Raw genomic sequence first — 57,146 nt, 5'->3', positions numbered from 1 at the left:
CGCTGATCCTCAGACAACGAACTAGACGCACGCATAAAACTGCTCCCCGGGAGTCGGAACTGAATTTCTCAGTCCAACTCCCGGGGAGCAGTTCACACGAGTGAAGGACCCTTTGTTGTTACCGGCGTCAGGAACGCGGCGCCGCGTACATTTCCTCGATAATTGTCTCGAAGTCCTTCATGACCTGCGCCCGCTTGACCTTCATGGAAGGGGTCAGGTGGCCGGAGGCCTCGGTGAAATCCGCAGGCACGATCCGGAACGACTTGATGGCCTCCGCGTGGGACACGGAGCCGTTGGCCGCCGTGATCAGGTCCTGGACCGCGGCCTTGACCACAGGGTTGGCGGCGGCCTGGTCCAGGGTGGTGTCCGCGGGCAGCCCGTGGCGCTGCAGCCAGCCCGGCAGGGCTTCCTGGTCCAGGGTCACCAAGGCGCCGATGAACGGCCGGTTGTCGCCCACCACCAGCACCTGGGACACCAGGGCGTCGGCGCGGATCTGGTCCTCAAGCAGGGCAGGAATGACGTTCTTGCCGCCGGCCGTGACAATGATTTCCTTCTTGCGCCCGGTGATCCAGAGGAAGCCGTCCTCGTCCAGGCGGCCGATGTCGCCCGTGCGGAACCAGCCGTCGGTGAACGTTTCCGCTGACAGGTCCTCACGCTTGTAGTAGCCGCGCATAACGCAGACGCCCTTGGCCAGGATCTCGCCGTCCTCGGCGATCCTCACGGCGTTCCCGGGCAGCGGCTTGCCGACCGAACCGATCTTGATCCGGGACGGGGTGTTGACGGAGATGGGAGCCGTGGTCTCGGTCAGGCCGTAGCCTTCCAGGACCTGGAGGCCGATGCCTTGGAAAAAGTGGCCCAGCCGTTCGCCGAGGGGCCCTCCGCCGGACACCGCGTGGGCGACATGGCCGCCCATCGCTGCCCGGAGTTTGCTGTAGACCAGCTTGTCGAACAAGGCGTGGCGCAGTTTCAGCCCCAGTCCCACCCGCCCGGCCTGCCGTGCCTTGGAGAAGGCGATGGCCGTATCCGCAGCCTTGTGGAAAATGGCTCCCTTGCCGCCGTCCTCCGCCTTGGTCATGGCAGAGTTGTAGACCTTCTCGAATACCCGCGGGACCGCGAGGATGAAGGTGGGCTCATAGCTCTGCAGGTCCGACAGCAGGTTCTTGATGTCCGGTGTATGGGCAACGGTGGTGCCGGCGGCCATGGCCAGCACCGAAATGAACCGTGCGAAGACGTGGGCCAGCGGCAGGAACATGATGGTCTTGGCGTTCTCATGGACAATTTCGCCGATGATGGCCAAGGCGTTGTCGGAGAGTTCGACGAAGTTGCCGTGGGTCAGCTCGCAACCCTTGGGGCGTCCGGTGGTGCCCGAGGTGTAGATGATCGTTGCGAGATCGGACAGTTTGGCGGCAGTCCGGCGGGACTCAAGCTCCTCGTCGCTGATCCCTGATCCGGCCGTGCGGAGGGCATCCAGGCCTGCACCTTCCAGCTGCCAGACATGCTGGAGGCCAGTCAGGCCTTCCGCCGTTACGGCCTGCCGGATGACGTTCTCGTGGTGCGCGGCTTCGCCAAAGGCGGCCACGGCGCCGGAGTCGCCAAGGTTCCAGGCAACCTGGGACGGGGACGAGGTTTCGTAGATCGGGACGGAGACGCCGCCGGCGAACCAGATGGCAAAATCCACCAGGGACCATTCGTACCGGGTGCGGGACATGATGCCAACGCGGTCACCCACGCCGACGCCACTGGCAATCAACCCCTTGGCAAGCGCTTTGACGTCGGCAAGGAACTCGGTGGCGGAAACATCCTGCCAGGCACCCGCTGAATCAAGGCGCGAGAACAGTGCCGGGTTGCTGGCTTTCTTCGCCTGCCGCAGCACCAGATCGGTGATATTGGTTTCCGGTGGAACAACAACAAGAGGCGGAACACTGAATTCGCGCACTATAGCTCCTTTGATATCCGAACTCCCGCTTCAGGGGTATGCCTACAGAGTAGTACGCCGGTGCGGGAGCAGTGCAGCACTTAAACCTACTGGCGGGTAACTTATCCGTCAATGGGTCCCGCTGCACGAGGCGGGGTCCCGCCGCCCATGGGTGCAAAACCTAGAATGGGGAACTATGTACGCACAATCTTTCGGCGAGCAGGCCGGTCCACTTAGCAGGGCCGTCCCTTGGCGGCGCCGCTCCGCCCCCTACCGGGCAGGCAGAAGAGGGGGTGACGGCTTCCACGGGCAGGTGCGGCTTGGCCGCAAGGGACTGGCCATAGGTATCGACATTGGCGGCACCAAGGTGGCGGCCGGGGTGGTGGATACCGAAGGCAGGATCCTTAGCGAGGCTCGCCGCTCCACGCCCGGCACGGATCCGCGCGAGGTTGAGCAGGTCATCGTGGAACTCGTGGAAGAGCTGGGCAGGGGACAGCGCATCCGCTCGGTTGGAATAGGCGCGGCCGGCTGGATGGACCTCGACGGCGGCACCGTACTGTTCAGTCCGCACCTGGCATGGCGCAATGAGCCCCTGAGGGCCAACCTGCAGCAGCTCTTGCGTAGGCCCGTGCTGCTGGCGAACGACGCCGATGCCGCGGCCTGGGCTGAATGGCGCTTCGGTGCCGGCCGGGGTGAGGACCGGCTGGTCTGCATCACCCTCGGCACCGGCATCGGCGGTGCGATGGTCATGGACGGCAGGGTGGAGCGCGGCCGGTTCGGGGTGGCCGGCGAGTTCGGCCACCAGATCATCATGCCGGGCGGGCACCGTTGCGAGTGCGGCAACCGCGGATGCTGGGAGCAGTATGCCTCCGGCAATGCCCTGGGGCGGGAAGCCAGCATCCTGGCCCGCAGTAACTCCCCAATGGCGCAGGACCTGCTCGCAGCAGTCGGCGGCCGCGCTGACACCATCACCGGGGCCGTGGTGACCGACCTCGCGCTGGCCGGCGACACTGCCTCCCGTGAGCTGCTCGAGGAAGTGGGCGAATGGCTCGGCCTGGGCCTCGCGAACCTGGCAGCAGCGCTCGATCCCGGCCTGTTCGTGATTGGCGGCGGACTGTGCTCGGCCGGAAACCTGCTGGTTGAACCGGCGCAGAAGGCGTTCGCGCGGAACCTCACAGGGCGCGGCTTCCGTCCCGCCGCCGGGATCGAGCTTGCCGCCCTGGGGCCCAATGCCGGACTGATCGGGGCTGCGGACCTGTCGCGGGTCAGCGGCCGGGTCCGCCACTGACCCGCTAGACGCGGGCGCCGTCGTCGTCCTCGTCTTTTTCCTGCGGGAGCTTCATGATCAGGTATACGGTTCCCAGCACGAACGCGGCCACGATGCCCACTATCGCCAGCAGCGGCGCGGAACGCCAGAACATCGCCGAGAGCAGCAGCGCTACCGGCCCGCCCACCGCCGCCAGCCAGGCCAGCATGGTCAGCGGGTCCGTGCCGGCCAGGCTCGGGGGTTCTTCGGGGATGAAGTCGCCGTCGTCGTCGTCCACTGTATAGTTCCGGGGGCCCTCCGGCGTATCCCCGTTCCGGCCCTGGCCGGCCCTTGCCTGGCGCTGCGCCGCAGACGGTTCGGCCGGGGCTGCGCCCGCCAGGCCCAGGGGATCGAAATCGCGGAAGGACGCGGTTCCCCGGGCTGCCGGAGCCTCCGGCTCTGCGGGCGGCTCCGGATCCGGGTTGCGGGGATCCGGCGGCCCGGAAGCGGTGTCAGCTTCCAGTCGCGCCACCAGGTCCAGCCAGACGGCGTCGTCCTGGTTCGCTCCCTGGTCCGCCGAGTCGGGGGAGCCGGAGTCATGCCTGTTCATGCTGCACCTCCTGTCTTCCCGCCGCGGGGGCTGCGCCGGCGGCCAGCACCCGGCGGATAAACTCCACCGACCCCTGGAAGATGCGTTCGGCGTCGTTATCCATGGTGGCCACGTGGTAGCTGTTGTCGAGCCGGACCAGCTCCACGGGCGCGCTCAAGCCGCGTCGCAGCGCGGCAATGCTCGCATCGGAGACCACGTGGTCCACGGTGGACCTGTAGACCTGCACGGGGGCGGTGATCCGGGGGAGCAGCCGGATGGTGTCCCTGAACATTTTGTTCATCTCATGGGCCGCCGCTACCGGAGTGCGGGTATACGCGCCCTCGTCCATGCCTTCCTTGAGGATGTCGTTGGCAATGGCCGGCGTGGATTTCAACACCAGCTTGAGGATGCCCGCGAGCGGAGCCCTGGGATCGTCGATCACCAGCGCGGGATTGACCAGCACCACTCCCGCCACGGGGCGTGTGGCCGCAACCCGCAGGGCCAGCGCGCCGCCCATGCTCAGCCCCGCCGCAAACACGTGGTCGCACTCCGCTTCCAGCTCCAGGTAGGCATCATCCAGCGCGCCGTGCCACTGCTGCCAGCGGGTCCGGGCGAGGTCCTGCCAGCTGGTGCCATGTCCCGGCAGCAATGGCATGCGCACAGCGAATCCGGCAGCGGCAAAGGCCTGCGCCCACAGGCGGAGTCCATGGGGGCTGCCGGTGAAGCCATGGGAGAGGACTACGCCGGTCCTGGGCCCGTCCCCGCTGGACGCGCTGGTGAAGGGACTGTGGTCCGGGCTGGACGTCATGGTGTCTCCGAAGTGCTGGTCAATCGGGCATGGGCGCGGATGAAGGCGCTGGACCTGGCGAAGATCTCCGGCGCGTCCACGTCCAGCGTAGCCACATGGCCGCTGCTGGCAAGGTCCACCACCTCAGTGAGGTGCGGGCCGAGCCGTTGCCGGAGCAATGCCAACGACGTGGGCGGAACCACAATGTCCGTCCTGGACTTGAAGACCTGGACCGGTGCCGTGATGCGGGGCAAGCCGCGGATTGCGGCGCCAAAGAGCTTCTTGAGCTCGTGCACGGCCGCCAGCGGCGTGCGGGAGTAGTCACCGTCTTCGGTGGCTGGCGCCGTCGGCTGGTCCTCCTGGATGGGGATGGTTGTGCGCTGGAAGTATTTGAGCACCCCAATAATATGGATGCGGCGGTCGTAAAAACTGAGCCCCGGATTCACCACCGAGACCCCTGCCACCGGATGCCGGGAGGCGGTCAGCAGGGCCACCGCCCCGCCCATGGACAGTCCCGCCACAAAGCACGTTTCGGTGCGTGCCTGGAGCTCCAGGAAGGCGGTCTCGTAGCTGCTGTACCAGTCGCTCCATCCTGTCCTGGCCAGCTGGCGCCAGTCCGTTCCGTGCCCGGGCAGCAGCGGGACCGAGACGGCATATCCCTGCCCGGCCAGGTGCTCGGCCCACGGCAGCACGCTCAGCGGGCTGCCGGTGAATCCATGGCAGATTGCCACGCCCACCTGCGCGTTTGCTCCATGCCCGGGATAGCTGAAAGCGGCAGGGCGGGGCGGGACGCTGCTTTCAGTCATGAGTCCATCGTGTCACTGTTCCGGCCAAATCTCACTAGAGTAGGGTTGCATTGAACTGCTGACCAGGCCCGGTGCGGAGCCTGGGGGCCGTCTTCCGGAGAGGTTCACCACGTGTTCTATTGGGTCATGAAGAGGATCTTCCTCGGTCCGGTCCTGAAGCTGCTTTTCCGCCCCTGGGTCAAGGGCCTTGACAACATCCCCGGCCAGGGTGCGGCGATCATCGCTTCCAACCACCTGTCGTTCTCCGATTCCATCTTCCTGCCGCTGATGGTCCGCCGCCCCGTGGTCTTCCTGGCCAAGATGGAATACTTCACCGGTACCGGCATCAAGGGCCGGCTGACAGCCCTGTTCTTCCGGCTGACCAACCAGCTGCCCATGGACCGCTCCGGCGGTGCGGCATCTGCGGCATCCCTCAGCGCCGGGATGGACGTGCTCAACCACGGCGGGCTGCTCGGCATCTACCCTGAGGGCACCCGCAGCCCGGACGCCAGGCTTTACCGCGGCAAGGTGGGTGTTGCCCGGCTGGCGCTGGAGGCCGGGGTTCCGGTCATCCCGGTGGCCATGATCGGCACGGACAAGGTGCAGCCGATCGGCAAACGGCTGCCCAATATCCGCAGGATCGGCATGATCTTCGGTGAGCCGTTGGACTTCACGGCCTACCGGGACCAGGCAGAGGACCGCGATGTCCAGCGGAAAGTCACGGACCAGATCATGTTCGAACTGCAGCGGCTTTCCGGGCAGGAATATGTTGACGAGTACGCGGCGGTAGTGAAGCTCCGGCTGGCCGGCAGGCCGGTGGAACCCGAGGCAAGCGCAGAACCTCTGGCATCGCCGGCGGGCGGCGTGAACCCCGCGGATCCCGTTCCCGGCCACGGTGTGAGGCAGCAGGACCGGACGGACGACGGCGGTGCTGCCGCCACCGGCTGATGGGCGGGCTTTTTCACGCATGGGGGTTGTGACGCGGACGCCGGCCAGCGTGACGGTGCGGTGTCCAGTGGTCCTGCGCTGCCGTTAGTCTTAGATGGTGACTGAGCTATCTGCAAAACCTGCCTTTTCGCTGTCCAGCACCGCCCAGAGCGGAGCCGCCAACTATCCCGGACTGGACGACTGGCGGGACCTTCCCATTTCCCAGCAGCCCAGCTGGCAGGACCAGGAAGTTTTCGACGCCTCCGTCAAGGAACTTTCCGTGCTCCCCCCGCTGGTGTTTGCCGGTGAAGTGGACATCCTGCGCGAGCGGCTCGCCGCTGCTGCCCAGGGGAAGGCGTTCCTCCTGCAGGGCGGCGACTGCGCGGAAACTTTCGAGGCCGCCACGGCGGACAAGATCAGTGCCAGGGTCAAGACCATCCTCCAGATGGCCGTCGTGCTGACGTACGGCGCTGCCATGCCCGTGATCAAGATGGGCCGGATGGCCGGCCAGTTCGCCAAGCCGCGTTCCTCCAATGACGAGACCCGGAATGGTGTCACCCTGCCGGCCTACCGCGGCGACATCGTCAACGGCTACGAGTTCACCCCCGAATCACGCGGCCACGACGCCTCGCGCATGCTCCGCGCCTACCACACCTCCGCATCCACGCTGAACCTCATCCGGGCCTTCACGCAGGGCGGCTTCGCCGACCTCCGCTCGGTGCACCAGTGGAACAAGGGCTTCACCGAAAACCCTGCCCACGCCCGCTACGAGTCGCTGGCCAGGGACATCGACCGGGCCATCAAATTCATGGACTCCTGCGGTGCGGATTTTGAGGCGCTCAAGCGCGTCGAGTTCTTCGCCAGCCACGAGGCCCTGCTGCTGGACTACGAGCGGGCGCTGACCCGGATCGACTCCCGGACCGGCTTCCCGTACGACACCTCCGCCCACTTCCTGTGGATCGGGGAGCGGACCCGCGAACTGGACCATGCCCATGTGGACTTCCTGTCCCGCGTCCGGAACCCGATCGGCGTCAAGCTTGGTCCCTCGACCACCGGCGATGACGCCCTGCGCCTGATCGACAAACTGGATCCGGAACGCGAACCGGGACGCCTGACGTTCATCACGCGGATGGGTGCCGGCAACATCCGGGAGAAGCTGCCCGCCGTCGTCGAGAAGGTTACTGCCTCCGGCGCCCAGGTGCTGTGGGTCACCGACCCCATGCACGGCAACACTGTGACGTCCCCCAACGGGTACAAGACGAGGAACTTCGACGACGTCATTGACGAGGTGCGCGGCTTCTTTGAGGTGCACCATGCCCTGGGAACCGTGCCCGGCGGCCTGCATGTGGAGATGACCGGCGACGATGTGGCTGAGTGCCTTGGCGGCGCCGATCCCATCGACCAGGATGCTTTCCTGCACCGCTACGAGTCGGTCTGCGACCCGCGGCTGAACCACATGCAGTCCCTGGAAATGGCATTCCTGGTGGCCGGCGCACTCGCCAAGCACTGACCCTGCCGGATGGTGTGGGCGGTCGGGCCGCCTACACCACGGTCAGCGTTATGACGGACCCTTCGGGGACCTCTGTGTCCACGGGGTCCTGGGCGCGGACGGTTCCAAAGAAGCCGCCCAGCACATTGTTGACTCGGACCTCGAAGCCCAGTGCCTCGAGCGCCCGCCTGGCTTCGTTCGCCTGCCGCCCGATGAAGCTGGGAACCTCCACCATTCGAGGGCCCTTGGAAATGGTCAGGGTCACGGTGCCGCCGCGGGTAAGCGTCCCGCTGGCAGGCGACTGGCTGACAACAGCACCCTCGGGCACATTCCGGTCAAACACCTCTTCGCGGGCCACCTCAGCCTGCAGCCCGGCCGCCTCGATGGCGTCCACGGCATCATCCTCGTCCTGGCCCACCACGGAGGGGACGGGGATGGGCTCGGGTCCCTTGGAGACCACCAGGGCCACCGGCGTTCCATGCCTGGCCGGCGTGCCGGCAGCCGGCTCCTGGGACAGGACAATGCCGGCAGGCACGTCCTCGTTGAATTCCGCGGTGACCGTACCCAGCGCCATTTCGGCACCGTTCAGGGCGTCCTTGGCCTCGTCCAGCGTGCCGCCGGAGAGTTGCGGCAGGGGGAAAAGCTGCGGGCCCTTGGACACATAAAGCGATACAGGCTGGAACTTCCGGATTTCCGTTCCGGCCTTCGGCTCGCTTCCCACCACCAGCCCGCTGGGAACATCGTCGTCGAATACGTCCCTCGTGGTGGACCTGAATCCTGCTTCACTGAGGAGCTGCTGGGCCTCCGCCACCGTCCTGTTTGCCACGGCCGGGATGGTGGCCGCAGCCCCGGGGCCCATACCGAAGAACCAGCCCGCTCCCGTGGCGAGCAGGGCCGCGAGGACCAGGACCACCACCCACAGGACGCCCCGCCGTCGGGCACTGCCTTCGCGGAGTGAACGGACAGGGGTTGCGGCGGCCCGGGCACGGGCCTTCTCGTCCTCCTTTTCAGCCTTGCGCTGTGCCCGCTTGCTGAGCTGGGGCGCCGGGGGCGCCCAGGGTTCCTCCACATCCTCCCCGGGAGGGGTAAGGATGTGGCTGCCCCGGCCGGCTCCGGGAGCCGGCCGCGCAGGCTCGCGCCCCAGCGCGGGTCCATGGGCAGGCGGCGCCGGCCTGCCGGAGGGCATGACCGTGGTGGGGTTGTTGGTTTGCGCAATGAACTCTGTGTGATTCCCGAAAGCTGCATCCTGGACCGGGGCTGTCTCCTGGGCGCCGGGGGAGGCAGGCGCTGCGGTGCCGGCGGCGGCCGGAGGATGCAGGTCCAGCTCGGAATCGGTCAGGTTAGTCCGAATGTGCCGCAGCTCCTGGAGGAGCGCATTCGCATCCACTGGCCGGTTCTCCGGGTCATTGGCCGTACACCATTGCACGAGCTCGTCCAGCTCGCCCGCCAGCCCGGGCACCAGAGCCGACGGCGGACCCACCGTGCCGTTGACATGCTGGTAGGCCACCTGGATGGGGACGTCGCCTTTGAACGGCTGTTGCCCGGTCAGCATTTCAAACAGCATGATGCCCACTGAGTAGACGTCGCTCCGGGCATCTGCCGGCCGGCCCAGGACGATCTCGGGCGGGACATAGGCGACGGTTCCCATCAGTGTCCCGGAGCTCGTGGACGAGGTGACCGCCCGGGCAAGGCCGAAGTCGCCGATCTTGATCCTGCCGTCGTCGGCGATCAGGACGTTTTCGGGTTTCACGTCGCGGTGGATGAAGCCCGCGGTATGGGCCGCGGCCAGTCCTTCCACGACGGGATCAATCAGGGCAAGTGCGAGCCGCGGCGGCAAGGCCCCCTTGTCGTTGATGACGTCGCGAAGGGTGTGGCCCTTGATGTATTCCATGACCAGGTAGGCGGTGTGGCCGTCATGGCCCTGGTCCAGGACCCCCACCACATGGGGGTGCGAGAGCCGGGCCGCCGCCTTCGCCTCCCGCCCCAGCCTGCCGAGGAAGCTCTCATCCGCGGCCAGGTGCGGATGCAGCACCTTCAGTGCAACGTGGCGCTCCAGCCTCTGGTCCACGGCCAGGTAAACCGTGGACATGCCGCCGCGGGCGAGCCGGGACTGCACGGTGTAGCGGTTGTCCACCAGCGTTCCCACAAAGGGGTCAGAGACGTGTTCCTGCACCCTTTGATCCTAATCCCGCAATGAAAAGGGTCCGAACCCGTCATCGGTCCGGACCCTCCTCACAGCAGTCCCCGTATCCCCGCAGTAAGTGCCGCTGGGACTATGCGAAGTTCTTGCGGTGCGCCTTGATGGCGGCTACGTAAGCCTTTGTGTCGTCGTACATGCCGTACTTGCTGACGGAGTACTGACCCTGGTAATACCCCGCGATGGCGGTGTCTTCGTCCTTGCTGGTTGCCAGGAGCTGCCGGATGATCGCCACGCCTGCAGTCGCATTATCGTACGGGTCCAGGAGGTTCAGCTTCCTCCCCACGAGGTCCGAGGCCCACTGGCCGGAGCTGGGGATCACCTGCATGGTGCCGATTGCGTTGGCGGGAGAGACGGCGCGCTGGTCGAAGCCCGACTCCTGGTGAGCGAAGGCGAGGGCCAGCGCAGGATCAACGCCCATGCGCCGTGCCGTGTCCGCCACGATGTTGCGCATTTCAGCGCGGGACGGCACCGGAGCCGCGTTCAGGAGCGCCTTGTTCTCGTTGGCCGAACTGACCACGGCGGCGGGATAGCTGAATCCGAGGAAGGAACTCGGTACCAGCGGTGCGGCTGCCGCCGCGGGCTGCGGGGCCGGAGCCTGGCCGGGGGCGCCGGGAATGACCAGCTTGTTGCCCGGGTAGATGACGGTGCTCATGCTCATCTTGTTTGCGGACAGGAGTTCGGAGAGCTTGACGTTGTGCCGTGACGCGATGGCATAGAGGCTGTCCCCGGCCTTGACGGTGTAGGAGCCAGTGGCCGGGGCGGGGGTGGCGGCTGAATTCGCCAATACCGCGGGTGCCGGCGCTGCGGCGGGGGCAGCCGGCGCGGGCTGTCCGCCGCCCACCTTGATCTTCTGTCCCGGATGGATGATCGAGCGCATGTTGAGGTTGTTCCAGCTGAATACTTCGGACAAGGGCACATTGTGCCGGGCGGCGATCGCTCCCAGCGTGTCACCGGGCTTTACGGTGTAGGTGGCACCCTCACCCGTTGCGGGTGCTGCCGGTGCGGGCGCAGCGGCGGGCGCGGCCGGTGCCGCCGGCTCTCCGGAAAGTTTGATCTTCTGCCCCGGGTAGATCAGGGTGTTCGCCTGGAGGTTGTTGAGCCGGAGGACATCCCCGGTGTTCAAGCCGTACCGCCCGGCAATGCTGCTGATGGTGTCGCCCCGCACAATGGTGTACTCCGCAGGGGCTGAAGGCTGTGCCGGCTTGAAAGCGGTGGGGATGGTCGTGGACACCGAAGCTGCAGGAATGTGGGCCGCCTTTGCCTGTGCCGCCTGCGCTTCCATGGCCGCAGCCAGGGTCGCAGGAAGGGCGCGCGCAGGCTTTTCCGCAGCAGCAGGCTCGGCCACAGCCAGGGATGACAATACGACCGCGGGAAGTGCCGCTGTGGTGGCGGCAATCATTGGCAGGCTCGGCTTGGGTGGCCGCTTGGGCGAGCGGGACATTGTCATGGAAAAAATCCTCTTCTCAACTGCGGGCGCGGACGGGGATGCCGCTGACATTCCTGATACTACTGTTACTCAAGTTATTACTGTTACTGGGGTTAACACTGTGAATGTCTCATGAATCCGGAGATAGCACAAGAATTCCGGGAATCCCGGCAAGAAAAGATTTTCGGAGTGTCCGCAGGTCAGGAGCCAGGTTGCGCTTTATCGACTAGGCGCCCGGGGGCCCACCGTGGCAACCTTGATCCGTGAGTAATGTAGAAGACCTCGTGGGCGAATGGTTGCCCCTCCCCGACGTAGCCCGTCTTTTGGATGTTTCCATCACCAAGGTGCACAGCCTTATTGACGAGCGGGCACTGGCCGCTTTAAGGGTGGGGGACCGCAATATCAGGTCTGTGCCCGCGGAATTCATCCAGGACGGGCAGGTTGTTGACAGCCTTAAAGGGACAATCGTGGTCCTCGCCGATGCCGGATATTCGGACGAGGACCTGATCATCTGGCTGTTCACTCACGACGAATCGCTGCGCGGCCGGCCTATCGACGCGCTGCGGGAGGGCCGCAAGACCGAGATCAGGCGCCGGGCCCAGACCCTCGCCTGGTGACAAACAGCCCTAGGAGGCGCGGCTGACGGTGGCCTCAGCTAGCCTCCGCAGGGCTGTTTTGGGCAGCTCCTCGAGCGGAAGAGCCTCCAGGGCCTCAAACGCCGCCGAGCCGAACTCGCTGATGAGAACCTCCGTGGCCTGCAGTGCACCGGATTCCTCAATGATCCTGCGGATTTCCTCCACGTCGTCATCCGACAGGTCCGGACTGCCCAGCCTGCCGTCGATGAATGCGGACTCCGCAGCTGTTGCCTGGTCGAGTGCGAGGGCCACCAGGACGGTTCTCTTGCCTTCGCGCAGGTCGTCCCCGGCAGGCTTTCCGGTAGTGAGCGGGTCACCAAAGACACCCAGGACGTCGTCCCGCAACTGGAAAGCTTCGCCCAGGGGCAACGCAAAAGCTGAATAGCCCCGCAGCAGCTCATTCGAAGCACCCGCCAAGGCACCGCCCAGGGCAAGGGGGTGCTCGGTGGAGTATTTGGCGCTCTTGAAGCGGATGATCGACTGGGCCCGGCTGACGGCGCCGGCGCGGTCCCGGACCGGGCCTGCCACTTCCTCAAGGATGTCCAGGTACTGGCCGGCCATGACCTCTGCCCGCATGAGGTTGAAGATCAGTCTCGCCCTGCTCCCCGAGGCCGCCCGCTCGCCGATGTCCGTGAAGGCTTCCTCGCTGAAGGACAGGCACAGGTCGCCGGCGAGGATGGCCGCCGCCTGGCCGAACCTTTCGCTGTCCAGCGCCCAGCCCTGGGCACCGTGAAGCTGGCTGAAGCGGCGGTGTACGCTCGGTCCTCCCCGCCGGGTGTCCGAGCGGTCGATGATGTCGTCATGGATAAGGGCGGCTGCCTGGAAGAGCTCCAGGGCGGCACCTGCAGTCACCACTTCCGCGGCCGCGGCTTCGCCGCCTGCTCCGCGCCAGCCCCAGTAGCACATCAGGGCCCTAAGGCGCTTGCCGCCCGTGACCAGGTTGGAAATGGAGCCCATGATCGGATCGATATCAGGGGAAATGGCAGACATGACAGACTGCCGCGACGTCAGGAACCCGGTGAGTTCACCGGCCACCGCCGCCACATAGTCTGCCTGTTCGTGCCGCAGTTGCTCCGCGGCGGTCACTTGGCTGACTCGGCTGCCACATTGGCGCCGATGGTGAAGGTGGACACGCCCGAGGCTTCCACTACCGCGACGTTCACCGTTTCGTTGTCGCCCCGGACAAAGTCCTTGGATGCCACTGCCCCCACAGCATCACCGGGGACCGCCTTGAATCCCTGCCCCTCCAGGGCCTTGGTGTAGAAGTCGAGCACGGCGGCGGGAGGCGCGCCCGCTGTTGCGACCAAGGCAGCGGTTGCGGGTGCCGACGCCTTGTCGAAGCTGCTGGACACCACCGTGGCACCCGGCATGAGGGGCAGCAGTTCCTGCGGGAAACCTGCCACCACGCCGCCGACGGTGGCGGAGGTGTTGGGCGAAGCGGACGGGCTGGGCGAAGCCGTCACCGTAGCCTGCGTGGCGGCCGGCCCGGACGTGGCGGAAGTGGATCCCGGTGCGGCTGACGGAGTGGGGCTGCAGGCTGCCAGCGCCAGGGCTGCACCGGCAGCGAGAGCAGCCAAGCCCACAGGCTTGAGGTTTCCAAAGACCGTCACAGGGATTTTCCTCCTGGAGTTGATGCCGGATGCAGCCTCCAGTTTAGTCAGTACCGGCGGATAGGATTGCAGTCGTGGGGCCAGACCATACCAATCAGCCAGCCGCTGCGCGCATTCCGGGCCGCAGGCGCAAGTGCATCATGCACGTGGATATGGACGCCTTTTTCGTCTCGGTGGAGCTCCGGACGCGTCCCGAACTGCGTGGAAGACCCGTAATCGTCGGCTTTCCGGCGGAGCGCTCGGTAGTCCTGTCCGCCTCCTACGAGGCCCGGGCCTTCGGCGTCAAGTCCGCCATGCCCATGGCTGTTGCAGCAAGAATCTGCCCGCAGGCGGTAATCATCGAACCGCGTCACAAGCTGTACTACGAGGTTTCCGCACAGCTGATGGCCATCTTCGGGTCCATTACCGAACTCGTTGAGCCGCTGAGCGTCGACGAAGCCTTCCTCGATGTCAGCGGAGCCCTCCGCCGGCTCGGTCCGCCGAGAGGGATCGGCGAACTGGTCCGCCGGCAGGTTGCCTCGGAGCTGGGCATCACGGCGTCGGTGGGCATAGCCGAGACCAAGTTTGTGGCCAAGATCGCCTCCACCCGGTGCAAGCCTGATGGCCTGCTCCTCATCGGGCCCGATGAAACGGTGCCCTACCTGCACAGCCTGCCGGTCGGTGCGCTGTGGGGAGTCGGCGCCAAAACGGCTGAGGTCCTTGCCAAGATGGGCATCCGGACGGTTGCGGACGTGGCGGCGACACCGGTATCCGCACTCCGAAAGACGCTGGGTGCCACAGGTGAACACGTCCACCAGCTCTCCTGGGGCATCGACCCCCGCCCGGTGACCCCGGTACGGCTGGAGAAGAGCATCGGGGCAGAAGAGACATTCGCCACGGATACCGCGGACCAGGCAGTCCTGCACCGGGAACTGCTTCGACTGTCGCACCGTACCGCCGCGCGGTTGCGCAGTTCGGGAATGGTGGCGCGGACCGTTGCCTTGAAACTGCGCTTTGCCGACTTTTCCACCATTACCCGCAGCCGGACAGTGTCCACGCCGGTGGACAGTGCCCAGCTCATCTACGCGGTGGTCCTTCAGCTGCTGGAGTCGGCGGGCAACCGGGGCATGGCGGTCCGCCTCGTGGGAGTAAGGGCTGAGCAGCTGGAAGATGCCTCCCGGACCTCGCTCCAGCTCAGCATTGACCGCCGGGATGACAACTGGCGCGCGGCGGAACAGGCGCTGGATGAAGTGGCCCGCAAATTCGGCAACAAGTCGGTGTTGCCGGCCCGGTTGATGGAACCCGGAACGGGCACTTAATCAGCGGTCAGCTCCCGTCTGCGGGCGGTCCGCAAAGCCGATTGCCGTCTTTCAGAACAGCCCTCAACAAACTATCCTTAGAGATACATAGTTTTTGAGTGACTGGACTTACTGCCGGACCCTCTTGGACATGCTCCCGCTCCCGCGGCTGTGTGCCTGGTTTTCGTTCTTGCCAATGCCGGCAAAGCGGGAACCACAAAGGAACAACAGTCGTTAACGGTGCAGAAGTAGTGGCTGGGAACCAGCCCGGACGTTGGCCTACAAAAGGAGGTCGTGATGCCGCTGTCGGAGCACGAACAGAAGCTGCTTGAGCAGCTGGAGAAGCAGCTTCACGAGGATGACCCGAAGTTCGCGAATTCCATGGGGTCCGACCCCGGACGCTCCTGGTCCACGCGGCATGTGGTGATTGGCGTCCTCTGCGCATTGGCTGGAGTCTTCCTGCTATTGGTGGGTGTCACGCTGCAGAGCATCCTCGTCGGCGTCCTGGGTTTTATCGTGATGGGCGGCGGCGTTTACTTTGCCACGATGCGAAGCTCGGCCGGGGCAAAAACAGGTACCAAGTCCGGCGGCGGAAAGTCCGGCAAGCAGAGGAGTTCTTTCATGAGCAGCCTCGAAGAGCGCTGGGATGAAAGGCGCAGGGGCGAGCAGTAACCGCCGGGGCCCTGGCCCCTCCACCTTCCACCCCTGCGAGGTGCGCAATTCCAAAAAGATCCCCGAAAGGGGATCTTTTTTGCTTTAAGCCCCCTCTTTTCAGGGCCGGGATGCAGCTGCCCCTCATGCCTGCTGGCCGTAAGGCAGCGGGCGAGGCAGGCGGTGCTTCCAACAGCGCTTGCTGGATAAAGGCCCTCCACTTTCCACCACCAGCCCAAATCCGCGCCATTTCAGGGTTGAATTCCCATAACTCGCAGTGCCCGTGATGTGCTTTGCGTTGACTGTGGGGGAAAGTGGAGTAATGTGGAGGACATAAGAGGGTGGTTGCAACATTGGGGATGTGCAGTTCCTGACAGCGGACGGGCGGTGGGCCAGTGTTTCTGGGCACGCACTCGCCACGTCTGGATGAAAAGGGACGGATCATTCTCCCCGCGAAGTTCCGCGAGGAACTTGCCAGCGGGCTGGTGCTCACAAGGGGCCAGGAACGATGCATCTACGTCTTCAGTGAGAAGGAATTTGCACGGGTCCATGAGCAAATGCGGGAGGCGCCAATCTCCTCGAAGCAGGCCCGTGACTACATCCGCGTTTTTCTCTCTGGAGCCTCTGACGAGGTACCTGACAAGCAGGGGCGCGTAACTATTCCACCGGCGCTCCGGGAGTACGCAGGACTGGGCAGGGAGCTTGCCGTTATTGGGGCGGGTTCGCGGGCCGAGATCTGGGACGCCCAGGCTTGGAATGAATACCTCGCCGAGAAGGAAACTGCCTTCTCGGAAACTGATGATCCCATTCCGGGCATTCTCTGAATTTCCGGAATAAGCATCAGGAGTTTCTTGGACGAGATCTCCAGCCGCCCATCGGCTGGCCAACCTGACTCACTTCCCCGGAGCCAGGCGGGCGGGACGATAGGCGCGGATGGGGATCTGGCCCAAGAAGCAGGTACGGCGACCACGACGGCGAGAAAGGACGAGGCATGAACGAACAACCGAAGCCCACGTCCGAACGCCATGTGCCGGTCCTGCGGGACCGGTGCATCAATTTGTTGGCCCCGGGATTCGAGGCGGCAAGGCTCCGCGGCGAAACCCCCGTGGCAATAGATGCCACCCTCGGCATGGGCGGCCACTCCGAAGCCATGCTCCAGCGCTTCCCGGACCTTCACCTCATCGGCATCGACCGCGATGAGGAGGCCCTTGCCCTCGCGGGGGAGCGCCTGGCGCCCTTCGAAGCCCGCACGGACCTGGTCCACGCTGTCTATGACGAGATCCAGGATGTCCTTGAGGACCTGGGCGTGCCGGAGGTGCACGGGATCCTGATGGACCTTGGTGTTTCCTCGCTGCAGCTCGACGAGCGGGAGCGGGGCTTCGCATACTCCTTCGATGCTCCCCTCGACATGCGCATGGACACGAGCCGGGGCCAGACCGCCGCGGATGTGGTCAACAACTACAGCGAAGAAGAGCTGGTCAGGATCATCCGCAAATGGGGCGAGGAAAAGTTCGCCGGCCGGATAGCCAACCGGATTGTCGCTGCCCGAGCAGAGGCACCCTTTACCACCACAGGACAGCTGGTGGACCAGATCCGGGCAGTGGTACCTGCGGGCGCCGCCAAGTCGGGGGGACACCCGGCCAAGAGGACTTTCCAGGCACTGCGGATTGAGGTTAACGAAGAACTCGATGTGCTGGAGCGGGCCGTCCCGGCGGCGGTCGACTCTACCGCTTTGGGCGGGCGCCTCGTCGTGATGTCCTACCACTCCCTGGAGGACAAGATCGTGAAAAGCGTCTTCCAGTCCCGCTCCAAGTCGTCGGCGCCCCTCGGTTTCCCCGTGGAGCTGGAGGAGCATAAACCGGAACTCAAGACCCTTACCAAAGGCACCGAGGTACCTACCGCCGTCGAAATCGCCGAAAACCCGCGGGCAGCCTCAGCAAGGCTGCGTGCGGCTGAACGAATCAGAGCCAGGAGAGCTGCATGAGCACCGCTGCCGTCAAGAACTTTCCCGTCGTCTCCGGCAGTTCGGCAGCCAGCAGCAGCCTGCCTGCAGGATCACCGGGTGCCGGCCGGAAGAGCCGCACGCCGCTGTCCGTGGTCCGCAACATTCCCCGGAAGCGCCGCGCTCCCTTCGTGGTGCTGTGCTTTGCCCTGCTGGCTGTGGCGCTGATCGCTGTCCTGGTCCTGAACATCTCGGTCTCCACCGCGCAGTACCAGCTCGTGGAGCTGCGCGCCCGGCAGAGCACGCTGACCAAGCAGAACCAGGACCTTACCCAGCAGGTGCAGAACTTTGAGGCTCCGCAGAACCTGGCCGCCAAGGCCAAGGACTTGGGCATGGTGGCTTCCACCGTCAAGGGTCAGATCGATTTGTCCACCCTGTCGGTGACAGGCAAGGCGACACCGGCAGTTAAGGGAGGTTCCGAGGGAGCCGTCATCCCGGCCCCGGCCGTCGCCGGCCAGCTTTTGGTGGTACCGCCGGCAACCAAGGGGGAGCCGCTGGAAAGCCGCAAGCCTGTGGAAGCGGCACCGCCTGCAACCCAGACGCCCGCCGCTGACGCTCCCGCCAGCCAGGCGCAGGCACAGGCACAGGCACAGGCCCAGCCGCCTGCAGCACCGCCCGCCGCGGCGGTACCCCCTGTTGAGCTTCACGGCGGCACTGTACCTGTGCCGCAGCAGAAGGTCCCGGGGCAATAGCCAGGACATCCGGCAGGTAACAGGGACGAACAGCAAGGAATTCCACGGTGGCGCAGAGGACCGGCAAACCGGCAGACAAGGTACCCAACGCCACCCGGCGGCTGCGCCTGGGGCTCGGCGTCATGCTCACCCTCCTGCTGGTGGTGGGCGGCAAGCTGTTCCTGGTCCAGGGGCTGGACGTTGGCGGCATGGCAGCGGCCGCCCTCAACAAGCGGATGACCGAGACGGTCCTGCCGGCCGAACGGGGAAGCATCCTGGACTCGAACGGCACCGTCCTGGCCAACAGCGTCATCCGGTACAACGTGGTGGTGGACCAGCGGGTCAACACCAAGACCGAAACCTTTAAGCGGCTCGACGAAGCCAACGAAAAGCTGGTGGACGTTTCCCGGGACCAGGGGCTCACCGAGCTCGCTGCCGCACTGGGGATGGACAAGCACGCCATCCGTGAAGCCGTGACCGGGGAGCGGCCCTACTACATCGTGGCCAAGGACGTGAAGCCGGATGTAGAAGACCGCATCTCGAAACTCCAGATCCCGGGCATCGTCACGGAAGGCGTCAGTAAGCGGGTCTATCCCAACGGTTCCGTGGCCGGCGGCATTATCGGCTTCCTCAAGGACGGCAGCACCGGCCAGGCAGGCATCGAGCAGACCCAGGACGAACTGCTTCGGGGCAAGGACGGCAGGCGGCTCTTCGAGATCGGTGCGGACGGACTGAGGATCCCGGTGGGCATGGACGAGCTGACGCCGCCGGAGGATGGCAAGGACGTCAAGCTCACCCTCAACTCAGATCTTCAGTACTTCGCCCAGCAGGCCATCCAAAGCCAGACGGACAAGCTCGGCGCCGAGTGGGGCACCATCATCGTGATGGATGCCAAGACGGGCGACCTGGTGGCCATGGCGGACACCAATGCCCCGGACCCCAATGATCCCGGCCGGGTGGCCGCCAAGGACCGCGGAGTCCGCGCTGTCACGGCCGCCTATGAACCCGGCTCCGTGCAGAAGATGATGACGGTTGCCGCCCTGATCGAGGAGGGAAAAGCCAGTCCGCTGGACACGTTCACCCTGGGTCCCTCCTATACCGTGGACGGCCAGACGTTCAGCGACTCCTTCGCCCACGGCACCGAGGAACGGACCCTCGCCGGCATCCTGGGCTATTCGATGAACACCGGCACGGTGATGGCCGGGCAACGGCTCAGCAAGCAACAGCGGTACGAATGGCTGCAGAAGTTCGGCATCGGCGAGGCCCCGGACATCGGGCTGCCCGCCGAAGCCTCCGGCATCCTGACTCCCTGGGAGCAATGGGACGGCCGGCAGGAATACACGGTCCTGTTCGGCCAGGGCGTCTCCCAGTCCACCCTGCAGACGGTGCGGGCCTTCCAGTCCATTGCCAACAACGGGGTCATGCTCCAGCCGCGCCTGATCGATTCCTATATTTCGCCCGACGGCGCGGAGGAGAAGGTGCCTGCAGCCCCTTCCCGGCGGATCGTCTCGGAGAACACGGCCCAGCAGGTCCAGGACATCCTGGAGAGCGCTGTCACCGAAGGCCAGATCAAGGATGCCGGCATCGACGGCTACCGCGTGGGGGCGAAGACGGGCACCTCGGAGTCACCGTGCGACGACGGCGCCGGCTACTGCGGTTACACCGCCTCCTTGGTGGGCATGGCACCCATGGATGATCCGCGGTTTATTGTTGAGGTGGTACTCCAGCGGCCCAAGGGCAGCATCTACGGGATTACCAACGGGCCGGTCTTCCGGTCGGTGATGAGCCAGGCGCTGCGGACCTACAACGTCCAGCCGTCCACCGGCGAGCCGGCCAGGCTGCCCCAGTTCGCCAAGTAGCATCCCGGCCTGAAGTCCGGACCAGCAGCCCGCTGATCCGGTCCCCTCTGCGCCGGCCACGGTCCACTAGCACCATCGGAGATTCCTTGTCTGAGTTCAACCTGCCCCAGGACAGCGCCGCTCCCGCCGCTCCTGCCACCAATGCCCGGTTCCGGCCCTCGGACGTGGAGGCGCTGCCGCTGGGCAGCATTGGTGACGCTGTGGGCGTCAGCGTTCCCGGACCTGCCGCCGACACATCAGTGACCGGCATCTCTATGGACTCCCGGGCAGTGGAACCCGGAGACCTTTATGTTGCACTTCCGGGCGCCGCCCGCCATGGCGCCGACTTCGCCGCCCAGGCGATTGAGGCCGGGGCGGTCGCAGTGCTGACGGACGGCGCCGGTGCACGGCTGTTGGCTTTGTCCTCCGATACGCCCGTACCCGTACTGGTCGTTGAGTCGCCGCGCAATGTAGTGGGGCCGCTGTCTGCCATGATCTACCGCAGCCAGTCAGGCGCGGACCGTTCCCTGCAACTGTTCGGTGTCACAGGCACCAACGGCAAGACCACCACCACGTACTTCATCACCTCCCTGCTGGCCGCGCTCAGCAAGCGTGCCGGGTTGATCGGCACCATCGAGATCCTTGCCGGCGGCGACCCCATCCCAAGCCTGCTCACCACACCGGAGTCAACTGACGTGCACGGGCTGCTGGCACTGATGCGCGAACGGGGACTGGCAGCCGCCGCCATGGAGGTTTCCTCCCATGCCATCTCCTACCAGCGGGTGGACGGGCTGATGTTCGACGTTGCCGGCTTTACCAACCTGACGCAGGACCACCTCGACCTGCACCGCACCATGGACGACTACTTCGCCACCAAGGCTGAGCTGTTCACGCCCGGCCGCGCACGCAAGGCAGTAGTGACGGTCGACGACGAGTGGGGCCGGCGCCTTGCCGGCGCCGCGGAGGTGCCGGTCACCACCCTGGGCACCGTGCCGGGGACTGCCGCGGACTGGATCGTCGCCTCGACGTCCCCGCGCGGCCTGGGCACGGAGTTCACGCTTCGTGGACCGGAAGGCATGGAACTTTGCCTCCACACCGGCCTTCCCGGAAGCTTCAACGTGGCCAACGCGGCCCTGGCGGCACTGATGGTGCTCCAGTCCGGCGTGGAACCGGCGGACCTGCAGGCGGCCCTGGATGCCGCGGATCCCTTCACGGTGGCGGTGCCCGGCCGCATGCAGCTCATCTCCGAGGAACCTGCTGCCGTCGTGGATTTCGCGCACAACACGGATGCGCTGGCGCGGGCCCTGGAGGCAGTCCGTTCACCCAAGCCGGATTCCAGGCTGATCGTGGTCTTCGGTGCCACCGGGCAGCGGGACCAGGGCAAACGCCCGGCAATGGGTGCCATCGCGGCCCGGCTGGCCGACACCGTCATCGTCACTGACGACGACCCCCACGATGAGGACGCCGCGGCCATCCGCCGGGACGTCCTGGCCGGGGCGGAGGAGGCCCAGGCCGGCGAGGGCCTGCCGTGCGAACTTCTGGAGGTTTTCCCCCGTGACAAGGCGATCCGCCGGGCAGTGGAGCTGGCGCGGCCACAGGACACCATCCTTGTCGCAGGACGCGGCCATGAGGTCTGGCAGGAAGTGAAGGGCGTCAACCTTGCCCTCGACGACCGGGTGGAACTGCGGAGCGCCTTGACAGCCAGGGGATTCAACGTTCTCCAAGCCGACCGGATAGAGTCCTAGACCGAGATGATTGCATTTACTGCGGCGGAGATCGCCGAAATCACCAGCGGGCGCCTGGACGCCGATCCCGGAATCACGCCCCTCACGGTGGTGACGGATTCACGCGAAGCCACGACAGGTTCGCTTTACGTCGCAAAGCCGGGCGAGTTCGCGGACGGCCACGACTTCCTCCCGGCCGCCTTTGAAGCCGGGGCCGTCCTGGCCCTTGCCGAGCGGCCCGTAGCCGGGCCGGACGGGTTGCCATACCCCTCCATCCTGGTGCCCGACGCCGTCCTGGCCATGGGTGCGCTGGCAGCCGAGGCTGTCCGCAGGATACGTGCGGCGCGGGCTGAAGCAGGCGGGAAACTCACAGTGGTGGGCATCACCGGCTCCGCCGGCAAGACCACCACCAAGGACCTGCTTGCCGGAATCTTCTCGGCCCACGGCGAGACCGTGGCACCGCAGGGGTCCTACAACGGCGAAGTCGGAGTACCGCTCACGGTGTTCCGTGCGGATACCGACACCCGCTACCTCGTCATCGAGATGGGTGCTACCGGCATCGGACACATCCGCTACCTCGCGGAAATGGTCAAGCCGGACATCGGGGTTGTCCTTGGCGTCGGGACAGCGCACGCCGGCGAATTCGGGGGAGTGGACAACATCGCCCTCGCGAAGGGTGAACTCGTGGAGGGACTCACCGCCGCCGGAACTGCCATCATCAACCTCGACGACGACAGGGTGGCTGCGATGCGCAGCCGCACCACGGCAGCGGTGCTGGGCTTCTCCGCGGAAGGACGCGAAGACGCCGCCGTCCAGGCGCTGAATGCCGACACCAACGCCGGCGGCAGTCCGGAGTTCGACCTCCTGCTGCCAGGCGGTGAAGGGCCGCACCACGTCTCCAGCCGCCTCATCGGCGCCCACCATACCGCGAACCTCCTCGCAGCGGCAGCAGCGGCCTTCGCCGCCGGCATCTCCGGCGCGGACATCGCATCCGGGCTGAGCAGTCAAACAGCTGCCAGCCGCTGGCGGATGGAACGGACCGAACGCGCCGACGGCGTAACCGTCATCAACGACGCCTACAACGCAAACCCCGAATCCATGAGGGCCGCCCTTCGTACCCTCGCCGACCTGGGGCGCGGACGGCGCACCTGGGCCGTCCTCGGCGCCATGCTGGAACTCGGCGATGACTCCATCCGGGAACACACCGCCGTGGGCACCCAGGTGGTGCGGCTTAACATCTCCCGGCTGGTAGTGGTGGGCCGCGAAGCGCGTGCGCTCTATGTCTCCGCCGTACAGGAAGGGTCCTGGGGGGACGAATGCATCTTCACGGAGACCGCCGACGAGGCCTACGAGCTCCTGAATGCGGAACTCCAACCCGGGGACCTGGTGCTGTTCAAGTCCTCCAACAGCGTGGGACTGCGCCATTTGGGCGATCGGATAGCATTACCCCCAACCCGCCAACCCGCCGATGAAAGGAGCACTCTGCTGTGATTGCACTTTTGATCGGCGCCGGGCTCGCCCTGCTGTGCGCCCTTGTGGGAACACCGCTCTTCATCCGGCTCCTGGTCCGCCGCGGCTATGGCCAGTTCATCCGCGACGACGGGCCCACCTCGCACCACACCAAGCGCGGGACACCCACCATGGGCGGGACGGTGGTCGTGGCAGCGGTCCTGCTGGCCTACGGACTCACCCACCTCATCATGTTCATGATGAACCCGGATTCCCCCGGGCCGTCCGCATCCGCCCTGATCCTGCTCTTCCTGATGGTGGGGATGGGGCTCGTCGGCTTCCTTGACGACTTCATCAAGATTTCACGGCAACGCAGCCTGGGCCTCAACGCCAAGGCAAAACTGATCCTGCAGGCAGCGGTGGGCATCATCTTTGCCGTGCTGGCGCTCAATTTCCCGAACGAGGACGGGCTGGCGCCGGCTTCCACCAAGATCTCGTTGGTCCGGGACCTGCCCTGGCTGGATCTGGCTTTCGGCGGCACGGTCCTGGGCGCCATCCTCTTTGTCATCTGGTCCAACCTGATCGTGACGGCCGCCACTAACGGCGTAAACCTCACGGATGGCCTCGACGGACTCGCAGCCGGTGCTTCGGTCATGGTCTTCGGCGCCTATACCCTGATGGGCATCTGGCAAAGCAACCAGGCCTGCGGGTCCCCGAGGGAAGCCGGCGGCGGCTGCTACTCCGTGCGGGACCCCCTGGATCTTGCGCTGCTGGCGGCCATCATGAGTGCTGCCCTGGTGGGCTTCCTCTGGTGGAACACGTCACCGGCCAAGATCTTCATGGGCGACACCGGATCGCTTGCCATCGGCGGCGCCATCGCCGGCTTTGCCATCCTGTCCCGGACTGAACTGCTGCTCGGGATCATCGGCGGCCTCTTCGTCCTGATCACCCTGTCCGTGATCATCCAGGTGGGCTACTTCAAGGCCACCGGAGGAAAGCGCGTCTTCAAAATGGCGCCGCTGCAGCACCATTTCGAACTCAAGGGCTGGGCGGAAGTGACGGTGGTGGTCCGTTTCTGGATCCTGGGCGGACTCTTCGTGGCCGCCGGCCTTGGCATCTTCTACGCTGAATGGGTTGTACTGCTGTGACCGTTTCCCCCCGCCTGCAAAACCTCGTTACCTGGGACTCCGACTGGAGTGGCCTGCGCGTGGCCGTCACCGGTATCGGCGTTTCCGGCTTTGCCGCTGCCGACACCCTGATCGAACTGGGAGCCCGCGTGGTAGTGGTGGATGCCGCCACCACCGAGAAAGCGAAAGCACACGCCGAGACTCTCAAGATCGTCGGCGCAGCCGATGTGCTGCTGGGGGAGGACGCCGTCACCCGCATTCCCCGGATTGACGGGGAACTTCCGGAACTGATCGTCACCTCGCCGGGCTGGCGCCCGGACCAGGCACTCCTCGCTGCCGCAGCCCGCGCCCACATCCCCGTCTGGGGCGACGTGGAGCTCGCCTGGCGGGTACGGACCAGGGAAGGCCGGAAGACCGCCGACTGGCTCGCTATCACCGGCACCAACGGAAAGACCACCACGGTGGGCCTCACCGAATCGATGCTCCGCGCAGCAGGCCTAAAAGCCATCGCCGTGGGAAACGTGGGAACGCCCATCCTCGATGCCATCCGGGACCCCGTAGAGTACGACGTCTTCGCCGTTGAGCTGTCCAGCTTCCAGCTGCATTGGGCCGAATCGCTCTCCCCGGTGGCCAGCGTCTGCCTGAACGTTGCCGAAGACCATGTCGACTGGCACGGCTCGTACGACTCGTACCTCGCGGACAAAGCCAAGGTCTACGAGCAGACCCAAAAAGCTTGCCTTTACAACGCCGAGCAGTTCGAGACCGAGCGCATGGTGGAGAACGCCGACGTCGTGGAAGGATGCCGGGCCATCGGGTTCACAACTGTTACGCCCGCCATCAGCATGCTCGGCGTGGTTGAAGGGCTCCTGGTGGACCGGGCCTTCATCGAGGAGCGCAAGGACAGTGCGGCCGAACTTGCTTCGATGAAAGACCTCGGCGCCTTCGCGCCCCGCCACATGGTGGCCAACGCCCTCGCTGCCGCCGGGCTGGTCCGGGCCTACGGGGTGGATGCAGCCGCCGTGCGGCAGGGCATCCGGGACTACATCCCCGGCGACCACCGGATCCAGCCGGTGGCCCGCCACAACGGCGTGCTCTGGGTCAACGATTCCAAGGCCACGAACCCGCACGCGGCCTCCGCCTCCCTTGCCGCGTTTACCAACGTGGTCTGGATTGCGGGGGGCCTGTCGAAGGGCGTCTCCTATGACGACCTGGTGCGGGAGCACGCCTCCCGGCTGAAAGCCGTGGTGCTGATCGGCAAGGACACTTCGGTCCTTACTGCCGCCCTCCAGCGACACGCGCCGGATGTCCCGGTGATCAAGGCGGTAGCGGGTGACACTGAAGAAGTGCAGACTGCTGCAGCGGGTGCCGACGAAGCGGGTTCCCCCCTGTCCGGGGAACAGGTGATGTCGCTGGCCGTTGCGTCGGCCGCCCGGCAGGCCGCCTCCGGCGATACTGTGCTGATGGCTCCGGCAGCTGCTTCCATGGATCAGTTCTCTTCCTATGCTCACCGTGGTGACACTTTCATCGCAGCTGTCCGCGGGCTGGTGGAAGGGCAGGGACAGACCGGCGAGGAGTAAGAATGGCCAGCACGCCCACCCGGCCGCCAGCCAGACAGCAGGCCCGCACGCCCGGCCCCGGCTCCTCCGCAACGTCCCCCGGCCGGCAGTCAACCCTCCCCGCAAAGCTGCGGAACGCGTACCGCAGGTTCTGGTCCGCCCTTGAAGGCAACGGAACCTCGCGCAACGGCTCCACGTACTACCTCATCCTGGGCTCCACCCTGGCCTTGACGGCCATCGGGATCATGATGGTCCTTTCGGCCTCAAGCGTCGAATCCATCGCAGCGGGCAAGTCGCCTTACGGGGACGCCCTGAAGCAGGGCATGTTTGCCGCCATCGGTATCTTCACCATGTTCGTGCTGTCACGCATCAACGTGGTCTGGCTGAAGCGGCTCGCCTGGCCGGCGATCGGCATCGCGCTGGCACTGCTGGTCCTGGTCCAGGTGGTGGGTGCCGAAGTCAACGGCAACAAGAACTGGATCGACCTGGGTGGCATCACCTTCCAGCCATCCGAGGCGTCAAAGCTTGCCCTCGCCCTCTGGATGGCCACGGTGCTGGCCATCAAGGGCCGGCTGCTGAGCCGCTGGCAGCATGTTGCCATCCCCGCCGTCCCCATGGCCGCTGCGGTGATCGTTCTTGTCCTGGTGGGCAACGACCTCGGTACCGCCATGATCATCATGATGATTACCGCTGCGGCACTGTTCTTCGCCGGGGCGCCCGTCTACCTCTTCGGCATCGCCGGCCTCGTGGCAGCCGCCGGAACAGCCGTTATGGCTGTGACCAGCTCCAACCGGGTTTGCCGGATCACCTCCTGGTGGACCGGTGAATCCTGTGCCGACGGCGTCGACGCCAACTACCAGGCGACCAACGGCCTTTACGGACTGGCCTCCGGCGGCTGGTTCGGCGTGGGACTCGGCCAGAGCCGGCAAAAGTACAGCTGGATTCCCGAAGCCCACAACGACTTCATCTTCGCCATCATCGGCGAGGAACTCGGCCTGGTGGGCACCGTCGTCGTCCTGATCCTGTTTGCGATCCTTGGCGCCGCCATCTACCGGGTCGTAGTGGCCCAGGAGGACATGTTCCACCGGGTACTTGCCGGAACCATCATGGTGTGGCTGCTGGGCCAGGCGACCGTCAACATGGCCGTCGTCACCGGGCTGATGCCCGTCATCGGCGTGCCCTTGCCTTTCATCTCCTATGGCGGTTCGGCCCTGCTGATGTCCCTCTGCGCCGTCGGCGTAGTGCTGTCGCTGGCCCGGGAGCAAATGGCTCCCGCCATCCGCCCGAAGAAGATGCTGAAGTTCAAGGGCAGGAGCCGCGGGGCTGCTGCGAAGAAAAAGACTGCAAGAAAGCGTGCCTGATCCGAGATGACTCCGAAAACCCCCTCCATCGTCCTGGCGGGCGGCGGAACAGCCGGCCACATCAGCCCTCTCCTGGCCATCGCGGCAGCGGTGCGCAATGCCTCTCCGGATGCTGCCCTGCTCGCCGTCGGGACGCCCGCCGGAATGGAAACCCGGCTTGTCCCGGCGGCAGGGGTGGAACTGGCCACCATTGACCGCGTGCCGTTTCCCCGGAAGCCCTCCGTGGACCTGGTCCGGCTGCCGGCACGCCTGGCAGGGGCCGTCCGCCAGGCGGGCTCCATCCTGGACAAGGCGCAGGCGGATGTCCTGGTGGGCGTCGGCGGCTACGTCTGCACCCCGATGTACCTTGCTGCCCGGAAGCGGCGGATCCCCATCGTCATCCACGAGGCCAATGCCCGGCCCGGCCTGGCTAACAGGGTGGGGGCAATGCTGACAAAGCGCGTCGCGGTTGCCTTCGATGGAACGCCGCTCCCGCACGCCGTGCACGTCGGCATGCCCATGCGCACCGAAATTTCATCGCTCGACCGGCCGGCGGCACGGCAGTCTGCCAGGGAAGCTCTGGGACTTGAACCGGACAAGCCCACCCTGATCGTGACCGGAGGCTCCTCCGGCGCCCAGAGCATCAACCGGACCATCGGCGGCGCCGCCGGCCAGTTGGCAGCCGCGGGGATCCAGACCCTGCACATCACAGGGCGGGGCAAGTCGATCCTGGACGACGCCGGCGAGCCGCTCAGCGCGGAAGGCTACCGGCAGGTGGAATACGTCGACGGCATGGAGCTCGTCTACGCCGCCGCCGATGTGCTGCTGGCCCGGTCGGGTGCTGCGACGGTCTGCGAAGCAGCCGCGGTCGGAGTGCCTGCAGTCCTGGTGCCGCTGCCCATCGGCAACGGGGAACAGGCCCTGAACGCCGCGGGCCTCGTGGCGGCCGGCGGCGCACTGCTGGTTCCGGACCGGGATTTCAATGCCGGTTGGGTGGCGCGGGAGCTGATACCGCTGGTCACCGACAAGGACCGGCTTGCCACCATGGCAGCCAATTCCTACCGGCTCGGTATTCGAAACGCCGACCAGCGCATGGCTGGTCTCATCCTGGAAGCGGTAACGGCATGAACCCCCACAACGCCGGCCTTGAATATCCGGGCAGCCTGGAATCCCTCGGCAAGGTCCACTTCATCGGCATCGGCGGCGTAGGGATGTCCGCGGTGGCACGGATCATGGTGGCCCGCGGCGTCCCCGTCAGTGGCTCGGACGCCAAGGACCTTCCGGTCATGGCGGAGCTGGCCGCCGCAGGTGCCCGCATCGCCGTCGGCTACGACGCAGCCAACCTTGGTGACGCGCAAACGGTAGTGGCCGGCTCGGCCATCCGCGCAGACAACCCGGAGCTCGTTGCCGCCAGGCAGGCGGGCCTGCCCGTGCTGCACCGCTCCGAGGCGCTTGCCTCCACCATGGGGGAGGACCTCGTGGTCACCGTGGCCGGAACGCACGGCAAGTCCACCACCACGTCCATGGTGACAGTCCTGCTGCAGGGTGCAGGGCTGGACCCCTCGTTCGCGATCGGCGCCAACGTGCCGGCCCTCGGCGTCAATGCCGCGCACGGCAACTCCGGAATCTTCGTCGCCGAAGCCGACGAGTCCGACGGCTCGTTCCTGAACTACCGCCCCCGAATCGCGGTGGTCACGAACGTGGAGCCCGACCACCTGGACCACTACGGCACGGCAGAGGCGGTCTACGAATCCTTCGACCGGTTCACAGCGCTGCTGCCCGAGGAGGGCGTGCTGGTTGCCTGCGCCGACGACGCCGGGGCGCTGGCCCTTGCCGAGAGGACCAGGGCGCGCGGCAACACCCGCGTGGTCCTGTACGGCACCGGTGCAGGCGCGGACCTGGTGCTTCACGACGACGGACCCGGCAAGGTGGCGGTGTCCGGAGCCGCAGGCCGCCACGAACTTTCGCTGCAGGTACCGGGGCGGCACAATGCGCTGAACGCCGCCGCCGCGTTCGCCGTTGCCCTCGAACTGGGCGTGGAACCGGCCACGGCCGCCGCTGCCCTGGCGAACTTCTCCGGCGCGGCCCGGCGCTTCGAACTGAAGGGGTCCGCCAGGGGCGTCCGGGTCTTCGACGACTATGCGCACCACCCCACCGAAGTCCGTGCCGCGCTGACGGCAGCGCGGTCGGTGGCAGGGGAGCACAAAGTCCATGTGCTCTTCCAGCCGCACTTGTTTTCACGGACGCGCGAATTCGCCCGGGAGTTCGCTGAGGCCCTCAACCTCGCCGATACCGCCCTGGTCCTGGACATCTACCCCGCACGCGAAGACCCGATTCCCGGCGTCTCCAGCCAGCTCATCGCCGACCACCTGGGCGCAGGCGGCCGGCTGGTCCTTGCGGCGGACGCCGTGACAGCGGTGGTGGACACGGCGAAGGAAGGCGACATCGTCCTGACAGCCGGCGCCGGCGACGTTACTGCGTACGGCCCGCTCATCCTCGAGGCCCTGAGTGCCTAGCTCCCGCCGGCCCACCTACCGGCCGGCTGGAAGGACGGGGAGCACTGCGACCGGCTCCGGCGGAAAAAGCACGCCGGCTTCCGGGCTGCCTGCTTCCGGCCGCGACGATGTGATCTCCGCGTCCCGCAGCCTTCCCGAAACTGGGCCGGACAAGCCTGCCGCAGCCAGGAAACCCCCGAAGGCCGCCAAGCCGGCCGGTGAAAGCAAGCTGCGGTTCCCGGGACTCCGGAAGGACAAGCCCGCAGGGCCGTCCGGCGGTGCCGCCCCGAACGTCCTTGCATTTCCGGAACCGAAGGGAAAGCGGCGCAAGAGGAACCTGCTCATGGTGGTATCTGCCGTTGCGGCGCTGGTTGCCGGGCTGCTGGCAGGAGCTGTCTATTCGCCCGTGCTTGCCCTGGAGTCCATCTCGGTTTCCGGGACGCGGCTCCTGACCCCTGAGCAGGTGCAGGGCGCCCTGGAGCCACTGCGGGGCAAACCGCTGCCGCAAATTACTGACGAGGAAGTGGGACGGCTGCTTCAGCCGCTGGTCCAGGTGAAGTCCGTCTCGGCCGAGGCGCGGCCGCCGTCAGGACTCGCCGTGGCCGTGCGGGAGCGCGTGCCCGTGGCGCTGGTCAAGCAGGGGGAGCAGTACCAGCTGGTGGACGTAGAGGGCGTGCAGCTGGCAACTACTGCCGATGCCGCCTCGGTCTCCCTGCCGGTCATTGACGGCGGCGCCGGGACGATCGGCCAGGACCTGTTCCGCGCCACTGCCGCCGTCCTGGGTGCCTTGCCCGCCGATGTCCTGGCCAAGCTCAGCAATGCCTCCGCGCAGTCGGTGGATGCCGTGGAGCTCAAGCTCGTGGACGGTCAGACCATTATCTGGGGGAATGCATCGGAGAAGGAACTTAAGGCTAAAGTCCTGGAGGCGCTCCTCAAGGTTCCAGCAGACCCCAAGAACCCGGTCAAGGTGTACGACGTCAGCGTGCCGCGCCACCCGGTGACGCGGTGACCGGCATTCTTTCCGGTATTAATCCGACACGCGGACCCGGTTATTGAATGTGGCAACCAGAGGAAATACCGTCACAGACATGAGTTACTTGACATAACTATAACCTTCAAGTCGAAGGTTAAGGTTGCAGGCTTCAAGCTCTCCATCAGTTTTCGCAATAAACACGAACAAGGGACACGTAACGTGGCAGCTCCGCAGAATTACTTGGCCGTCATCAAAGTCGTCGGCATCGGCGGCGGTGGCGTGAACGCAGTCAACCGCATGATCGAGGTCGGCCTCCGGGGCGTTGAATTCATCGCCATCAACACGGACGCCCAGGCCCTGCTCATGAGCGATGCCGACGTCAAGCTGGATGTTGGCCGCGAGCTGACCCGTGGCCTGGGTGCGGGAGCCAACCCCGAGGTCGGCAAGCAGGCGGCCGAGGACCATGCTGACGAGATCGAGGAGGTACTCCGCGGTGCCGACATGGTCTTCGTCACCGCCGGCGAAGGCGGCGGCACGGGCACGGGTGGCGCGCCCGTCGTCGCACGCATCGCACGTTCCCTTGGTGCCCTGACCATCGGTGTTGTCACCCGTCCCTTCACCTTCGAAGGCCGCCGCCGGGCAGGATCCGCAGAGGCCGGCATCGACGCCCTCCGCGACGAAGTGGACACGCTGATCGTGATCCCGAACGACCGGCTGCTTTCCATCAGTGACCGCAACGTCTCGGTCCTGGACGCCTTCCGCTCGGCGGACCAGGTGCTGCTGTCCGGTGTCCAGGGCATCACCGACCTCATCACCACCCCCGGCCTGATCAACCTCGACTTCGCGGACGTCAAGTCCGTCATGCAGGGTGCCGGTTCCGCCCTGATGGGCATCGGCTCCGCCCGCGGCGAGGACCGTGCCGTCAAGGCTGCAGAACTCGCCATCGCGTCCCCGCTCCTCGAAGCTTCCATCGACGGCGCCCACGGCGTGCTGCTCTCCATCCAGGGCGGCTCGGACCTCGGCCTGTTCGAAATCAACGAGGCCGCCCGCCTGGTCCAGGAAGTGGCCCACCCTGAGGCAAACATTATCTTCGGCGCCGTCATCGACGATGCCCTGGGTGACGAGGCGCGTGTCACCGTCATCGCCGCCGGCTTCGACGACGTCAAGGCAACCTCGCCGTCCATGGACCAGTCCCAGCCGCAGGTGGCTCCGCAGCGCCCCGCCGCGCCATCCGCAGCTCCGGCGCCGGCCCAGGCTCCGTCGTCCGGCCACCACCAGGCCAGCGCCCAGCCGGTCCACGCCGGTGTTGGTGCCGCAGGCCTCAGCAGCTGGGGCCAGCAGCGTCCTTCCGCCGTCCCTGCAGACTCCGGGTTCGACGTCGACCTTCCTTCCGTGGTGGAGCCGGACCTCACCGGCAACCACCCGGATGACCTGGATGTCCCCGACTTCCTGAAGTAGGCCCCGGCTTGTTCCATTGGCGCGCCGACATCCTGCCCGGAGTGTCCGCCGCATTCACAAATACGGACGCCGGCAACCTCGCGCTGCATGTCGGCGACGATCCTGCCCGGGTGCAGCGACGGCGCGCAGAGCTTGAACGGACCATGGGCGTGGCGCCGGCCGGACTGCGGTTCATGAACCAGGTCCACGGCACGACCGTGGCCGTCATGCAGCCGGACACCGCAACGCCCGAGGCTGACGCCATGGTCTCCCGCGGAGTGCCTCTTGCCGTGATGGTGGCAGACTGCATCCCCGTGCTCCTTGCGGCCGAATCCGCGTATGGTCCGGTCCTCGCTGCCGTCCACGCAGGGCGCCCGGGAATCGCCAACGGGGTCATCCCGGCTGCGGTGGAGAGCATGAAGTCCCTGGGCGCGGGCGCCATCCGGGCCTGGCTGGGTCCATCGATCTGCGGACGCTGCTACGAGGTTCCCGCCGTGCTCCAGGACGAGGTGGCGGCGGAAGTGCCAGCCACCCGCAGCAACACGTCCTGGGGCACACCCGGACTGGACCTGCCGGCCGGCGCGCGCAGCCAGCTGGAACGCGCAGGCGTGGAGGTGGCGTACACCGGAGCATGCACGTTGGAGACAGAGTCACTCTTCTCCTACCGGCGCAACAGGGAAACAGGCAGGTTCGCGGGTCTGGTGTGGTGCCATGACTGACGCGCCGGATGCAAGGGATTCCCGCACTGCCGAACTTGCCGGGAGGCTCGCCGTGGTCCGGCGGCGCATCGAAGCAGCCGCAGCAGCCGCAGGCCGCGGGGACCGCCTGCCCACGCTGATCGTGGTCACCAAGTTCCACCCGGCCAGGGACATTCGCCGGCTGGCTGGGCTGGGCGTGACGGACGTCGGCGAAAACAGGGACCAGGAGGCCGCTGCCAAGGCCGCGGAACTGGCGGACTGCGGGCTGACGTGGCACTTCGTAGGCCAGCTCCAGACCAAGAAAGCAAAGTCGGTAGTCCGCTACGCCGCCGCGGTGCACTCCGTGGACCGGCCCCAGCTGGTGGAGGCCCTGGCGAAGGCTGCTTCCGCAGGACAGGCAAGCGCAGGCAGGGCGCCACTGGAATGCTTCATCCAGGTCAGCCTCGAGGACGACGCCGGGGCACACCGCGGCGGTGCCGCCCCCGCCGACGTGCCCCGGCTGGCCGAACAGATCGCGGCGGCCGACGGCCTGCGCCTCGCAGGCGTGATGGCGGTGGCCCCGTTCGGGGCCGCGCCCGAGCCGGCCTTCGAGAAGCTCGCCGGCGTCTCGGCGCACCTGGTGGCGGACCATCCGGCGGCCACGGGCATCTCGGCCGGCATGAGCCAGGACCTGGAGGCAGCGGTCAAGTTCGGGGCGACACACCTGCGGATCGGTTCCGATATTCTCGGATCGCGTCCCGCAGTGGGGTAGCGTCGGTCCTGTTGGAAGTGATGGGCGGGGGACCCCAATGCTGTCAAGTCATTGGACGACCCGCGTACGGGACACGAATAGGAGTCGACCATGGCCGGCGCTCTGCGCAAGACAATGATCTATCTTGGGCTCGCCGACGGCGATGAGCATTACGAGTCCGAGCAACAGACCGCACGTAAGGATGAGGACGAAACGATGGAAGCTGACCGCGAGGAGCGCCGTGCACCCGCACCCGTCCGCGAGGTCAGCCGCGAAGCGTCCTACACCCCTGAAGAGGAATACCGCGCCCCAGTGACCCCCATCAAGCGAGCGGCTTCGAGCCGCGAAGAGACCGGCGGCCTGCGCCAGATCACCACCATCCACCCGCGCTCCTACAATGACGCCAAACTCATCGGCGAGAGCTTCCGGGACGGCATTCCGGTGATCATGAACGTCACCGATATGGGCGAAGCGGACGCGAAGCGCCTGGTGGACTTCTCTGCAGGACTCGTATTCGGGCTGCGGGGGAGCATCGAACGGGTGACCAACAAGGTATTCCTGCTGTCGCCGTCGTATGTCGAAGTCATCGGCGACGACAAGAAGGCAAGCGACAACACAGCCAGCTTCTTCAACCAGAGCTGACCACCAGGCAGGATCCGGATGCCAGGCAGGGACACCTGTCTGGCATCTGTGCTGAAATAGACGGGAAGCATCGGCAACAGACTGCCGTACCCACAATGGACATGGAGATATGAATTAAGTCATGGGAATTGTTTTCGGACTTGTCTATCTCGCGCTCCTGCTGTTTTTTGTGGCCCTCATCATCCGGTTGGTGTACGACTGGGTCCAGATGTTTGCCCGGGAGTGGCGGCCGCGCGGGGCCGCCCTGGTGGCCGCTCACGCCGTGTACACCATCACCGATCCGCCCCTGAAGGTCCTGCGCCGGCTGATTCCTCCCCTCCGCCTGGGCGGCATCTCGCTGGACCTGGGTTTCCTGATCCTCTTCATTGCCGTGAGCATTGCCATGGGAATCACCCGGGGACTCGCCTGATTTACCGAATAGACCAGCAGCGCAGCCTGGACCCGCGGGAACAGTTACTGTGAAGCGTAGAAACTCGCGTTTGACACTGCAGTGTTGAATTAGAGTAAGCAGACCAAATTTAGGTACCGTAGTTTCGACGGCCGGAAGGCCTACTGACTAACCAGACCAGTGAGGTGACCAGATGGCTTTGACGCCAGAAGACGTTGTCAATAAGCGCTTTCAGCCGACCAAGTTCCGTGAGGGCTACGACCAGGATGAAGTTGACGACTTCCTGGACGAGATTGTCGTGGAGCTCCGCCGCCTGAACCAGGAGAACGACGAGCTCCGCAAGAAGCTCGCCGAAGCCGGTTCCAGCGTTCCTGCCAGCGCCGCCGCCGCACCCGTAGTGGAGAAGGTCCCCGCGCCCGTCAAGTCCGACAAGGACGAAGCACGCGAAAAGGCCGAGGCTGAAGCCAAGGCCGCCGAAGCTGCCAAGAAGAAGGAGGCGCAGGCTCCCGCTCCGGTTGCTGCCGCACCCGCTCCTGCCAGCCAGGCCGCCGTCGCCACGCCGGCCGCCGAATCCGCCGCAGGCCTGCTGGCCATGGCGCAGCAGATGCACGACCGCCACGTTGCTGACGGCCAGGCGCAGAAGGACAAGATCATCGCCGAGGCGCAGATCGAAGCCAGCAGCCTCGTCAACGACGCTCAGGAAAAGTCCCGCAAGATCCTTGGCGCCCTCGAGCAGCAGCGGTCCGTCCTGGAACGCAAGGTGGAGCAGCTCCGCGGCTTCGAGCGGGATTACCGCTCACGCCTGAAGGCCTACATCGAAGGCCAGCTCCGCGACCTCGATGCCCGCGGGTCAGTGGCCACGCCGGAAGTAAGCGAAGCCAACTAGTCCGTCAAGCACGTATTCTGAAAGCCGGTGGCTGAGGATTCCTCGGCCGCCGGCTTTCGGCATTGACACCTGTTTTACGAATGAAAGCACCATGACTGACGAACTCGCTGCAGACGCTGCACGCCCTGTCCCGCCCTCACCGCGCCCCCGCCGGGCCGTGCTGCTCTCCCTCTTCGCCGGGTTCGCAGTCTTTGCCTATGTCCTGGACCAGCTGACCAAGCTGTGGGTTACCTCCACCATGGTGGAAGGGGAACGGATCCCGGTCTTCCCCCCGCTGCTGCACTGGTACTTCATCCGCAACTCGGGCGCCGCGTTCTCCATCGGCGAAAACGTCACCTGGGTGTTCTCCATCATCATGGCCGTTGTCGCCATCGCCATCGTCCTCCAGATCCGGAAGCTGGGCTCGAAATGGTGGGCCCTTGCCCTGGGCCTGCTCCTAGGCGGAGCGCTGGGCAACCTTACCGACCGGCTGTTCCGGGAGCCGTCCTTCGGCATGGGGCACGTGGTCGACTTCATCCAGCTTCCCAACTTCGCCATCTTCAACATCGCCGATTCCGCCGTTGTATCCGCCGTCGCCATCATCTGCATCCTGACCCTGCGCGGGGTCGCACTGGACGGCACCCGGCTTGCCCCGGAGCGCAAGGAAAAGTCCGGCGATGCCTGAGCGGTATGTCGTTGCCGAGGAATTCGCCGGCTCCCGGGCCGACGCCGGGCTGGCCGGAATCCTGGGCGTCTCCCGCTCCATGGCGGCGACCCTGATAGCGGAGGGCCACGTGGTGAGCCGGGGCAAGGCCCTGGGCAAATCGGCAAAACTGGCTGCGGGGGACGTCCTGGACGTCAGCATGCCGGAACGGCGGGACCCGCTCGAAGTCGTGGAGGAAGTTGTGGAAGGCCTGAAGATCCTGCTGGACGACGACGATTTCGTCGTCGTCGATAAACCCGTGGGCGTTGCCGCGCACCCGTCGCCGGGCTGGGTGGGACCCACTGTAGTGGGCGGCCTCGCAGGCGCCGGATACCGTATCTCCACCTCCGGCTCGCCTGAAAGGGCCGGCATCGTGCACCGGCTCGACGTCGGAACATCCGGCGTCATGGTGGTGGCAAAGACCGAACGGGCCTACACGGCCTTGAAGCGCGCCTTCAAGGAGCGGACCGTGGACAAGGTGTACCACGCCGTGGTGCAGGGCCTGCCCGACCCCCTGACCGGCACCATCGATGCACCCATCGGCCGGCACCCCGGCCACGACTGGCGGTTCGCCGTGATCGAGGACGGCCGGGAGTCCGTCACGCACTATGAGGTGATCGAGGCGTTCGGCAAGGCCAGCCTGGTGGAAGTCCACCTTGAGACGGGCCGGACCCACCAGATCCGCGTGCACTTTTCCGCGCTCCGGCACCCCTGCGCCGGGGACCTGACGTACGGCGCCGATCCCCGCCTCGCCGCCACCCTGGGCCTGACCCGCCAGTGGCTGCACGCACGCGAACTTGCGTTCGACCACCCGGCCACGGGGGAGCGGATCCGGGTCACCAGCGACTACCCGCAAGACCTGGTGTATGCCCTTGAGGTCCTGGGGTCCGGGCGGGCCTGACACGGGCGGCCGGGGGCCAACGCTTAGAATAGTGCGGTGACTTCCAGCAATGATTCGTTTGTCCACCTGCACACCCACACCGAATATTCCATGCTGGATGGAGCAGCCCGCCTGGGAGAGCTGTTCGATGAAACCGAACGCCTGGGCATGCCCGCGCTGGCCACCACGGACCACGGGTACCTGTTCGGCGCCTTCGACTTCTGGCAGAAGGCCCAGGCCAAGGGCATCAAACCGATCATCGGCGTCGAAGCCTATGTGACTCCCGGCACCGCGCGCACGGACAAGGAGCGTGTCCGCTGGGGGGACGAGTCGCAGCGCAAGGACGACGTCTCCGGCGGTGGCTCCTACACCCACATGACCCTGCTGAGCTACAACAACGTGGGCATGCGGAACCTCTTCCGGGCCTCGTCCATCGCCTCGCTTGACTCTGTCTTCGGCAAATGGCCGCGCCTGGACCGCGAGCTCCTCAACACCTACTCCGAGGGTCTCATCGCCACTACCGGCTGCCCGTCCGGGGAAGTGCAGACCAGGCTCCGGCTGGGCCAATACCGCGAAGCGCTGGAGGCGGCCGCCGAGTTCCGGGACATCTTCGGCGCGGAAAACTACTTCTGCGAACTGATGGACCACGGCCTGGACATCGAACGCCGCGTCACCGGCGACCTGCTTCGGCTTGCCAAGGAACTCAACCTGCCCCTGGTGGCCACCAACGACCTCCACTACACCCATGAACACGACGCCAAGGCCCACGAGGCGCTGCTGGCCATCCAGTCGGGTTCCACCCTGCTGGAGCCCACCTACGACAACGGGGGTTCGCGCTTCGCCTTCTCCGGCAGCGGCTACTACCTGAAGTCCCCGCAGGAGATGCGCGAACTCTTCCGCGACCACCCCGAAGCGTGCGACAACACCCTCCTGATTGCCGAGCGCTGCGAGGTGTCCTTCAACACGGACGCCAACTACATGCCCCGGTTCCCCTGCCCGCCCGGCGAGGACGAGACCTCCTGGCTGGTCAAGGAAGTGGACAAGGGCCTGCAGTACCGTTACCCGAAAGGCGTGCCGGACGAGGTCCGCAAGCAGGCCGACTACGAGCTGGGCGTCATCACCTCCATGGGCTTCCCGGGCTACTTCCTGGTGGTGGCGGACTTCATCAACTGGGCCAAGAACAACGGCATCCGGGTGGGTCCTGGCCGTGGTTCCGGCGCCGGCTCCATGGTTGCCTACGCGATGCGCATCACCGACCTCGACCCCCTGCGGCACGGCCTGATCTTCGAACGCTTCCTCAACCCCGACCGTGTCTCCATGCCCGACTTCGACGTCGACTTCGATGACCGGCGGCGGCCCGAGGTCATCGACTACGTCACGCGCAAATATGGCGACGAGCGCGTAGCGATGATCGTCACCTACGGCACCATCAAGACCAAGCAGGCGCTCAAGGACTCCTCCCGCGTCCTCGGCTACCCCTTCAGCATGGGCGAACAGCTCACCAAGGCGCTGCCGCCCGCCGTCATGGCGAAGGACATTCCGCTCGCCGACATCCAGAACCCGGAAGCGAAGCGCTACAGCGAGGCAGGGGACTTCCGCCAGCTGATCGCCACGGATCCCGAGGCCGCCAAGGTGTTCGAAACCGCGCTCGGCATCGAAGGGCTGAAGCGCCAGTGGGGCGTCCACGCGGCCGGCGTGATCATGTCCTCGGATCCGATCATCGACGTCATCCCGATCATGCGCCGGTTCCAGGACGGGCAGGTGATCACCCAGTTCGACTACCCCACGTCGGAGGGACTGGGCCTGATCAAGATGGACTTCCTGGGCCTGCGGAACCTGACGATCATTTCCGACGCCCTCGAGAACATCAAGATGAACCGCGGCATCGACCTGGACCTCGAAAACCTCGAGCTGGACGACGCTGCCTCCTACGAGCTGCTGGCCCGCGGCGACACCCTGGGCGTGTTCCAGCTCGACGGCGGCCCCATGCGGTCCCTGCTCAAGCTCATGAAGCCTGACAACTTCGAGGACATCTCCGCCGTGCTGGCCCTGTACCGGCCCGGCCCCATGGGCGCCAACGCCCACACGGACTACGCGCTCCGCAAGAACGGCGTCCAGGAAGTGGTCCCCATCCACCCTGAACTGGAGGAGCCGCTCAGGGAGATCCTCGGCGGGACGTTCGGCCTGATCGTGTACCAGGAGCAGGTCATGGCCGTAGCGCAGAAGCTGGCGGGGTACTCGCTGGGCCAGGCAGACATCCTGCGCCGCGCCATGGGCAAGAAGAAAAAGTCCGAACTGGACAAGCAGTTCGCCGGCTTCTCCCAGGGCATGCAGGACAACGGCTACTCCATGGAGGCCGTCAAGACCCTGTGGGACATCCTGCTGCCGTTCTCCGACTACGCCTTCAACAAGGCCCACTCGGCCGCTTACGGCGTGATCTCCTACTGGACCGCGTACCTCAAGGCGCACTATGCGCCGGAGTACATGGCCGCCCTGCTGACCTCCGTGGGTGACGACAAGGACAAGTCGGCCATCTACCTCAACGAATGCCGGCGCATGGGCATCACCGTGCTTCCGCCGGACGTCAACGAATCCGCCCTGAACTTCACCCCGGTGGGCAACGACATCCGCTTCGGGATGGGGGCCATCCGGAACGTCGGCGTCAACGCGGTGGAGGCCATGGTGGCGGCCCGCGAAAGCGAGGGCGCCTACACGTCCTTCAAGGATTACCTGATGAAGGTTCCGGCGGTGGTCTGCAACAAGCGCACCATCGAATCGCTGATCAAGTCAGGCGCCTTCGATTCTCTGGGGCACACCCGCCGCGCCCTGGCCATGGTCCACGAAGAGGCCATCGACTCGGTCATCACCCTGAAGCGGAACGAGGCAATCGGCCAGTTCGACCTCTTTGCCGGGATCGGGGAGGCGGAGTCGGAGTCGTCCCTCAGCATTGAGATCCCGGACCTGCCGGAGTGGGAGAAGAAGGACAAGCTGTCCTTCGAACGGGACATGCTGGGCCTGTACGTTTCGGACCACCCGCTGCAGGGCCTGGAAGGCCTCCTCAGCCAGCACGCGGAGATGAGCATCACGTCGGTGCTGGGGGAGGACGGGCCGCAGGACGGCGCCATCATCACCATCGCCGGAATGATCACGTCCCTGAGCCGCCGGATTGCCAAGGCCAGCGGCAACGCCTACGCCCGGGCGGAGGTTGAGGACCTGGGCGGTTCCATGGAAGTGATGTTCTTCGGCCAGGTCTACGGTCCCATCGCGTCGGTGCTGGCCGAGGACCTGATCGTGGTGGTCAAGGGCCGCCTGCAGAAGCGGGACGACGGCGCGGTGACGCTGAACTGCATGGAGCTTTCCGTCCCGGACCTGAGCGAGGGCATGAACGGTCCCCTGGTGATCACCATGCCCACGCACAAGGCCACGGAGGCCGTAGTCACTGAGCTGGGCGACGTGCTGCGCACCCACCGGGGCAACTCCGAGGTCCGCCTGCACCTGCAGGGCGATACCCGCACGGAGGTCATGGCCCTGCCCGTGCACCTCCGGGTGAACCCCAGCCCGTCCCTGTTCGGCGACCTCAAAGTGCTGCTCGGTCCGGCCTGCCTGGACGCCTGACAAAGCCGCGGACGACGACGGGCTGCACGTTCCGCCGTCGTCCGCGGTTCGCGGCGGGAAGCGTCAGATCTCGTAGTCCAGGGGCATGGGCTGCCCGTAGGCGCCGCCGTGGTACAGCAGGGGCGACCCTTCGCCGCCCACCTGGCCGTCAATCACCTGGACCACCACCACTGCGTTGTTCTCGAAGGAGAGCCGCATCTGTACCTCGCCGACGAGCCAGCCGGCAACGTCCTTCAGGATGGGCACGCCGTGCGGCCCGATCTCCCAGTGGTTGCCTTCGAAGCGGTTGCCCGGGCGGGCAAAGCGAGCGGCCAGTTCCTGGTTCTCCAGCCCCAGCATGTGGACGCCCAGGTACTGCGTGTTGGCCACGGCCGGCCAGGACCTGGAGCTGCGGGCCATGTTGAATGTGAACCGCGGCGGTTTGGCTGACAGCGACGCCACCGACGTTGCAGTGAACCCGTAGGGCTCGTCCTGGTAGTTCACCGTGATGATGGCAACCCCCGCGGCATGGCGCCGGAACATCTCCCGGAACGTCTGCTCGAAGGGCGCGCTGTTGTCGGCCACCGGAAACTCCTGACAGTGGATGGGTGCTTCCCTCCAAGCGTATTGTCAGCAGGCTCCACGGGGGAATCGCCTGGCGGTGCGGGTCTGCGCGTTGCGCCGCCGGAACGTTTGTTAAGGTTTGTTGCATGGTCAAACCTTTCCGCCGTGCTTCCTCGCGGCTGCCGTGGGCCCTGCTGGCGGTTCCGGCGGCGGCGGGTGTCCCGGCAGGCATCCTTTGGTGGGTGCTCGCGCCCGGCGGCCTGAACCTGATCACCAGGGATCCCGGCCTCGCAGCGGGGACCAACCCGGCAGTCTGGCTGCCGCGCGACCTGACCCTTGCCGCCATCCTGGTTGTTGCCGGCTACATGCTGGGCGTCTTCCTGGCGGACAAAAAACGCGCCAACCCGCAGGCGGCACTGCTGCTGGGGCTCGGCGGCGCCATTGCGGGCAGCGTCCTGGCATGGCAGGCAGGCGTGCTGTCCGCCAGCCTTTGGGGACCGGCGGTGGATGCATCCGCCAACGCGAGCATCGCCTTCTCGCTCCGGGCTCTGCCGGTGCTGCTGCTGTGGCCGGCGGCTGCGGCGATCTCCGTCTTCGTGCTGGAACTGCAGGATTTGCTGGGAAAGAAGCCAGGCAGCGGCGCCGACGCGGCCGGTCCCGCCCCGGGCCGTACCGCACCATGACGGCAGCCACAGCAGCGGGCCGTTGGCAGGGGCACCCGCTCCGGCCCGTAAAATGGTGCGGTGACCATTTCTTCGGAGTTTCCCGCCCCCGCGACTGCCGCCGTGAACTTTCGCACCATTGATGTGCGGGGACAAAGCCTCACCCTCGCTGGCCTGCGCGCAGCGGTGCCGCGGGCCAAGGGCCAGACTGTTGCCGACGCCGAAGAAAAAGTCCTGGACATCATTGCTGCCGTCCGGCGCGGCGGCTTCGCGGCCCTCGGCGAGTTGGCGCTCCGCTTCGATGGCGTGACCCAGGAGCACCCCCTGGTTCCGCAAGACGTCCTCGCGGGCGCACTGGAACAGCTGGACCCGGCGGTGCGTGCGGCCCTTGAGGAATCCATCAGCCGGGCACGCAGGTTCGCGGACGGGCAGCGCCCGCGCAACGTTGACGTGGAACTGGGGGACGGCGCCGTGGTCAGCCAGAACTGGGTGCCGGTGGCGCGGGTGGGGCTGTATGTGCCTGGCGGCCTCGCCGTGTACCCGTCCTCGGTGATCATGAACGTGGTTCCGGCTCTTGCCGCCGGGGTGGAGTCCATTGCCCTCGCTTCACCCCCGCAGAAGGAATTCGGCGGCCTGCCCCACCCCACCATCCTTGCTGCGGCAGCGCTGCTCGGCATCACCGAGGTGTACGCGATCGGCGGGGCGCAGGCCATCGCCGCCTTCGCCTACGGCGTGGCGGAAACGCCTGCCGGTCCTGCCCTCGAGCCCGTGGATGTGGTGACGGGTCCGGGCAACATCTTCGTGGCCACCGCCAAGCGCCTGGTCAAGGGCGTGGTCGGTATCGACTCCGAGGCCGGCACCACGGAGATCGCCATCCTGGCTGATGCCTCGGCCCAGCCCGCGCTCGTCGCCGCGGACCTGATCAGCCAGGCCGAACACGACCCCCAGGCAGCCTCAGTGCTCATCACCGATTCGGAGGACCTTGCCTCCGCAGTCCGGGCTGAACTCGACCGGCAGGCTGCCGCCACCAAGCACTCGGACCGGGTGCGCGAGGCGCTCTCGGGGCCGCAGTCAGGCGTCGTCCTGGTGGACGGCCTCGACCAGGGTATTGCCGCCTGCGACGCCTACGCCGCGGAACACCTGGAGATCATGACCCGCGACGCGTCTGCTGTCGCCGCCCGGATCCGGAACGCCGGCGCCATCTTCGTGGGGGACTACAGCCCGGTCAGCCTGGGAGACTACTGCGCGGGCTCCAACCACGTGCTTCCCACCAGCGGCACGGCCGCCTTCTCGTCCGGGCTCAACGTGACCACGTTCCTGCGCGCCATCCAGGTGGTCAACTACAGCCGTGAGGCGCTCAAGGAAGTCAGCGGCCACATCGTGAATCTCTCCCGCGCGGAGGATCTTCCGGCTCACGGCGACGCCGTCACCGCGCGGTTTCCGGAGGACTAGCACTACATCTGGTAATTACAGGCTTGTTATTACGCTACATATGCCCGTAAACTGGAAGGCGCTACAGCGCGGATCTTCCGCGCGCTCATTTGGGATATCCCGGCAGCGGGACAATGCGAGGGAGGGACACCATGTACTGTCCGTTCTGCCGCAACCCTGACTCCCGCGTGGTGGACAGCCGCATGGCGGATGACGGCTCGGCCATCCGGCGGCGCCGGCAGTGCCCCGAGTGCGGCCGCCGGTTCACCACGGTGGAAACCACCAGCCTCTCCGTCATCAAGCGCTCCGGCGTGGGCGAGCCCTTCAGCCGCAGCAAGGTGATCAACGGCGTGCGCAAGGCCTGCCAGGGCCGGCCCGTCAGTGAGGATGACCTCGCGCTGCTTGCCCAGGAAGTGGAGGAGCAGATCCGCGCGTCCGGCGCCGCGGAAATCGACGCACACGAGGTCGGCCTGATTATCCTGGGGCCGCTGCAGAAGCTGGACAAGGTGGCCTACCTCCGGTTCGCCAGCGTCTACCAGGCCTTCGAATCCCTCGAGGATTTCGAAACGGCCATCTCCCTGCTGCGCCACGAGGCGGAGCAGGATGCCAAGGGCGCGCCGGCGAAAAACGCCAAGGGCACGGAGAAAAGCCCCCTCTAATCTCCGGTGGCCGCAGCGGAGGGGAAGCCGCAGCCGCCACCGGCACATAAGACAGGACGCCCCCTTCCGGTACCGGAAGGGGGCGTCCTGTCTTTAAGCGTCGTCCGTTCCCGGACTACTTTGCCAGCTTGTGCTTCAGTGCGATCTCGATGGCGGCGCCCACGATGCCTGCCTCGTTCCGCAGGACTGCGGGAACAATGGGGGTGCGCAGTTTCAGCTTGGGCAGGTACTCGTCCGCGCGCTTGGAGATGCCGCCGCCAACGATGAACAGTTCGGGGGAGAACAGGAACTCCACGTGGGAGAAGTAGCGCTGCAGCAGCACGCTGTACTCGTCCCAGGTCAGGCCGTCCCGTTCACGTGCCACCGCGGATGCTTTCGTTTCGGCGTCGAAGCCGTCGATTTCCAGGTGGCCCAGTTCGGCATTGGGGACGAGCTTGCCGTCGAAGATGAAGGCTGAGCCGATGCCCGTACCGAGGGTGATCACCAGGACGGTACCGCCGACGCCCGCGCCGGCACCGTAACGGGCCTCTGCGAGGCCTGCCGCGTCGGCGTCGTTAATGACCTCGACGGGCCGGTTGAGCCGTGCGGTGAGCATGGCGTCGATGTCTGTCTCCAGCCAGCTCTTGTCGACGTTGGCCGCTGAGTGCACCACCCCGTGCTGGATGATGCCCGGGAAGGTGACGCCGACCGGGGAACCGGCGGCGGGCGCCTCGGGGCGGGCCGAAAGTTCAGCCACCACCAGGGCCACGGCTTCCGTCACGGACTCGGGAGTGGCGGGCTGGGGGGTGGGAACCCGGAACCGATCACCTACCAGCTTGCCCTTCTTGAGGTCGACAATGCCGCCCTTGATTCCCGTGCCTCCGATGTCGATGCCGATCAGCGGGGCGTTCTTGTGCGACTTCTCGTCCTTCTTGGCCAAAGTGGGTTTCCGTTCGTGGCAGGTGCGGGCAGGAAAAGGGCGGCCGGTGGCCGGCCCCGGAAAGGATATCCGGCCAGGGGCCGGTGGTTCAGTTCATCAGGGGTGTGAGCACGCCAGGCATGCGTGCGGCACTCAGGGCAGGGTGAGGATCTCGGCACCGGATTCGGTCACCAGCAGCGTGTGCTCGAACTGGGCGGTGCGCTTGCGATCCTTGGTGACCACGGTCCAGTCGTCCGCCCACATGTCCCACTCCACGGTGCCCAGCGTGAGCATCGGCTCGATGGTGAACACCATGCCGGCCTCGATGACGGTGCTGTAGGCCGGGGCTGCGTCGTAATGCGGGATGATCAGTCCGGTGTGGAATGCTTCCCCTACGCCGTGGCCGGTGAAATCGCGGACCACCCCATAGCCGAACCGCTTGGCGTAGGACTGGATGGCCCTGCCGATGACGTTGATCTCACGGCCGGGGGCTACGGCCTTGATGGCCCGGTTCAGCGACTCCTGTGTGCGTTCCACCAGCAGGCGGGATTCCTCGTCCACATCGCCCACCAGGAAGGTGTAGTTGGTGTCGCCGTGGACGCCGTTGATGTAGGCCGTGATGTCGATGTTGAGGATATCGCCGTCCTGGACCACTGTGCTGTCCGGAATGCCGTGGCAGATGACCTCATTCAGCGAGGAGCACAGCGACTTCGGAAATCCCCGGTAGCCGAGGGTGGAGGGGTAGGCATTGTGGTCCAGGAGGAACTCGTGGCCCACCTTGTCCAGCTGGTCCGTGGTCACGCCGGGCTGGATGTGTTTTCCCACTTCAACGATGGCCTGCGCGGCGATTTTTCCGGCGATGCGGATCTTCTCGATCGTTTCGGCTGACTTCACCTCGGACCCCGTGAATTTGGCGGGGGCGGGCCTGCCGACATACTCCGGGCGGGGGATGGACGCCGGGACGGAACGCTGCGGGCCTACGGTACCGGGGGTGAGGGTGCCGATGGGTGCAGTGGAGGCAAGGGAAGGCATAGATTGATCATATAAGGCACCACAGAACGCCTAACAACCGGGAGCCGTGCAGGGCGCGCGTATGCATTTGTGTTACGCGGGTCACGCCGCAGCTTCCCTGCCTGCCGGAACGGGAGCAACGATGACTGAGTACTGGTACAACATCAGGACCCACGAGGTGGAAGAGGACCGACTCTCAGACTGGAGCCAGCTGATCGGGCCCTACCAGACACGCGAAGATGCCGAGCACGCCCTTGAGAAGGTCCGGGCCCGCAACGAGGCGTGGGAAAAAGACGACGACGACTGACGGCAAGCGGTATTGCCTGGCCCGCGGCGCGTCCTGCGGGAGCAGTCGCTGTCAGAAAGAGTGCTCCGGGCCAGGGAACTGCCCGGACCGCACGTCGTCGCCATAGGCCGTAGCGGCATCGAGGAGCGTACTGCGCAGGTCGGCGTACTGCTTGACGAACTTGGCCATCCGGCCGCCCCGCAGGCCGGCCATGTCCTGCCAGACGAGGACCTGGCCGGTGGTTTCCTTGCCTGCGCCGATGCCCACGGTGGGGACGCTGACCGCTGCATCCACGGCAGCCGCCGTCTGGGCCGGCACCATCTCCATGAGCACGCAGAATGCGCCGGCATCGGCAAGGGCCACCGCGTCGTCGATCAGGCGCTGGGCGTCGTCGCCCCGGCCCTGTACCCGGTACCCGCCCAGGGCGTGCTCGCTCTGCGGAGTGAAGCCGATGTGGGCCATGACGGGGATGCCTGCCTGCACCATGGCCCGGACGGTGGAGGCGTAGTACTGGCCGCCCTCGATCTTGACGGCGTGCGCCAGGCCTTCCTTCAGGAACCGGACCCCGGCGGCCACGGCCTGCTCCGCGGAAACCTCGTAGCTGCCGAACGGCAGGTCTGCCACCACCAGTGCCCGCTTGGCGGACCTGGCGACGGCGCGGCACAGCGGAAGCAGTTCGTCCACCGTGACGGGAAGGCTGGTCTCGTTGCCGAACACGTTGTTGGACGCCGAGTCGCCCACCAGGAGGACCTCGATGCCGGCGGCGTCGAAGATTTCGGCCGTGTACTGCTCGTAAGCGGTCAGCATGGCGAATTTGGTGCCGTCGCGCTTGGCCTGCTGCAGGTGGTGGATGCGTACCTTGCCCGGCTTGGCTGCCGGGCCGGGTGCCGGTGCCTGCGCAGGCGCGTTGCCGTAGGGTGCGGGGACTTCGGCGGACGCGCTGGAGTTCGAGCTGTTGCTTGAGGCCATGGCATGAGCGTAGTGCGGTACCTGCCGTCCTAGCTACATGGCCTGGGCCGCGTGCGGGGTGATAAGGGTCATATGCGCTGGGCGCCCACATATGTTGCCCGGACTACGCAGAGCCCGACGGCGGCCCTCTCCGGGATGCCGCGGGTGTTAACGCTGTGTTACGCGCGGCGCAGACGCCAGCATTGGCGCCGAATGCTTAGTACAGTGTTTGTGAACTGCTGCCGGCTTCCCCCAATCACCGCGGACCCCGGAGCATGGACGTTGACCGGAGAAGAGGCCATCATGGACCGCCAGCAAGAGTTTGTCCTGCGCACAATCGAAGAGCGCGACGTACGTTTCGTGCGCCTGTGGTTCACCGACGTCGTAGGTTCGCTCAAGTCTGTTGCCCTGGCGCCGGCCGAGGTCGAAGGCGCCTTCGAGGAAGGGCTGGGCTTCGACGGCTCGGCCATCGAGGGCCTTGCCCGTGTCTTCGAATCGGACATGCTGGCACAGCCTGACCCGTCAACGTTCCAGATCCTGCCCTGGCGCGGCGAGACGGAGCAGACATCGCGCATGTTCTGCGACATCCTTACCCCTGACGGCGAACCCTCCGCGGCTGATCCGCGCAACGTCCTGAAGCGGACGCTCGCCAAGGCCGCCGACATGGGCTTCACCTGCTACACCCACCCGGAAATCGAGTTCTACCTGCTCAAGTCGCAGGAGCTCGGCCCGGACGGAGCGCCGGTGCCGGTTGACGAGGGCGGCTACTTCGACCACGTCCCGGGCGGCGTTGCCCAGGACTTCCGCCGCACCGCGGTGACCATGCTGGAATCAGTCGGCATCTCCGTGGAGTTCAGCCACCACGAAGGCGGACCCGGACAGAACGAGATCGACCTCCGCTACGCGGATGCGCTGCAGACCGCGGACAACATCATGACCTTCCGCACGGTCATCAAGGAAGTGGCCCTGCAGCAGGGCACCTACGCTACCTTCATGCCGAAGCCGTTCACGACCCACCCGGGCTCCGGCATGCATACGCACTTCTCCCTGTTCGAAGGGGACACCAACGCGTTCTACGAGGCCGGCGCGGAATTCCAGCTGTCCAAGACCGCCCGCCAGTTCATCGCCGGCATCCTCAAGCACGCTCCGGAATTCACCGCCGTGACCAACCAGTTCGTGAACTCCTACAAGCGCCTCTGGGGCGGCGGCGAGGCTCCCAGCTACCTGAGCTGGGGCCACAATAACCGCTCGGCCCTGGTCCGCGTTCCGCTGTACAAGCCGGGCAAGGGCCAGTCCGCCCGGATCGAGTACCGCGGCATCGACTCGGCCGCGAACCCTTACCTGGCATACGCGGTGCTGCTCGGTGCCGGGTTGAAGGGCATTGAGGAAGGCTACGACCTTCCGGCGGCCGCCGAAGACGACGTCTGGTCGCTGAGCTCGGCAGAACGCCGCGCCATGGGTCACGACCCCCTGCCGGCCAGCCTGCACGACGCTATCCGCTCGATGGAGGATTCCGAGCTGATGCCGCAGATCCTGGGCGAGCAGGTGTTCGAGCACTTCCTGCGCAACAAGCGCGCGGAGTGGCAGGACTACCGGCTGCAGGTCACGCCCTACGAACTGCAGCGCAACCTCGGCATCCTCTAGGCGGCGGGCGTGAGCCTGGCACGCCGCCTGATCGCGGCTGGTTTCAGCGACCTGGACAAAGGCGAACGGTTCCTGGCCGCCCGGGAACTCGAAGGCCTGGACCAGGACACGCTGTTCGCCGGACTGCAAATGGCGGCCAGCCCGGACACCGCCCTGCAGTCCCTGGTCCGGCTGATCGAAAAGCATCCGGACCTCCGGGAACTGGCTGGTGCCGAGCCAGACACCAGCGAGCCGCTGTACCGGGTGCTGGGCGCATCCGAGGCGCTGGGCGAGTTCCTCATCCGGCATCCCGAGCATCTCGAAGCCTTCAATGTCCGGGCCAGTCCCGAACCGTTGCCGGGAGACCCGGAGAAGCTGCGCGCAACCCTGCTGCAGTCCGTAGGGGCAGACCCGCGGGCAGTGCGGCCAGTTGCCGCAGCAACCGGGCCGGATGCCTACGCAGCCCTGCGCACCGCCTACCGCAGGGGAGTGGTGGACCTTGCCGTCAAGGACCTGTGCGCGGCAGACCCCCTCGACTTCCTGCCCTCGGTGGGAGGGGAACTTGCAGACCTTGCCGGTGCCGCCATCGAGGCCGCACTGGCAGTTTCCCGGGCCGAGGCCGCCGAACAGTACGGCGCCCCTGATGTGGCGGAGGTCGGGCTGGCCGTGATCGGCATGGGCAAATGCGGGGCGCGCGAGCTGAACTACATCTCCGACGTCGATGTCATTTACGTGGTGGATAGCGGAGGGCTGGAGGACGCCCGGGCCAACACCATCGGCACGGCGCTGGCCAGCGGCATCTCCCGGGCCATCTCCTCGGTGGCGCGGGAACCCGGCCTTTGGGAGGTGGACGCCAACCTGCGGCCCGAGGGCAAGTCGGGACCCCTGGTGCGCACGCTGGCCTCTCATGAGACCTACTACGCGCGCTGGGCGGAGAGCTGGGAGTTCCAAGCGCTACTGAAGGCCCGGACCATCGCCGGGGATGCCGAACTGGGGCGGCGGTACGAGGACGCCGTGGAGCCGCTGATCTGGAGTTCGGCGGGCAGGGACGGCTTCGTGGAATCTGTCCAGGCCATGCGGCGCCGGGTCACCGAGCACATTCCGGCGGCGGAGGAACAGCGGCAGATCAAATTGGGCCGCGGCGGACTGCGGGACGTCGAGTTCACCGTCCAGCTGCTGCAGCTTGTCCACGGCAAGGCGGATGAGACCCTGCGACGCCGGGACACCACCTCCGCGATTGCGGCCCTGTCCGCGGGTGGCTACATCGGCAGGTCCGACGCCGCCGCCTTCGACAACGCCTACCGGTACCTGAGGCTGCTGGAGCACCGGATCCAGCTGTTCCAGCTGCGCCGGACCCACCTCATGCCCGTTGCCGAGCCAGCGCTTCGGGCGCTGGCCAAAGCCGTCCTGGGCCCGTTCTCGAATGAGCGGCCGCATCCCGACGCGCTGCTGGCCGCCTGGCAGAAGACCAAGCGCTCCGTGCGGGAACTGCATGAGCGGATCTTCTACCGGCCCCTGCTGAATACCGCCGCCAGGCTCAGCAGCGAAGATGCCAGGCTCACCCCGGAAGCTGCCCAGGGCCGGCTTGCTGCCCTCGGCTATCGGGACCCGCAGGGCGCCATGCGGCATATCGAGGCTTTGACGGCTGGAGTCAGCCGGCGGGCGGCACTGCAGAAGCAGCTGCTTCCAATCCTCCTCGACTGGCTCGCGGAAGGAGTGGACCCCGACGCCGGCCTGCTCGCCTTCCGGCGGGTCAGCGAGGCCCTGGGCACCACGCACTGGTACCTCGGCATGCTTCGGGACTCCAATGCCGCTGCCGAGCGCCTCTGCCACATGCTCTCGAACTCACGGCTGATCGCGGACCTGCTGGAAGTTTCGCCTGAGTCGGTTGCCTGGCTCGGCCAGGACAAGGACCTGGTGCCGGTGCCGTTCGAGGCGCAATGGCAGGAAATCACCTCCAAAATGTCGCGGCACTCCGATCCCGAAAGTGCCATGCGCCTCATCAGGCTCATCCGGCGGCGGGAGATCCTGCGGATCGCCGTCGCCGATTCCGCCGGGCTGCTGGATCAGGACCAGGTGGGCACCGCGCTGGCCGACACTGACAGGGCGGCAGTCCTGGGCGCCCTCCGCGTGGCCGAGGGCATCGTCTCCGCCGGCGGGCCCTTGAAGACGGCCGTGCTGGTCGTGGCGATGGGCCGCCAGGGCGGCCGCGAGATCGGGTACGGTTCGGACGCCGACGTGATGTACGTGCACCGGGCGCTCCCGGGCTACGCGGAGGCGGAGGCACAGGAACAGGCTGCCCGCATCGTCACCAAAGTCTCAAGCCTGCTGACCCAGCCCGTGAAGCCGGCCATCATGGCTGAGCGGGTGCTCCAGATGGACGCCGACCTCCGCCCGGAGGGGAAGAGCGGGGCCATGGTGCGGTCCCTGGACTCGTTCGCCGAGTACTACCGCCGCTGGTCGCTCATCTGGGAGGCCCAGGCACTCCTGCGGGCACGTCCCATGGCGGGCGACGACGACCTGGCAGCGGACTTCTTGGCGCTGATCGACCCCATCCGTTACCCCGACGAGGTGTCCGACCAGGACGTCCGGGAGATCCGCAGGATCAAGGCACGGGTGGAATCCGAACGCCTTCCCCGCGGGGCCGATCCCGCCCGCCACCTCAAACTCGGCCGCGGCGGCCTCAGCGACGTCGAATGGCTGGTCCAGCTGCTGCAGCTGCAGCACGCGGGCAAGCACCCCGAGCTGCGCACCACCTCCACGGTGGAAGCGCTGGAAGCCGCTGCCCGGCTGGAACTCCTCGGCCGTGAGGACGCGGACCTCCTGGCTCAGGCATGGCGGCTGGCCAGCCGGATCAGGTCCGCAAATGTCATCTGGAGCGGCAAGGCATCCGACCTCCTGCCGTCGTCGCGCCGCGACCTTGAGGCCGTGGCGCGGTGGTGCGGCTACGAACCGGGCCATGCGGCCGCGCTGGAAGAGGACTACCTGCGCGTCAGCCGCCGCGCCCGGGCCGTGTTCGAACGCGTGTTCTACGGGCAATAGCCGTTTTCCGGCTGCTGTCCCTTTGTCCGGGCCCGGTGCTACCTTTGGCCCATGGCAACCCAACTCTTCCTGAACCTGCCCGTCAAAGACCTCCAGCGCTCCGTCGATTTCTTCTCCGCCCTTGGCTTTTCCTTCAACCCGGACTACACGGACGAGAATGCCACGTGCATGATCGTCAACGACAATGCCTGCGTGATGCTACTGGTGGAGGACTACTTCCGGACCTTTACCTCCAAGGACGTCGCCGGCACTGCGGGGGCGGCGGAAGCCATCATGTCCTACAGCGTGGACAGCCGGGAGGCCGTTGATCAGGCGGTAAGTGCCGCCCTTGCTGCTGGCGGCACGTTGTCGGAGGATCCCCGGGACCTGGGCTTTATGTACAACCACAGCTTCCAGGATCCCGACGGGCACCTTTGGGAGGTCTTTTGGATGGATCCTGCCGGAATGGCCGACCCTGCTGCCGGCAGCACCTCCGGCACCGTCCAGTCCTGAACGGCGAAGGCGTCTGGCTCATCCCGCTGCGGGACCTCGATGCCGACGCCCAGGCCATCCAGCTCAACGAGGTAGCGCAGCTGGAGCTCAGCCCGGGCCAGGAACGCTTCGTGGGAGATCCCCTGCGGATGGCCCTGGCCGCCCTGGCCGAGGAATCGCGGCGCCCCTACGTCATTGAGTCGGACGGGCGGGCTGCGGGAGTACTCACTTTGCAGCGTGGGGCGGCACGCCTGGCTGGCTGGCCGGACGATGACAGCGCATGGCTCCTGCGGGGCTTCCTGGTGGACCGGCGGCTGCAGGGTCGCGGGATCGGCCGCCACGCAGCCGTTGCTGCCGTGGGGGCTGCCGCCCGGCTGACTGCGCGGCACCGCACCGGGGAGTCCGGCGTCGTGCTGTCCGTCAACGAAGCCAACCCCGCCGGACTTGCCGCCTACCGGTTTGCCGGATTCACTGACCACGGCCGCTACAACGGCGGCCCGTCCGGCCCGCAACGCACCATGTTCCGACGCTTCACGGATGCGGGAATGAGGTAACGGCGGCAGGGCGGCATTGCACTCCATGACGGATTGGCCGAGTATGTGGATTGGCGGTGTTCTTCAACCTTGTTGGGGGGAAGGCTGGATCAGTCTTCGTCTCGGGGGGCATTCGTCAGGGGGTCCGGCTCCCGGTCTCAGCACGTCAGGGGCCGGGCTCCCACCTTCGGGCAGCGCACCCGGCGTCATCGCGCAGGCGCCAACCTTTTTGGGCGCGGCTTATGCTTGGCCCATGTCTACCGATGAAGAGAAGGACCCTCCCGTGCCCGCTGATGTTGAAGGCAAGATCCCACGCAAGGTCCACGACCCGGACGCAGATGATCATGAGGTGCCGACCGACGCGGAACGCAACGGCACCTAGTCCGGCCGGGATAAGCCAAGAACCTTCCTGAACAGCGAAAGGCCCCGCGACTTGGGGGAATCGCGGGACCTCTCGGGCTACTCCAACATTGGGGGATTGCGAAGTAACCGAACACAAAGTTACTGGGCAGTAGCGTAGTCTCGCAAATCGAGGTTCAGCCGGGGTGCGAACGGATACACGAAAGGCGGCTACACGTTTCGGAAAACATGTAGCCGCCTGAACTCGTTCTGGAATGTGCGGACGGTCTGCGGACTATCGCCGCGCCACCCGCATGATCCGGCTAGACGCCGTAGTAGAGCTCGAACTCGTAGGGGTTCGGGCGCAGGGACAGCGGGCGGATCTCGTTCTCGTACTTGTACTCGATCCAGGTGTCGATCAGGTCCTGGGTGAACACGCCACCGGCCTGCAGGAATTCGTTGTCCTCGCGGAGGGCCTCGAGGGCCTCCTCGAGCGTGCCCGGTGCCTTGGGGATGTCCTTGGCTTCCTCGGCGGGGAGCTCGTAGAGGTCCTTGTCGATCGGCGCGGGCGGTTCGATGCGGTTGCGGATGCCGTCAATGCCGGCCATCAGCTGGGCAGCGAAGGCCAGGTACGGGTTGGAAGAGGGGTCCGGTGCGCGGAATTCGATGCGCTTGGCCTTCGGGTTGCTGCCCGTAATGGGGATGCGGATACCGGCGGAGCGGTTGCCCTGCGAGTAGACCATGTTGACCGGAGCCTCGAAGCCCTTGACCAGGCGGCGGTAGGAGTTCACCGTCGGGTTGGTGAAGGCCAGGACGGCGGAGGCGTGCTTCAGCAGGCCGCCGATGTACCAGCGGGCGGTGTCGGACAGGCCGGCGTAGCCCTTCTCGTCGTAGAACAGGGGCTGGCCACCGTTCCACAGCGACTGGTGGCAGTGCATGCCGGAGCCGTTGTCACCGAAGACGGGCTTCGGCATGAAGGTCACGGACTTGCCCCAGGCATCTGCGGTGTTCTTGATGACGTACTTGAACTTCTGCAGGTCATCGGCAGCGTGGGTCAGGGTGGTGAACTTGTAGTTGATCTCAGCCTGGCCGGCGGAGCCGACCTCGTGGTGGCTGCGCTCGACCTCGAGGCCTGCTTCGTCCAGGGCCACGCACATGGCGTCGCGCAGGTCAGCCTGCTTGTCGGTGGGGGAGACCGGGAAGTAACCGCCCTTGACGGGGGTCTTGTAGCCGAGGTTGCCGCCCTCTTCCTCGCGGCCGGTGTTCCAGTGTGCTTCCTCGGAGTCGATCTTGTAGAAGCTGCCCTGCGGGGAGGACTGGTACTGGACGTTGTCGAACACGAAGAACTCGGCTTCGGGAGCGAAGAATGCGGTGTCGGCGATGCCGGTGGACGCGAGGTAGGCCTCAGCCTTCTCTGCAACGCCGCGGGGGTCGCGGTGGTAGGGGTCACCGGTGCGGGGGTTGACGATGGAGAAGTTCAGCGCGAGCGTCTTTTCCATGCGGAAGGTGTCCAGGAACGCGGTGGTCACGTCCGGGATCAGCTGCATGTCGGACTCCGCGATGCCCTGGAAGCCGCGGATGGAGGAGCCGTCAAAGAGTTGGCCGTTGATGAAGAAGTCGGCGTCAACGCTCTTGGCGGGGACGTTGAAGTGCTGCTGCACGCCCGGAAGATCGGTGAAGCGGATATCGACGAACTTAATATCTTCGTCCCTGATGAACTGGAGGACTTCGTCCGCAGTCTTAAACATCTATGCTCCTAACGCATATGTAATATCTGGCGTGCAAGCCATCTGATCCAGCGCAATCCGAAAGCAGGGAGAACCTGCAGTTATCCCTGCTGCGTTGTCCGTGCTGTGTGCTTGTCCCTGCCGGGGAATTGCTTGAAACTGCTAACAGCCTATGGACGCGGCATTTCCCGTCCATGTCCACATTGTTTCGGGCAAGTTACAGAATGCCCCGTTAGGGCAACGCTATCGGCAGTACGCATCATGTTCCAACGCTATCCGGCATCCGGGCAGTGCGCGGGAAAGAGGCCGGTAAACTTGGACAGTGGTAGATCGCAAAGACATTGGTTCCTGGCTCAGTGGACCGGACACCTCCGGCATCTCGAAGTACCCGGGGGAGCGGCTGGGACTTCCCGAATCCGGGCCCGGGTCCATCGCACGGGCCGGCCGGCGCATCCTGGCGATCATGATCGACTGGGGCATCGCGCTCCTGATCAGCAACTTCGCCTTTGATGGAAACTCCTGGGCCACCCTGGCGGTGTTCGCCGTCGAGCAAACCCTCCTGGTGGGCACCCTCGGATACAGCATCGGGCACCGCGCCATGGGCATTGCCGTGGTGAAGCCGGGCGGCGGAGTCCCGGGCCCGCTGGCTGCCCTTGTGCGGGCCGTACTGCTTTGCCTGGTGATCCCCGCCGTCATCTTCGATCCCGACCAGCGCGGACTGCACGACAAAGCCATGAACACCCTGCTCATCCGCCGGTAAGGGCCTCCGCGCACGGCCGGCCCTGACGCGCCCCTAGAGGCGTGCGGATTCCCTCGTCGCCGCGGGGCTTGTCTCCGCAGGCACACCCCTGAGGTACCCCCGCTTACCTGCCCACCGCTCGAACAGGATGGTGGCGAACGGAAAGACTGCGGAAACACCCGCAAAAAGAGCCACCCTGAACGGCCAGCGCTGCAGCCTCCACAGGGCAAGCGCCGCAGCACCGTAGCCCACGAACAGTGCACCGTGGATCGGCCCGGCTACCTGGACACCAATCTCGGTGGTGCCTGCAATCCACTTGAAATACATGCCGATCAGCAGGGCAGCCCAGCTGATGGCTTCGGCGACGGCGAGGATCCGGAATGCGCGGATGACCAGGTTCTTTAGTGGCATGGGAACGTCCTGTCCTTGATGGGGCAGTGGAAAGAGGTTGGCAGCTGCAAGAAAAAATGCCCCGGCGGCCGGTCGGAACCGGTAACCGGGGCGTTCCCAGGCCTAGCGTCCGCGGTTGGGACGCGCCTTGTAGGGGTCGATGCCCTTCGGGATGGGGAGCCTGTTGCCCAGCGACGCGATGCGCTTGGAAACAGCATTGACTTCGACCTTGGTCAGTTCCTTCTTCAGCTTGCCCATCTTCTTGGCAACCTGGCTGAGCGGCACCTGGCCCTCGCCGCGGCCGCTCTCGATCACGTGCACGGTAACGTTGGGCAGGATCCGCGCCAGGCGCTTCCGCTCGGCATCCAGCAGCGGCTTCACGCGGTGGCTGGGGCCTTCGCTGACCAGTACGACGCCGGGGCGGCCGATGGCGCGGAACACGGCATCCTGGGTGCGCGGGTTAACAGCAACGGGCTGTTCTTCCGTAATCCAGCCGCGGCGGAGGGTTCCGAGCGCGGCACCGGAGGCGCCAGGCTGGTTCTCGATCTGGGCGAAGGCGGCGCGCTCCGCACGGCGCGAGAGGATCAGGGTTGCGCCCAGCAAACCAAGCGGGATGCCGATTATCAGGCCCGTAATCCAGTTTTCCAGCCAGAAACCCACCAGGAAGCTCACGGCCACCACACCCAGGAACACCAGCAGCATCAGCCACGGCACCATGGGATCGTGCCGGCGGGTCATGGTGAAGACTTCGCGGATCTGCTTGAGCCTGCTGGGCTTCTTGGCTTTGGCTTCTTTCGGCTTGCGCGAGAAGAGGCCGCGCTTCACTGCGCTGGAGCCCGCCGGAGTGGAGTTGCTGGAATCAGGGGATTTCGCCATAGTGCCTCAATTCTACGTGACTTAAGCCCAGGGGCCGGACGCCGAATCATCGGCGTCCGGCCCCTGCGGCACGCACTGGACTATGAAGTTGCTGCTTCCTAGGAGCGGGCTGCCAGCACGCTGGCGGCTTCCTGGCGGGTGGTGCCGGAGTCCTGGATGCCGTCGGCGATGTGGGCGAGTTCGGCGGGGATGTCGCGGCCTTTTTTGCGCATGGCGGTGGCCCAGAGCCGGCCGGCGCGGTAGGAGGAGCGGACCAGGGGCCCGGACATGACGCCGAGGAAGCCGATTTCTTCGGCTT

General features: G+C 66.1%; 52 protein-coding genes and 1 pseudogene. 37 read left to right on the top strand and 16 right to left on the bottom strand.

Going from position 1 to position 57,146, the window contains the following annotated elements:
* Positions 1–127 precede the first annotated feature (127 nt).
* Positions 128–1,936 (bottom strand): AMP-dependent synthetase/ligase, encoded by a 1,809-nt coding sequence (locus AC5RU7_RS18725; protein WP_494053497.1) that lies wholly within the window; start codon positions 1,934–1,936, stop codon positions 128–130.
* Positions 1,937–2,111: 175 nt separating this feature from the next.
* Here AC5RU7_RS18725 and AC5RU7_RS18720 point away from each other — a divergent pair, with 175 nt between their 5' ends.
* The gene (locus tag AC5RU7_RS18720; protein WP_494053496.1) at positions 2,112–3,203 is read left to right on the top strand and encodes an ROK family glucokinase; all 1,092 of its coding nucleotides are present in this window, start codon (positions 2,112–2,114) and stop codon (positions 3,201–3,203) included.
* A gap of 4 nt (positions 3,204–3,207) precedes the next feature.
* Here the strand turns inward: AC5RU7_RS18720 and AC5RU7_RS18715 are convergent, their stop codons facing one another.
* Genes AC5RU7_RS18715 through AC5RU7_RS18705 form a run of 3 tightly spaced genes read right to left on the bottom strand, consistent with a single transcriptional unit; the run spans position 3,208 to position 5,343 of the window.
* Positions 3,208–3,771 (bottom strand): hypothetical protein, encoded by a 564-nt coding sequence (locus AC5RU7_RS18715; RefSeq protein ID WP_494053495.1) that lies wholly within the window; start codon positions 3,769–3,771, stop codon positions 3,208–3,210.
* Positions 3,758–4,558, bottom strand: a complete 801-nt coding sequence (locus tag AC5RU7_RS18710) for an alpha/beta hydrolase (RefSeq protein WP_494053494.1) — start codon at positions 4,556–4,558, stop codon at positions 3,758–3,760. The genes AC5RU7_RS18715 and AC5RU7_RS18710 overlap by 14 nt, the downstream gene beginning before the upstream one ends.
* A complete protein-coding gene (locus AC5RU7_RS18705) occupies positions 4,555–5,343 on the bottom strand; it encodes an alpha/beta hydrolase (RefSeq protein ID WP_494053493.1) in 789 nt (262 codons plus the stop codon). Before AC5RU7_RS18705 ends, AC5RU7_RS18710 begins: the two co-directional genes overlap by 4 nt.
* A gap of 111 nt (positions 5,344–5,454) precedes the next feature.
* On the opposite strand from AC5RU7_RS18705, the gene AC5RU7_RS18700 reads away from it, so the two are divergent.
* Both AC5RU7_RS18700 and AC5RU7_RS18695 read left to right on the top strand, forming a co-directional pair.
* Positions 5,455–6,270: a lysophospholipid acyltransferase family protein gene (locus AC5RU7_RS18700; protein ID WP_494053492.1), complete on the top strand. Its 816-nt coding sequence runs from the start codon at positions 5,455–5,457 to the stop codon at positions 6,268–6,270.
* A 94-nt stretch (positions 6,271–6,364) separates the two neighbouring features.
* Complete coding sequence (locus AC5RU7_RS18695; protein WP_494053491.1) at positions 6,365–7,759, top strand: class II 3-deoxy-7-phosphoheptulonate synthase; 1,395 nt, start codon at positions 6,365–6,367, stop codon at positions 7,757–7,759.
* Between the two features lie 31 nt (positions 7,760–7,790).
* Here the strand turns inward: AC5RU7_RS18695 and AC5RU7_RS18690 are convergent, their stop codons facing one another.
* A complete protein-coding gene (locus AC5RU7_RS18690; protein WP_494053490.1) occupies positions 7,791–9,911 on the bottom strand; it encodes a Stk1 family PASTA domain-containing Ser/Thr kinase in 2,121 nt (706 codons plus the stop codon).
* A gap of 100 nt (positions 9,912–10,011) precedes the next feature.
* On the bottom strand, positions 10,012–11,385 hold the full coding sequence (locus AC5RU7_RS18685) for a lytic transglycosylase (protein ID WP_494053489.1): 1,374 nt from the start codon (positions 11,383–11,385) through the stop codon (positions 10,012–10,014).
* A 242-nt stretch (positions 11,386–11,627) separates the two neighbouring features.
* Between AC5RU7_RS18685 and AC5RU7_RS18680 the strand changes: the two genes are divergently transcribed.
* Positions 11,628–11,981, top strand: a complete 354-nt coding sequence (locus tag AC5RU7_RS18680) for an Rv2175c family DNA-binding protein (protein ID WP_494011964.1) — start codon at positions 11,628–11,630, stop codon at positions 11,979–11,981.
* Positions 11,982–11,990: 9 nt separating this feature from the next.
* Here the strand turns inward: AC5RU7_RS18680 and AC5RU7_RS18675 are convergent, their stop codons facing one another.
* Complete coding sequence (locus AC5RU7_RS18675; RefSeq protein WP_494011963.1) at positions 11,991–13,085, bottom strand: polyprenyl synthetase family protein; 1,095 nt, start codon at positions 13,083–13,085, stop codon at positions 11,991–11,993.
* Positions 13,082–13,609: a hypothetical protein gene (locus tag AC5RU7_RS18670; protein WP_494053488.1), complete on the bottom strand. Its 528-nt coding sequence runs from the start codon at positions 13,607–13,609 to the stop codon at positions 13,082–13,084. The genes AC5RU7_RS18675 and AC5RU7_RS18670 overlap by 4 nt, the downstream gene beginning before the upstream one ends.
* Before the next feature lie 140 nt (positions 13,610–13,749).
* Here AC5RU7_RS18670 and dinB point away from each other — a divergent pair, with 140 nt between their 5' ends.
* From dinB to dnaE, 23 genes are all read left to right on the top strand, one after another.
* Complete coding sequence (dinB, locus tag AC5RU7_RS18665) at positions 13,750–14,907, top strand: DNA polymerase IV (protein WP_494053499.1); 1,158 nt, start codon at positions 13,750–13,752, stop codon at positions 14,905–14,907.
* 276 nt (positions 14,908–15,183) lie between these two features.
* Complete coding sequence (locus tag AC5RU7_RS18660) at positions 15,184–15,558, top strand: SCO2097 family morphological protein (RefSeq protein ID WP_494011960.1); 375 nt, start codon at positions 15,184–15,186, stop codon at positions 15,556–15,558.
* 374 nt (positions 15,559–15,932) lie between these two features.
* Entirely contained in the window at positions 15,933–16,361 is a 429-nt protein-coding gene (gene mraZ, locus AC5RU7_RS18655) for a division/cell wall cluster transcriptional repressor MraZ (RefSeq protein WP_009358613.1), read from the top strand.
* Positions 16,362–16,528: 167 nt separating this feature from the next.
* Positions 16,529–17,521 (top strand): 16S rRNA (cytosine(1402)-N(4))-methyltransferase RsmH, encoded by a 993-nt coding sequence (gene rsmH, locus AC5RU7_RS18650; RefSeq protein WP_494053487.1) that lies wholly within the window; start codon positions 16,529–16,531, stop codon positions 17,519–17,521.
* Positions 17,518–18,231, top strand: coding sequence for a cell division protein FtsL (ftsL, locus tag AC5RU7_RS18645; protein ID WP_494053486.1), 714 nt, complete (start codon positions 17,518–17,520; stop codon positions 18,229–18,231). The genes rsmH and ftsL overlap by 4 nt, the downstream gene beginning before the upstream one ends.
* A 47-nt stretch (positions 18,232–18,278) precedes the next feature.
* Positions 18,279–20,069, top strand: a complete 1,791-nt coding sequence (locus tag AC5RU7_RS18640) for a peptidoglycan D,D-transpeptidase FtsI family protein (protein WP_494053485.1) — start codon at positions 18,279–18,281, stop codon at positions 20,067–20,069.
* A gap of 86 nt (positions 20,070–20,155) precedes the next feature.
* Positions 20,156–21,793: a UDP-N-acetylmuramoyl-L-alanyl-D-glutamate--2,6-diaminopimelate ligase gene (locus tag AC5RU7_RS18635; protein ID WP_494053484.1), complete on the top strand. Its 1,638-nt coding sequence runs from the start codon at positions 20,156–20,158 to the stop codon at positions 21,791–21,793.
* Positions 21,794–21,799: 6 nt separating this feature from the next.
* Complete coding sequence (locus tag AC5RU7_RS18630; RefSeq protein WP_494053483.1) at positions 21,800–23,263, top strand: UDP-N-acetylmuramoyl-tripeptide--D-alanyl-D-alanine ligase; 1,464 nt, start codon at positions 21,800–21,802, stop codon at positions 23,261–23,263.
* Complete coding sequence (gene mraY / locus AC5RU7_RS18625; RefSeq protein ID WP_494011954.1) at positions 23,260–24,369, top strand: phospho-N-acetylmuramoyl-pentapeptide-transferase; 1,110 nt, start codon at positions 23,260–23,262, stop codon at positions 24,367–24,369. The genes AC5RU7_RS18630 and mraY overlap by 4 nt, the downstream gene beginning before the upstream one ends.
* Positions 24,351–25,925 carry a UDP-N-acetylmuramoyl-L-alanine--D-glutamate ligase gene (murD, locus tag AC5RU7_RS18620; RefSeq protein WP_494053482.1) on the top strand — a complete coding sequence of 525 codons (1,575 nt, stop codon included), beginning with the start codon at positions 24,351–24,353 and terminating at the stop codon, positions 25,923–25,925. The genes mraY and murD overlap by 19 nt, the downstream gene beginning before the upstream one ends.
* A gap of 2 nt (positions 25,926–25,927) precedes the next feature.
* Positions 25,928–27,265 (top strand): putative lipid II flippase FtsW, encoded by a 1,338-nt coding sequence (gene ftsW, locus AC5RU7_RS18615; protein ID WP_494053481.1) that lies wholly within the window; start codon positions 25,928–25,930, stop codon positions 27,263–27,265.
* Positions 27,266–27,271: 6 nt separating this feature from the next.
* The gene (gene murG / locus AC5RU7_RS18610; protein ID WP_494053480.1) at positions 27,272–28,372 is read left to right on the top strand and encodes an undecaprenyldiphospho-muramoylpentapeptide beta-N-acetylglucosaminyltransferase; all 1,101 of its coding nucleotides are present in this window, start codon (positions 27,272–27,274) and stop codon (positions 28,370–28,372) included.
* Positions 28,369–29,760 (top strand): UDP-N-acetylmuramate--L-alanine ligase, encoded by a 1,392-nt coding sequence (gene murC / locus AC5RU7_RS18605; protein WP_494053479.1) that lies wholly within the window; start codon positions 28,369–28,371, stop codon positions 29,758–29,760. The genes murG and murC overlap by 4 nt, the downstream gene beginning before the upstream one ends.
* Positions 29,753–30,748 (top strand): cell division protein FtsQ/DivIB, encoded by a 996-nt coding sequence (locus AC5RU7_RS18600; protein WP_494053478.1) that lies wholly within the window; start codon positions 29,753–29,755, stop codon positions 30,746–30,748. Before murC ends, AC5RU7_RS18600 begins: the two co-directional genes overlap by 8 nt.
* Before the next feature lie 183 nt (positions 30,749–30,931).
* Positions 30,932–32,170: a cell division protein FtsZ gene (gene ftsZ, locus AC5RU7_RS18595; RefSeq protein WP_494053477.1), complete on the top strand. Its 1,239-nt coding sequence runs from the start codon at positions 30,932–30,934 to the stop codon at positions 32,168–32,170.
* Positions 32,171–32,178: 8 nt separating this feature from the next.
* Positions 32,179–32,868, top strand: coding sequence for a purine nucleoside phosphorylase YfiH/LACC1 family protein (locus tag AC5RU7_RS18590; RefSeq protein ID WP_494053476.1), 690 nt, complete (start codon positions 32,179–32,181; stop codon positions 32,866–32,868).
* Positions 32,861–33,598, top strand: a complete 738-nt coding sequence (locus tag AC5RU7_RS18585) for a YggS family pyridoxal phosphate-dependent enzyme (RefSeq protein WP_494053475.1) — start codon at positions 32,861–32,863, stop codon at positions 33,596–33,598. The genes AC5RU7_RS18590 and AC5RU7_RS18585 overlap by 8 nt, the downstream gene beginning before the upstream one ends.
* 90 nt (positions 33,599–33,688) lie before the next feature.
* Complete coding sequence (locus AC5RU7_RS18580) at positions 33,689–34,219, top strand: cell division protein SepF (RefSeq protein ID WP_494053474.1); 531 nt, start codon at positions 33,689–33,691, stop codon at positions 34,217–34,219.
* A 121-nt stretch (positions 34,220–34,340) separates the two neighbouring features.
* Positions 34,341–34,628, top strand: a complete 288-nt coding sequence (locus AC5RU7_RS18575; RefSeq protein WP_009359117.1) for a YggT family protein — start codon at positions 34,341–34,343, stop codon at positions 34,626–34,628.
* A 172-nt stretch (positions 34,629–34,800) separates the two neighbouring features.
* Positions 34,801–35,493 carry a DivIVA domain-containing protein gene (locus AC5RU7_RS18570; RefSeq protein ID WP_494053473.1) on the top strand — a complete coding sequence of 231 codons (693 nt, stop codon included), beginning with the start codon at positions 34,801–34,803 and terminating at the stop codon, positions 35,491–35,493.
* A 91-nt stretch (positions 35,494–35,584) separates the two neighbouring features.
* Positions 35,585–36,157, top strand: a complete 573-nt coding sequence (lspA, locus tag AC5RU7_RS18565; RefSeq protein WP_494053472.1) for a signal peptidase II — start codon at positions 35,585–35,587, stop codon at positions 36,155–36,157.
* Entirely contained in the window at positions 36,150–37,076 is a 927-nt protein-coding gene (locus AC5RU7_RS18560; RefSeq protein WP_494053471.1) for an RluA family pseudouridine synthase, read from the top strand. The genes lspA and AC5RU7_RS18560 overlap by 8 nt, the downstream gene beginning before the upstream one ends.
* Positions 37,077–37,112: 36 nt before the next feature.
* Positions 37,113–40,670, top strand: coding sequence for a DNA polymerase III subunit alpha (dnaE, locus tag AC5RU7_RS18555; protein WP_494053470.1), 3,558 nt, complete (start codon positions 37,113–37,115; stop codon positions 40,668–40,670).
* Positions 40,671–40,733: 63 nt separating this feature from the next.
* On the opposite strand, the gene AC5RU7_RS18550 is transcribed toward dnaE, so the two are convergent.
* Entirely contained in the window at positions 40,734–41,234 is a 501-nt protein-coding gene (locus tag AC5RU7_RS18550) for a flavin reductase family protein (RefSeq protein WP_494053469.1), read from the bottom strand.
* A gap of 125 nt (positions 41,235–41,359) precedes the next feature.
* On the opposite strand from AC5RU7_RS18550, the gene AC5RU7_RS18545 reads away from it, so the two are divergent.
* From AC5RU7_RS18545 to nrdR, 3 genes are all read left to right on the top strand, one after another.
* Positions 41,360–41,896: a hypothetical protein gene (locus tag AC5RU7_RS18545; RefSeq protein WP_494053468.1), complete on the top strand. Its 537-nt coding sequence runs from the start codon at positions 41,360–41,362 to the stop codon at positions 41,894–41,896.
* A 60-nt stretch (positions 41,897–41,956) separates the two neighbouring features.
* The gene (hisD, locus tag AC5RU7_RS18540) at positions 41,957–43,327 is read left to right on the top strand and encodes a histidinol dehydrogenase (protein WP_494053467.1); all 1,371 of its coding nucleotides are present in this window, start codon (positions 41,957–41,959) and stop codon (positions 43,325–43,327) included.
* A gap of 131 nt (positions 43,328–43,458) precedes the next feature.
* The gene (gene nrdR, locus AC5RU7_RS18535) at positions 43,459–43,965 is read left to right on the top strand and encodes a transcriptional regulator NrdR (protein WP_494011937.1); all 507 of its coding nucleotides are present in this window, start codon (positions 43,459–43,461) and stop codon (positions 43,963–43,965) included.
* Positions 43,966–44,080: 115 nt separating this feature from the next.
* Here the strand turns inward: nrdR and ppgK are convergent, their stop codons facing one another.
* Both ppgK and map read right to left on the bottom strand, forming a co-directional pair.
* Complete coding sequence (gene ppgK / locus AC5RU7_RS18530; protein ID WP_494011936.1) at positions 44,081–44,884, bottom strand: polyphosphate--glucose phosphotransferase; 804 nt, start codon at positions 44,882–44,884, stop codon at positions 44,081–44,083.
* Positions 44,885–45,016: 132 nt separating this feature from the next.
* Positions 45,017–45,895: a type I methionyl aminopeptidase gene (gene map, locus AC5RU7_RS18525; RefSeq protein WP_494011935.1), complete on the bottom strand. Its 879-nt coding sequence runs from the start codon at positions 45,893–45,895 to the stop codon at positions 45,017–45,019.
* A 121-nt stretch (positions 45,896–46,016) separates the two neighbouring features.
* Here map and AC5RU7_RS18520 point away from each other — a divergent pair, with 121 nt between their 5' ends.
* Positions 46,017–46,181 (top strand): SPOR domain-containing protein, encoded by a 165-nt coding sequence (locus AC5RU7_RS18520; protein WP_494011934.1) that lies wholly within the window; start codon positions 46,017–46,019, stop codon positions 46,179–46,181.
* Positions 46,182–46,232: 51 nt separating this feature from the next.
* Here the strand turns inward: AC5RU7_RS18520 and panB are convergent, their stop codons facing one another.
* Positions 46,233–47,129 carry a 3-methyl-2-oxobutanoate hydroxymethyltransferase gene (panB, locus tag AC5RU7_RS18515; RefSeq protein WP_494053466.1) on the bottom strand — a complete coding sequence of 299 codons (897 nt, stop codon included), beginning with the start codon at positions 47,127–47,129 and terminating at the stop codon, positions 46,233–46,235.
* A gap of 282 nt (positions 47,130–47,411) precedes the next feature.
* On the opposite strand from panB, the gene glnA (AC5RU7_RS18510) reads away from it, so the two are divergent.
* The 5 genes from glnA (AC5RU7_RS18510) to AC5RU7_RS18490 all read left to right on the top strand — a co-directional run bounded on the left by glnA (AC5RU7_RS18510) (position 47,412) and on the right by AC5RU7_RS18490 (position 53,159).
* Positions 47,412–48,752: a type I glutamate--ammonia ligase gene (glnA, locus tag AC5RU7_RS18510; RefSeq protein ID WP_494011932.1), complete on the top strand. Its 1,341-nt coding sequence runs from the start codon at positions 47,412–47,414 to the stop codon at positions 48,750–48,752.
* 9 nt (positions 48,753–48,761) lie between these two features.
* Positions 48,762–51,773 (top strand): bifunctional [glutamine synthetase] adenylyltransferase/[glutamine synthetase]-adenylyl-L-tyrosine phosphorylase, encoded by a 3,012-nt coding sequence (locus AC5RU7_RS18505; protein WP_494053465.1) that lies wholly within the window; start codon positions 48,762–48,764, stop codon positions 51,771–51,773.
* A gap of 51 nt (positions 51,774–51,824) precedes the next feature.
* A complete protein-coding gene (locus AC5RU7_RS18500; RefSeq protein ID WP_494011930.1) occupies positions 51,825–52,265 on the top strand; it encodes a VOC family protein in 441 nt (146 codons plus the stop codon).
* Positions 52,262–52,798 carry a GNAT family N-acetyltransferase gene (locus AC5RU7_RS18495; RefSeq protein ID WP_494053498.1) on the top strand — a complete coding sequence of 179 codons (537 nt, stop codon included), beginning with the start codon at positions 52,262–52,264 and terminating at the stop codon, positions 52,796–52,798. The genes AC5RU7_RS18500 and AC5RU7_RS18495 overlap by 4 nt, the downstream gene beginning before the upstream one ends.
* Positions 52,799–53,030: 232 nt before the next feature.
* Complete coding sequence (locus AC5RU7_RS18490; RefSeq protein ID WP_494011929.1) at positions 53,031–53,159, top strand: hypothetical protein; 129 nt, start codon at positions 53,031–53,033, stop codon at positions 53,157–53,159.
* 280 nt (positions 53,160–53,439) lie between these two features.
* Here AC5RU7_RS18490 and glnA (AC5RU7_RS18485) read toward each other — a convergent pair whose 3' ends face one another.
* The gene (gene glnA / locus AC5RU7_RS18485; protein WP_494011928.1) at positions 53,440–54,864 is read right to left on the bottom strand and encodes a type I glutamate--ammonia ligase; all 1,425 of its coding nucleotides are present in this window, start codon (positions 54,862–54,864) and stop codon (positions 53,440–53,442) included.
* Between the two features lie 301 nt (positions 54,865–55,165).
* Here glnA (AC5RU7_RS18485) and AC5RU7_RS18480 point away from each other — a divergent pair, with 301 nt between their 5' ends.
* Positions 55,166–55,603: an RDD family protein gene (locus tag AC5RU7_RS18480; protein ID WP_494011927.1), complete on the top strand. Its 438-nt coding sequence runs from the start codon at positions 55,166–55,168 to the stop codon at positions 55,601–55,603.
* Between the two features lie 33 nt (positions 55,604–55,636).
* Here the strand turns inward: AC5RU7_RS18480 and AC5RU7_RS18475 are convergent, their stop codons facing one another.
* From AC5RU7_RS18475 to AC5RU7_RS18465, 3 genes and pseudogenes are all read right to left on the bottom strand, one after another.
* Positions 55,637–55,993, bottom strand: coding sequence for a DUF3817 domain-containing protein (locus AC5RU7_RS18475; protein ID WP_494011926.1), 357 nt, complete (start codon positions 55,991–55,993; stop codon positions 55,637–55,639).
* 102 nt (positions 55,994–56,095) lie between these two features.
* Entirely contained in the window at positions 56,096–56,848 is a 753-nt protein-coding gene (locus AC5RU7_RS18470) for a DUF4191 domain-containing protein (RefSeq protein ID WP_494011925.1), read from the bottom strand.
* A gap of 98 nt (positions 56,849–56,946) precedes the next feature.
* Positions 56,947–57,146: pseudogene (locus AC5RU7_RS18465) on the bottom strand (lipoyl synthase); the annotation flags it as partial.

This window comes from Arthrobacter sp. K410C, from assembly GCF_059090105.1.
This window is presented reverse-complemented; position numbering and strand designations above follow the sequence as displayed.

Coding starts and splice junctions, on each gene's coding strand:
- nrdR (WP_494011937.1), top strand. CDS start 43,459: ATGTACTGTCCGTTCTGCCGCAACCCTGACTCCCGCGTGGTGGACAGC.
- AC5RU7_RS18520 (WP_494011934.1), top strand. CDS start 46,017: ATGACTGAGTACTGGTACAACATCAGGACCCACGAGGTGGAAGAGGAC.
- rsmH (WP_494053487.1), top strand. CDS start 16,529: ATGAACGAACAACCGAAGCCCACGTCCGAACGCCATGTGCCGGTCCTG.
- murG (WP_494053480.1), top strand. CDS start 27,272: ATGACTCCGAAAACCCCCTCCATCGTCCTGGCGGGCGGCGGAACAGCC.
- AC5RU7_RS18630 (WP_494053483.1), top strand. CDS start 21,800: ATGATTGCATTTACTGCGGCGGAGATCGCCGAAATCACCAGCGGGCGC.
- AC5RU7_RS18710 (WP_494053494.1), bottom strand. CDS start 4,558: ATGACGTCCAGCCCGGACCACAGTCCCTTCACCAGCGCGTCCAGCGGG.
- panB (WP_494053466.1), bottom strand. CDS start 47,129: ATGGCCTCAAGCAACAGCTCGAACTCCAGCGCGTCCGCCGAAGTCCCC.
- ftsL (WP_494053486.1), top strand. CDS start 17,518: ATGAGCACCGCTGCCGTCAAGAACTTTCCCGTCGTCTCCGGCAGTTCG.
- murC (WP_494053479.1), top strand. CDS start 28,369: ATGAACCCCCACAACGCCGGCCTTGAATATCCGGGCAGCCTGGAATCC.
- AC5RU7_RS18470 (WP_494011925.1), bottom strand. CDS start 56,848: ATGGCGAAATCCCCTGATTCCAGCAACTCCACTCCGGCGGGCTCCAGC.
- AC5RU7_RS18575 (WP_009359117.1), top strand. CDS start 34,341: ATGGGAATTGTTTTCGGACTTGTCTATCTCGCGCTCCTGCTGTTTTTT.
- AC5RU7_RS18545 (WP_494053468.1), top strand. CDS start 41,360: ATGGTCAAACCTTTCCGCCGTGCTTCCTCGCGGCTGCCGTGGGCCCTG.
- AC5RU7_RS18715 (WP_494053495.1), bottom strand. CDS start 3,771: ATGAACAGGCATGACTCCGGCTCCCCCGACTCGGCGGACCAGGGAGCG.
- glnA (WP_494011932.1), top strand. CDS start 47,412: ATGGACCGCCAGCAAGAGTTTGTCCTGCGCACAATCGAAGAGCGCGAC.
- dinB (WP_494053499.1), top strand. CDS start 13,750: ATGCACGTGGATATGGACGCCTTTTTCGTCTCGGTGGAGCTCCGGACG.
- AC5RU7_RS18475 (WP_494011926.1), bottom strand. CDS start 55,993: ATGCCACTAAAGAACCTGGTCATCCGCGCATTCCGGATCCTCGCCGTC.
- AC5RU7_RS18585 (WP_494053475.1), top strand. CDS start 32,861: ATGACTGACGCGCCGGATGCAAGGGATTCCCGCACTGCCGAACTTGCC.
- AC5RU7_RS18560 (WP_494053471.1), top strand. CDS start 36,150: ATGCCTGAGCGGTATGTCGTTGCCGAGGAATTCGCCGGCTCCCGGGCC.
- map (WP_494011935.1), bottom strand. CDS start 45,895: ATGCCTTCCCTTGCCTCCACTGCACCCATCGGCACCCTCACCCCCGGT.
- murD (WP_494053482.1), top strand. CDS start 24,351: ATGGGTTGTACTGCTGTGACCGTTTCCCCCCGCCTGCAAAACCTCGTT.
- AC5RU7_RS18695 (WP_494053491.1), top strand. CDS start 6,365: ATGGTGACTGAGCTATCTGCAAAACCTGCCTTTTCGCTGTCCAGCACC.
- glnA (WP_494011928.1), bottom strand. CDS start 54,864: ATGTTTAAGACTGCGGACGAAGTCCTCCAGTTCATCAGGGACGAAGAT.
- AC5RU7_RS18705 (WP_494053493.1), bottom strand. CDS start 5,343: ATGACTGAAAGCAGCGTCCCGCCCCGCCCTGCCGCTTTCAGCTATCCC.
- lspA (WP_494053472.1), top strand. CDS start 35,585: ATGACTGACGAACTCGCTGCAGACGCTGCACGCCCTGTCCCGCCCTCA.
- ftsW (WP_494053481.1), top strand. CDS start 25,928: ATGGCCAGCACGCCCACCCGGCCGCCAGCCAGACAGCAGGCCCGCACG.
- AC5RU7_RS18580 (WP_494053474.1), top strand. CDS start 33,689: ATGGCCGGCGCTCTGCGCAAGACAATGATCTATCTTGGGCTCGCCGAC.
- AC5RU7_RS18490 (WP_494011929.1), top strand. CDS start 53,031: ATGTCTACCGATGAAGAGAAGGACCCTCCCGTGCCCGCTGATGTTGAA.
- AC5RU7_RS18720 (WP_494053496.1), top strand. CDS start 2,112: ATGTACGCACAATCTTTCGGCGAGCAGGCCGGTCCACTTAGCAGGGCC.
- AC5RU7_RS18570 (WP_494053473.1), top strand. CDS start 34,801: ATGGCTTTGACGCCAGAAGACGTTGTCAATAAGCGCTTTCAGCCGACC.
- AC5RU7_RS18500 (WP_494011930.1), top strand. CDS start 51,825: ATGGCAACCCAACTCTTCCTGAACCTGCCCGTCAAAGACCTCCAGCGC.
- AC5RU7_RS18660 (WP_494011960.1), top strand. CDS start 15,184: ATGCCGCTGTCGGAGCACGAACAGAAGCTGCTTGAGCAGCTGGAGAAG.
- AC5RU7_RS18685 (WP_494053489.1), bottom strand. CDS start 11,385: ATGACAATGTCCCGCTCGCCCAAGCGGCCACCCAAGCCGAGCCTGCCA.